This window comes from Paraburkholderia sp. BR14374 (genome assembly GCF_040948685.1).
Lineage (GTDB): Bacteria > Pseudomonadota > Gammaproteobacteria > Burkholderiales > Burkholderiaceae > Paraburkholderia > Paraburkholderia youngii.
Genome location: NZ_JBFPKF010000013.1, coordinates 1 through 56,435 on the forward strand (window position 1 = coordinate 1; position 56,435 = coordinate 56,435).

The window sequence follows — 56,435 nt, forward strand, 5'->3', positions numbered from 1 at the left end:
GCGGACCAGCCGCCTGCGCGATGCTGTTCTGGGTATTCGTGTGGACCACGCGCTCCGAGTACTGCACGCCGGCGCGCGCGGCGGCGACCGCACCGAGACCGATACCGGTCGCGACCGCCGCATTGCTGGTGACCTTGCCCGCGACCGCGGCACCCGCAATACCGGCGCCCGCGACCGCGCCTTCCGAGTACAACGAGCTACAGCCGCTCAATGCGGACGACACCGCCAGCGCCAGCGCGATCAGCGCTGTTACGTGGGGGCGTTTGGCTGCGACAACGGACTTCGCGTTGTCGGCCCACACCATGTTCTTTTGCATTTCTCCCGTCCCTGCCCGTACAGGTGCCTGCGTTCACGCGTCGCGCGTGTAAACGAAGGACACGTCGTTTATTACGCTGCCGCATTGTGCAGGATGCGTTTTGTAATTGGCAGCGAAAAAATGCAAGAAATTGCAAAACATCGTGCGCCGCGATGTTTTCTGCTGCATGGGCGGAATGGCTTGCCTGGCTCTGCCAGGTATTTGGGAGGCCGCCGCCAGCGGCGAACGGCCTACGTTGCAGCGTGCCTACGAGTCGGCTTCGTCTTCGCCGCCTTCGTCGCCGTATGCGCTCAGCCGGTTGTACAGCGTTTTGAGGCTCACGCCGAGCGCTTTGGCCGCGCGCCGCTTGTCGCCGCCGCAGTACTTGAGGGTGCCGAGAATGATCTGCTTCTGCGCGTCGGCGAGCGGCGTGCCGATCCACACGCTCATCGCGTCGCCTTGCGTGACCGCTTTCTTGACTCGCGACGCAAGATGCGGATGCGGCAATTCGACGGTCTTCTCCGCGAGAATGAACGCGCGATACACGGCGTTCTTCAACTCGCGCACGTTGCCCGGCCAGGACCACGAACGCAGCGTTTCGATCGAGCGTTTGCTGAAGCTCTTGTTGGTGGATTCCTGCTGATTCAACTGCGCGAGGAAGTATTGCGCAAGCAGCTCGCGATCGTTTTCGCGCTCGCGAAGCGGCGGCGCGCGCAGCGGAAACACCGCGAGCCGGTACATCAGATCCTCGCGCAAGCCGTTTTCCTTGACGGCCACCGCCGGGTCGCGATTGGTCGCGGCGATCACGCGCACGTTGCCGCTGATCAGCTCGTTGCCGCCGACGCGATAGAACGTGCCGGTTTCGAGCGCGCGCAGCAGCTTGACCTGGCGCACCGGCGCCATCTCGGTGATTTCGTCGAGAAACAGCGTGCCGCCGTTCGCATGTTCGAAGTAGCCGATGCGGCCCTGGACCGCGCCGGTGAAGCTGCCTTTTTCGTGGCCGAACAGCTCGGCTTCGATCAGCTCATCGGGAATCGCGCCGCAGTTCACGGCGACGAAAGCGCCGTCCTTGCGGCCGCTGCGCTCGTGGATGGTGCGGGCGATCAGCTCCTTGCCGGTGCCCGATTCGCCGATGATCAGCGCGGTCGCGTCGGTATCGGCGACGCGTTCGATCTGCTCGTACAGATCGAGCATCACCGGCGACGAGCCGTACAGCAGCCCGTACGATTTCAGTCCCGCGACGGCGTCCCCGACGCGCTGCTTCGCTTGTGGCGAAGCATTGCCGCCGGCGGACACGGTGGGCGAGTCCAGATCGATTGACGCCATAAAAGGGGGAGTCCTGTGCAAATGAAGTTCGTGATGCGGCGCGCAGGCCTTGAATGCGGGAGACCGTACAGCCACTATCTCATAAAAGACGATTTAACCACTTCGACACGGATTCCGGCAATCGAACCGGCAGCCGCTGCGGCAGTCGTGCGCGCAATCGGTCGAAAGTGCTCGAAATTGGCCTTTTTCAGCGCGCTGAAGCGGTAAATATACCGGGCACATGCATTGCATCATTGACCGTTTGACCGAGTCGTGCGAGCTTTTGACGGCTACGCCGCGGCGGCGCTGGTGAGCGTAGGGCGGCAACCCGGCAACCCGTATCGCGCGGCCACGAACGCCGAATCAGACGAGGAGTGAACGATGACCGACACCACGCAACAACTTGCACTCGGCGGACAGAAAATCGTCGAGGATCTTCGGGTGCTGCTGAGGGACTCGGAGGAAATGCTGCGGCTCGCCGCCAACGTGCCGGGCGAAAGCGTCGATGCGTTGCGCGACCGGCTCGGCACGCATGTGGAAACGCTGCAATCGGCGCTCGGCGATGCGCAACGCAACGTGCATCGCCGCTATCGCGAGGCGGCGGTCAGCACCGAGCACTATGTGCGCCGTAACCCGTGGCGCTCGCTCGCGCTCGCGGCGGGCGCCGGATTTCTGCTCGGCGTGCTGGTCGCACGATAGAGGCGGCGCGGCGAGCGACGCTCGCCTCGGCTCGCTGGAAGGCGCGGGGCTCGTCTGGCACGGCCGGCACTCATCCGCATCACGATCCAAGGAGTTCATGATGACACGACCCACGATTGGTTTTTTTGGCGCATTGATGGCACTCGGCGGCTTTCTGGCGGTTCGCTACGTGCAACACAAACGCACCGGCCAGATTTCCCCGGCCCGCGAGCTGAGCCGCTGGGAAAACGAGGGTGGTGCGGTCGCGGCGCCGGCAACCTCGTCGACCGAGCTCGCGCCCGCGTCCCAGAGCACCAACGGTTCAGGGCAGGCTGACGGCGAACACCGCGCATGGCCATTTCCGCGTGGCTGAAGCACGGCGCTCGAATCCCAGGGTCGGCGGGGGTGCAGCCAGATCGGCGGTCGGCGCCTGGAAGCGATTGTTAAATGGATTCTATAAACCCGTATAATAGGTAAATAGACAACAATGATGCGGTAATCGGCGGGCATTTTGCCGTCATTGTTGCAATTTTTCATCAAATGGTCGGCGGCGCGGGACACAACTCGAATCCGCGTCATGCAGCCGACTCGATCCAGCGGCATGCCCATGGGGATGATCCGCATATTTTCCGACCCACGCTTGCAGGCTTTCGAAACGCGATGCCACATGTACTGATTGTCGATGACGACGCAGGTACCCGCGAGGCGCTTTCCGCCATCATTGGGGAAGACGGGCTGACCACCGCCACCGCGGGCGATCTGCGCGAAGCGCGTATTCAACTGATCCGGCAGGTGCCGGACGTCGTATTCACCGACCTGAAGCTGCCCGACGGCAGCGGGGTCGATCTGTTCGAAGATCTCGATCCGCGCTCCGGCGTCGAAGTGATCGTGATCACGGGTCACGCAACGGTCGAGTCGGCGGTCAGCGCGCTGAAAATGGGCGCGACCGACTATCTCGTGAAACCGATCAACATGCAGCGCGTGAAGGCGATCCTGTCGCGCCTGCCGCGCCCCGGCGACCTGAAGGCCGAGATCGGCACGCTGCGCGGCGAGTTGCGCCGCATGGGCCGCTTCGGTTTGATGCTCGGCAATTCGCCGGCGATGCAGGAGGTCTACGACCAGATCAGCCGCGTCGCGCCGACGGCGGCCTCGGTGATGCTGGTCGGCGAATCGGGCACCGGCAAGGAAGTCGCCGCGCAGACGCTGCACGAGCTGAGCCTGCGCCGCAAACACGCGTTCCTCGCGGTCAATTGCGGCGCGATTTCGCCGAATCTGATCGAGTCGGAAATGTTCGGCCACGAGCGCGGTTCGTTCACCGGCGCGGATCGGCAGCACAAGGGCTATTTCGAGCGCGCGAACGGCGGCACGCTATTCCTCGACGAAATCACCGAGATGCCGATCGAGCTGCAGGTGAAGCTGCTGCGCGTGCTCGAGACCGGTATGTTCATGCGTGTCGGCACAACCAAGGAAATCGAAACCGATGTGCGTCTGATCGCGGCCACCAATCGCGATCCCGAGCAGGCGGTGCTCGAAGGCAAGCTGCGGCTGGACCTTTACCACCGGCTGAACGTGTTTCCGATCAGCCTGCCGCCGCTGCGGGATCGCGGCAAGGACGTGGAGCTGCTCGCGCAATCGTTCCTCGATGAGCTCAACGAGCGTCACGGCACGAAGAAGCATTTCCCGGTTGCGGTGAAGGAAATGCTGCTGTCGTATCCATGGCCAGGCAATGTGCGCGAACTGAAGAACTACGTGCAGCGCGCGCACATCATGTCGAGCGCGGATTCGGATGCCACGGCGACCGTGCCGTTGCAGATCACGCTTTCGAAGCCCGCGACCGGCACCGCGATCACGATCCCGTTCGGCACTTCGCTCGCGGAAGCCGACCGTCAGCTGATCCTGGCGACGCTCGAGCAATGCGGCGGCGTGAAGACGCGCGCCGCGGAAATTCTCGGCATCAGCCTGAAGACGCTGTACAACCGGCTCGTCGAGTACGGCAACGATGCGCGCGACGACGGCGACCCCACCGACGAATCACGCGCGCTCGGCGGCGCGGACGCCTGATCGGCGCTCGTTCGCGCGTCGTCTGCATCATCAGCGATCGCCCGCCCGGGCTTCCGGGTGGGCACCCGAACGGCACAGGCCTTGCTGCGCTCCAGTGGAACGCAAAACGAGGTCACCGACATGCCGCACCTGCCGCCGCACCTGCCGCATTACGCTGCCGCTTCCCCGCCGTCCGGGCCGTTGCACGCTCACCGGCCCGAACCGGTCGAGCCTCCCGCCACGCCGCCGGACCCGGCCGAACCCGACACGATCCCCGGCCCGACCCCCGATCCGATCGAACCTGTGGAACCGGTCGCGCCGCCGATCGGCGATCCGCCGCCGCAGCCCACGCAGACGCCTCAGGCCGCCGATCGTCAGTCGCGAGCGCTGCAATGCTGATGCGACCCTCGATGACGTTTATACAGCCGCGCACTCGATGCAAACGTCTCCGCACTGCAGCAGACTGTGGCCCCGGTCCGGTGCATTGCATTGCTGTACTTGTTACAAAGCCGGCGCATGTTTTACCGGCAATTTACGGTTTCGCCCCCTAGACTGTAGGGATGCCGCAACAAGCGGCGGGCTTCCCCGGAGGCACGATCATGAGACACCCCGCATTGCGACGTTCCGCGCGGCACTCCAAGCGCGGGCCACGGCCGGCCGATGTCAAGACTGAGCCGGCGGAGTCGCCCGACCCGGCCGCGCAGAACCGGATCGCCCCGCATACGCCGCCGGACGGCGAGCACAACCAGGGCGGGGTGCGTCAGGAAGGCCTCGAATATCAGCGCGATCTGGGCTCGGAACAAGACGCCTGACGCAGCGCAGTAAACCGGCGGGTGTTCCGGCGGCTGCGTTGCCGGTAAGAAAGACCTCCGCTTTGGTCTGATTTAATAGAAAAATTTTCTTCGCAATTAGCGATGATTGCGGGGATTAGCTCGTTTGTCACATTTCCATACAACTTTATTTCCGATATCTCAATATCGGCACGTTGCTTGCATGCACCGTTTTGGCGCAATTCCGCATACAACGAAACAATGGAGCACTAATGAGCAGATTGATCGTGGTATCGAATCGTGTCGCACCGATTCAGGAAGCGCGTCCGGCAGCGGGCGGGCTCGCGATCGGCGTGCTGGACGCACTGAAGGAAACTGGCGGCGTCTGGTTCGGCTGGAGCGGCGAAACGGTCAGTGAGCCATCCGCGCCCGTGATCGAGAAGCAGGGCAACGTCACCTACGCGACGGTGGGCCTCACCAAGCGCGATTACGACGAGTACTACCGCGGGTTTTCGAACACCACGTTGTGGCCGACCTTCCACTATCGCAACGACCTGTCCCGCTACGACCGCGAGGACTACGCGGGCTACCAGCGGGTCAACGCGACGCTCGCGAAGCAGTTGAAGGAACTGCTCAAGCCCAGCGACATCATCTGGGTGCACGACTACCATCTGCTGCCGTTCGCGCGTTGCCTGCGCGATCTCGGCGTGAAGAATCCGATCGGCTTCTTCCTGCACATTCCGTTTCCGGTGCCCGAGGTATTGCGCACGATTCCGCCGCACGAGGAGATCGTCAAGGCGATGTGCAGCTACGACGTGATCGGTTTTCAAACCGAAGCGGATCGCCAGTCGTTCGTCGACTATATCGAGCGCGGTCACCACGGCACATCGAGCGAAGACGGCATGGTGCACGCGTACAACCGCTTCCTGAAGGTCGGCGCGTACCCGATCGGCATCTATCCCGATGCGATCGCCAAAGCCGCCGAGCAGTTCACCGACCGCAAGGCGGTGCGCAGCCTGCGCGACGGCATGCGCGGGCGCAAGCTGATCATGAGCGTCGACCGGCTCGATTATTCGAAGGGGCTGGTCGAGCGCTTCCAGGCATTCGAGCGGCTGTTGCAGAACGCGCCCGGCTGGCACGGCCGCGTGTCGCTCGTGCAGATCGCGCCGCCGACCCGGGCCGACGTGCAGACCTATCAGCGCATCCGGCAGACGCTCGAAGGCGAAGCGGGCCGCATCAACGGCCGGTTCGCGCAGCTCGACTGGACGCCGATCCAGTATCTGAACCGCAAGTACGAGCGCAATCTGCTGATGGCGCTATTCCGCCAGTCGCAGGTCGGCTATGTGACGCCGCTGCGCGACGGGATGAACCTGGTGGCCAAGGAGTACGTCGCGTCGCAGGACCCGGCCGATCCGGGCGTGCTCGTGCTATCGCAATTCGCGGGCGCGGCCGAGCAGCTGCCGGGCGCGCTCGTCGTCAATCCGTTCGATCTGTCGCAGATGGCCGAAGCGCTCGAACGCGCGCTGTCGATGCCGCTCGCCGAGCGTCAGGCGCGTCATGCGGACATGATGGAGCCGATGCGCGAGAACAATCTGTCGGTTTGGCGCGATACCTTCCTCGACGATCTGCGCCACGTCGCGACCGCCTCTTCGGTGACGGCCAAAGCGGTAAAGCTCGCTGACGTGACGGCATCGTCCTGAGCGGACAGTCGCGGCCCGCGCGGGCGGGCGACGCGTGGGCCGGTCACGTCGTGAATGAAGTGACAACGAAGATCGAAGCAAAAAGGGCGTGCATCGCGTCGTGCGATGCGCGCCCTTTTTCGTGGATGCGTTGCACGACGAACTGCCCCAATCAGGCCACAACGCGGCCACAACCTTCAAGCCGGCTGCGTCGCCTTCTGCACGACCCGCATCGTGCTGACGACCGCCGCGACCGCCGAAAACCCCGCGGCCACGTACAGCGCGATGACCGTCCCGCTTTGCGGAGCGACGCCGAAGATCAGCGCGACCAGCGCCGCGCCGAGCGTTTGCCCGGTCAGGCGCGCGGTGCCGAGCATGCCGCTCGCGCCGCCGCTGCGTTCGCGCGGCGCGGACGACAGCATCGTGCGATTGTTCGGCGACTGGAAGATACCGAAGCCCGCGCCGCACAGCGCCATGCGCCACGAAATCTGCAGTGCGTCGGGGTGAGGCCCGAGCGTCGCGAGCAGCAGCAGGCCGACCGTCATCGCGGCGAGCCCGACGCCGCCGAGCCAGCCGGACGATATCCTGTCCGACAGGACCCCTGCGATCGGCGCCGCGATGATGATGATCGCGGGCCACGGCGTCATCAGAAGACCGGTTTCGACCTGCGACATACCGAGCGTTTCCTGCAGCAGGAACGGTAGCGACACGAACGCGAGCATCTGCGCGCAGAACGAGCAGACCGAGGTGCCGACCGACAGCGCGAACACCGGAATACGCAGCAGGTCGATCGGCAGCAGCGGGGCGGGCCGCGTCAGTTGCCGGCGCACGAAGAAGTAGCCGACCACCAGAGCGCCGAGTGCTTCGAGCGTCACGTAGCCGAAGCGCTGGCCGTGGCCGAGGCCATCGACAGCGAAAATCAGCAGGCCGAATACGATCGCGTTCATCACCGCGCTCAGATAGTCATACGGCGATTCGTGGCCGGGGTTCATCGGCAGCGCCTTGAAGCCGCCGACGATCGCCGCGATCCCGATCGGCACGTTGATCGCGAACAGCCACGGCCACGTCGCGATCGCGAGCACGCCCGACGCGACCGTCGGCCCGACCGCCGACGACACCGCCACCACCATCGCATTGATCGAGACGCCGCGCCCGAGCTGCGCCGGGGGATAGATCATGCGCACGATCGCGGTGTTCACGCTCATGATGCCGGCCGCGCCGAAGCCTTGGACCACGCGCGCGAGCGCGAGCGTCGCAAGCGAGTTCGACAGCGCGCAGCCGAGCGACGCGACCGTGAACAGGATCAGACCGGACAAATAAATGCGCCTATAGCCAATGCGGTCGCCGAGCGACGCCATTGGCAGCAGCGAGATCGTGATCGCGAGCTGATACGCGTTGACGACCCAGATCGACGCGGCGGCGCTCGCATTGAGGTTGCGCGCGATCGTCGGCAGCGCGACGTTGGCGATTGCGCTGTCGAGCACCGCGAGCGTCAGCGACAGCGCGATGACGAGCATCGCCCAATAGCGTTGCGGAACCGGCAGGCCCAGTTCCTTGCCTTCGAAGCGGGGAGTGGAGGGCGTCGGGCCATCCGTGCGCGGGGAGGGTGCGTGCATCGATTGTTTGATTTGTCGGAGATGTTGCCGCGCCTGTGCGCGGCTCACGCGCTGGCCGCTGCGGGCGCATCGGTCGGCGCGGCGCCACCGTTGCCAGAACGCCGGCGCCGCGCTCGCGTCATTTGAGTTCGTAGAGGCCCGTGTGGGTCGTCGAGTCGATTTCGTTCAGATGCGTCATGAAGCGCGCGACCGCGTTGGTGGTCTCCGCGCTGACCGGCAGATGCGGCACCTTCAGCGCATGCAGCCGGAAAATATAGCGATGCGTGCGATCGCCGCGCGGCGGCGCGGCGCCGCCGAAGCCGACCGTCCCGTAGTCGTTGCGCAGCTGGATCGCGCCCTGCGGCAGCAGCGTGCCGTCGGCCTTGCCGGCGTTGCGCGGCAGCGAGCGCGCGTCGGCCGGGATGTTGACGACGACCCAATGCCAGAAGCCGCTGCCGGTCGGCGCGTCGGGATCGTGAACGGTGAGCGCGAAGCTTTGCGTGTCCGCGGGCGGCGCTTCCCATTGCAGTGACGGCGAGATGTTTTCGCCGTCGCCGCCGAACGCCTTGTCGTTGTACTCGTGGTCTTTCGGCATGAAGCCGTTGTTGGGAAAGTCGTCGGACCAGAGACGGAAGTCAGCCATGATGTGCCTCCCTTGTTGATTGCTTCTGGGATCGTCGGAGTGCGCGATATCCCGGCGGCGAGGCGCATCTCGCGGCATGCCGGAGCGCGTGAGAAAGTGCCGTGAAAGCGCCGGGAAAGCACCCGGAAAACGCCGCCCAAGCGTGCCTCGAAGGCATCTCGAAAGCACGCCGGGTGAGCCTTTCGAGTGTAGCACCAGCGGCCGCGAGACTCGCGCGAGCAGGGCAACCCGCGCGTGGTTTCAGCCGCGTTCCTCGAACTCCGGCGCGTCGCTTCCGATCCACGCGACGAGCCGCTCGATCACGCCCGCGATGTCGCGATTCGCACCCCGCAAAGCGCATTCCCACACGACCGCGACGCGCCAGCCGCTCGCGAGCAGCGCGGCGCGCACCTTGTCGTCGTTGCTGCGATTGCGGCCGATCTTGTCGCGCCAGAAGTCGGGCCGCGTCTGCGGCCATTTGAACAGATGACAGTCGTGGCCATGCCAGAAGCAGCCATGCACGAGCACCACCGCGCGATAGCGCGGCAGCACAATGTCGGGGCGGCCGGGCAGATCGCGCGCGTCGAGCCTGAAGCGCAGGCCCCGCCGATGCAGCAGGCTGCGGATCAGAACCTCCGGCCTGGTGTTGCGGCCGCGAATGCCGGACATCATCCGGCTGCGCGTCGCGCTATCGACGATATCGACCATCGTCAGTGGGCCAACGGGTCGCGCGGCCGCTCACGCGTAGAGCGGCAGGGAGTGTTTCGACGCATCGCGGGTCGGGTGGGCGAGCAGGGTTTGCACATGCGGCAGCATGATACGCGCCACTTCGCGCATCACCGGCATCACGACGCTGTTGCCGAACTGCCGGTAGGCCTGCGTATCGCTGACCGGAATCCTGAAGGTGTCGGGAAAGCCCATCAGCCGCGCGCATTCGCGTGGCGTCAGACGACGCGGGCGCAGCGCCTCGCCTTGATAGACGAGTATTTCGGAGCCGTCCTTGTGATAGCGCGCGGACAGCGTGCGCGTCACGCTGTCCGGATAGGCCATGCCGAAACCGAAGCCGTTGCCCGCCGCGCGATGCTTGGCCGCGTAGTTCTGCAGATATGCCCACAGCTTCGGGGTGAGCGTGTACTTCGGCTGCACGCGGCGCGCGGCGTGATCGAAGAAACGGTCGTGGTCCCACGGCAGCACGGGTTCCGTACCGTCCGTGCGATGCAGGATCGCGCCGAGCCGCGGACCCTCGTCGGGCAGCCGCAGATCGTCCCACGTGAACGCGGTCTTGCCGCGAAAGCCGACGATGATGATGCGCTCGCGATGCTGCGGCGTGAAATGCTGGCCATCGATCACGCGGTAGTGCACCTCGTAGCCGAGCTCGTCGCGCAGCGTTTGCAGGATCACGTCGAAGGTGCGGCCCTTGTCGTGCGACAGCAGGTTTTTCACGTTTTCGAGCAGGAACGCGGCGGGGCGCTTCGCGGCGATGATCCGCGCGACGTCGAAAAACAGCGTGCCCTGGGTCGTACATTCGAAACCGTGCGGCCGCCCTAGCGCGTTTTTCTTGCTGACGCCGGCGATAGAAAACGGCTGGCACGGAAAGCCGCCGAGCAGCACGTCGTGGCTCGGCACGTCCTCGGCGGGAAACGTGACGATGTCGCCGATCAGCGCGTGCGCGCCGCCGGTCGCGGCGTTGTCGCCGTAGTTCTGACCGTAGTTCTCGCGATAAGTCCGGGTCGAGAATTCGTTCCACTCGCTGGTGAACACGCATTCGCCGCCGTGCGCCTCGAAGCCCATGCGAATGCCGCCGATGCCCGCGAACAGATCGATGAAGCTAAAACGCGCCGCGTCGCCCGCCTGTTGCGCCTCACGCGCGCCTTGCCGCAGCAGATCGCGCAACGCGGGTTCGAGCATCGCGGGACAAGGCGTTTCACCTTTTTCCCAGCGACGCACCGTCTTGATGTCCTTGCCGACATGGGCTGCGATTTCGCGTTGGGTGAAACGGGCGCGCGCCTGCTTGAGCAGGTCGAACGGGGCGACGAGGGTCACGTGGCGTCCTGGCTGGGAATTTTTGCGGACATTATGACCTAAGGTCGTCCCATTTCCCTATTTTTAGCGCCGATTGATCAGGATTTTTTCGCGATACGTCGCGCCGCTGCGTTTGTCTGCGGCGGGTGCGGAAGCGGTGAGGCGGCGTGCGGCTTCGCGAGATCAGGCCGACTTCGCTTTCTTCGCCCGTTCAGCCGGTTCGAATCGCGAGGTCGGCGCGGGCGCGAAGCGTTCCCATTCGGGCAGCGGCGTCGACGCGAGCCGATCGAGTTGCAGCAGCAGGCTGTCGACTTTGTCCAATTGGGCGGGAGAAAGCTGGCCGCTGTCGACCAGCGCGGTCAGCCGTTTGCGCCAATAGGTGGCCGGCAGGATCGGACCGCCGAAATCGCCGCGCAGCGATACGTGCATCACGCGCGCGATGTGCGCGATGTCGTGGTCGATCAACGTGGCTTGCGATGATCCCGAAACCGTAGTGTCCATATGGTCCATGACTCCTCCCTGAACGCATTTACGGCGGTGCGCGGCGAGACTTTAGGCCTTATTTGATAAAAAGTTTGCCGATCGCGCATCGGCGTTCGTCGATGGCGCCGCGCGCGGAACGGCCCCGGGAACAGCCGTTGCTAATTCCCACATACCGGCGGAATACCGCGCCGGCATCTCTGTCGACTACGCATATGGGAGCCGAACATGAACAAGGATCAAGTGAAGGGCGTTGGCGAGCAGGTCAAGGGCAAGGTCAACGAGGCCGTCGGCAAGGCCACGAACGACCCCGCGAAGGAACTCAAGGGCGATATGCAGCAGGGCGCCGGCAAGGTGCAGAAAACCTATGGCGATGCGAAGGAAGACGCCAAGGACGATGCAAAGCGCGGTCATCGCTGAACCCGTTCGCTGTAGGTTGCCGTAACGGCGAGGCGTCGCGACTGTCGCGGCGCCTTTGTTTTTTGTGCGGCGCAGAGCGGAGCGCGGCAGTCCGGTTTCAATGTCTGGGTCGCGGCTGACGCTCGCGCGCCGGCCGGCCTGGGAGTAACCCGTGATCGCGATGATCGGCATTCCCCACGCGCCGCCAGCCCTTTAGACTTGGCGCAAATCCCACGTGGAGGTCGCGCCAATGACACCCGAAAAGATACTTTCGATGTTCGAACGGCAGTACCTGGAAGGCAAGGCGCCGCCCGATCTCGAAGCGACCTGTGCGAGCTTCGCGACGTGGCTTGCGGGCGCGTGGGAACTGCTCGACGGCACCGAGAAGACGCTGCTGCTGACGGTCGGAGCGACGCTGTGGCGAGAGGGCTTCAACTTGCGCGCGGGCACGGCGACGAAGGACTTGTGGTGATCCGCCGATTGCGAACGGCCCTGTTGCCACGGCGTTTGTAAGGTCTTCGAGCGGCCTCGCACGCGTTGTGGCGAGTCGGTTTATATTGGGCGGTCCTTCTGTCCCTATGGCGACCCGAACCCATGACCGATTTATCCGCTTTCGCGATCACGAAAAAATGGCCGGCCGAGCATCCGGACCGGATTCAGCTCTATTCGCTGCCGACGCCCAATGGCGTAAAAATCTCGATCATGCTCGAGGAAACCGGCTTGCCGTACGAGCCGCATCTGGTGCGCTTCGATACCAACGATCAGATGACGCCGGCGTTTCTGTCGCTCAACCCGAACAACAAGATTCCCGCGATCCTCGATCCGCACGGCCCCGACGGCAAACCGCTGCCACTGTTCGAATCGGGCGCGATCCTGATCTATCTGGCCGACAAAAGCGGCCAGCTGATCCCAAAGGACGCCGCCGGGCGCTACGAGACGATCCAGTGGGTGATGTTCCAGATGGGCGGCATCGGTCCGATGTTCGGCCAGGTCGGCTTCTTCCACAAATTCGCCGGCAAGGAGTACGAGGACAAGCGTCCGCGCGACCGCTACATCGCCGAATCGAAGCGGCTGCTCGGCGTGCTGGAGCAGCGGCTCGAAGGACGCGCCTGGGTGATGGGCGATCAGTATTCGATCGCCGATATCGCGATCTTCCCGTGGGTGCGCAATCTGGTCGGCTTTTATGAGGCTGGAGAGCTGGTCGGCATTCAGGACTTCCCGAACGTGCGGCGCGTGCTGGCTGCGTTCGTCGAGCGTCCGGCGGTGGCGCGCGGCCTGAATATTCCGCAGCGGCCGGCCTGATCGCCTGAGTTGCCTCGACGGTTTTTCGTGTCCTTGAAAATATTGCCGCTGACCGCGTATAACCTTTTCAGGTGAGTAATGTTCTTACCGGCTTTTCGGGCGACTTTCGCGCGGCAGCGCCGTGATGCGACCGGACAAAAGGTGAAGCAATGAGCGCCGTTACATTGTTCGCATGGTCCGTTCCGGCGTATTTCCAGGGTTCCGTGGTCGATCACACCTGGGTCACGACTTACGACAGCCGCGTGAAGATATACCCGGCGCTGGCGGACGTCCTGCTCGCTGGCGAGCACTATTGGTACAGCTGGGGCGGCTTCCACGCCCGAGGCGGGACGCCGGTCAGTGCGAATGGTTTTCTGGCTTCCGGCGCGGCAAATCTGCTTTATGCTAGTTGCTTATGTAAGCCCGATGTGGACCCGAACATCGATCCGGCCGCTCGTGGAACGATCTTCAGCTATGGTCGCGATGGTGTATGCCATCAGCTGTCGAACCAGATTCTTTGGGCGACCGGCGGCGCTGGAGCGACTCCGGCTACGGTTCGCACGTCCAGGGGCTACTGGTTGAGCAACGCGGTCTTCGGAACGTACGGCAAGCAGCATGCTGCATGGGCGAGCAAAAAGATTCAGTGCTCGACACCAAGCGGGAGTAACGCCATGAAGCCAGCACATCAGGAATCCGATGTCGACGATTTTCAGGAGCATCTTCAGGCGACCTTGAAGGGTCCCGACGCGCAAGCGAAGATCAAGTCGTTGATGAATCATCGCCGCGCATTTATGGTGCGAGTCGAGCGTTTGCAATACGCCCCGCAGGGCAGCGATGCTCCGTCGGCCTCGGAGCTCAATCAGGTCTATTCCTCTTTTCTCCACGACGCTGCCGACATTCTGGGCGCCGAGGACTTCCAGCGAGTATTCGGTGAGCGTCCACAGGATCAGATGAACGTCGTCGATCCTTCGATATACGAGCAAAGTCTGCGTCGGCCGATGCAAAAATAACGGAGCCGTTGGACTGGCGTCGCCTCAGACGCGTTTCGCGATCACCGTCGTCGAACTCGCAATGTCGAGATTCTTTTTTGCGCTTAGCTGTTTCACGAACGATCGATCCAGCAGCGTCGGCGGTCCCCGCAGAATTTCTTCGACCGTGAGCGCCTTGAATTCTTTCAGGGCATCTTCGTCGAGACCTTCGGCCCACTCGCTCATGATCCAGTAGATCGACCAGATGGCCGTCGTCGATTCCGGCACGTATACGCGTTCGGCTTTGATCCCGGAGCCGAAGAGATTGAGAATCCCCTCGGCAGTCATGTTGTAGTAGTGATGCGGGTAGCCGTGAGTGGGTTGGGTGAGCGGAACCACTACGACCAGATCGCCTCCCGGCTTCAACACGCGAAGAATTTCTTTGGCGGCGGTGAATGGGTCCTTCACATGTTCGAGCACATTCAACGACAAAAGGCCATCGAACGATGCATCTTTGAATGGCAGAACTTCGCCGACACCTCGCACATCGGTGGAGGGATAGTTGGTGATGTCGAAATTGATCACGTTTTCGTAGATCGCGGGGCGGCTGCCGGCCCCACAATCCAGAATGATCCCCGACGGATGGCGCTCGATCATATTCAGTGCGTCCTGATCGTACAGATTGCTTCCAGCCAGTTCCGAGTCATAGATGTCGAACTGGGAGCGCAGCTCGGGCGACAAGAAATCGAAAAACTTCCCGTCGTCGCTATAGGGCATATCGGTGCGAAGGACCGACTCGATTCTTTTTCTGCGTGCCTGCCTGGATTGAGCTGCGACCTGCGCATCTTGCCTGCGATGACTTTCGGAGACTCCGAATACTTCGAAATGCGATCTTCCCGATCGTAATTCGCCGAGCCTCACAGCCTCGGCGACGTCCGGATTTGCGGCGAGATAGGCCTGCTCGCAAAAATTCAACGCGGTGACGCATTCGAGCGTTTGATCCATGTCGGTCCTCGGAAACGTTTCGAAGTCGGCTCGCAGATTATAGCGATCTCGGGTTTTCGGGCAGTGCTGGTTTGGCGATGATGTCGAAGGGGTGGATCGCGTGACGGGTCGGAATCGCTCGGATCCCGCGTTGAAGGCAGATGAACGGCAAAAGCCCCGCAGCGCAACGCATACGGGGCTCTTATGAGCGAATCTGGAAGCCGGTTAGGCTCTGTTTGGTCCCCCTGACAGGAATCGAACCTGTATCTAGCGCTTAGGAGGCACTTGTTCTATCCATTGAACTACAGGGAGAGGACCGGGCCGGCCAGATCGGCGAGGACTCGGTGAGTCCCGACTGACCGGCGAGCGCAGAGTATATCAAACCGGCGCGGGCAAAAGGAGAGCCAAGCCAGCAACCGCCCGCGCGCCCCAAAAACCCCCGAAAAACAAACGGCCACGCAGATATCGCCTGCGGGGCCGTGCAAACCACCTGACCGTCTGGCGAAGCGCACGCAACCGCGCGCATCGCCCGACGTCATTCCAACATTAAAACTCGACTACCGCGAACTCCGCCTTGCCCACGTCGCACAGCGGGCAGCGCCAATCTTCCGGGATATCGGCGAAGCGCGTGCCCGGCGCGATGCCTTCTTCGGGCAAGCCGTCTTCCTCGTTGTAGATCCAGCCGCAAATCAGGCAGACCCAGCTCTTGTATTCCGTCACTTCGATTACTTCGCTCACGACACACTCTCTCGTTCAATGCAATGGCCGGCTTGCTCTGCCCCTTAATGGGGCGGCGCGGCGACCCGCAATATTACCGGAATTAGTCAATCCAGCCGCAGACGACCAGTGCGGCACCGTCGCAACGCATCCACGACGTGCCTGGGCTCGTGGCCAGCAGCCTCGTCATACAAAGCGTGTACGCTTGGCTCTGCAAGCTGTCTGATTCGACAGACGTGGCGCCCGCGTGGCATGGATTGCGACTATCGGTCTCAGACCGGGCCGCTGGCGGTATCGCGTGGACGAGTTTCGCTTCCAAAGGAGAAAACGATGTTTGAAAACAGACGGTTGGTCGGCATCGTGGCGGCAGGACTGCTCGCCATGTCGGGCGTGGCGCAGGCGGAGGGCGTGACCTTCGTGCAACCGGCGGACGGCGCGACCGTCACCAATCCGGTCCACATCGTGTTCGGCCTCGACGGCATGAAGATCGCCCCCGCGGGCACGATGACGGAGGGCACCGGGCATCATCATCTGCTGGTCGACGGCAAGCCGCTGCCGAAGGGTGAGGTCATCGCCGCGACCGACAAGTCGCTGCACTTCGGCAAAGGCCAGACCGAAACAGATCTGACGCTGCCGCCGGGCGACCATACGCTGACGCTGCAATTCGGCGACGGCGCGCATCGCTCGTATGGGCCGCAGATGAGCAAGACGATCACGGTGCACGTCAAGTAAGCCGTTGTTCGAAGGCCGGACCGGCGCGCGCGTCTCGCCGGCCCGCACCGATTGCGTTGCACGCCGCCTTGCACGCCGCCTTGCACGCCGCCTTGCACGCATCTCCCGCCCGTCATCCCTGCGACCGGCCCCGCGCCCGGTACAATGAGCAGTTCCGACTCATCGCTGTCTTCTCCCATTCCCATGTCGCTTTACACCATTACCGGAGCCCAGCTCGCGTTCGGTCACGTCGCGCTGCTCGACCATGCGGATTTCTCGCTCGAAGCGGGCGAGCGCGTCGGGCTGATCGGGCGCAACGGCGCGGGCAAGTCGTCGCTGTTGAAGATCGTCGCCGATCTGGCCAAACCCGACGACGGCCTCGTCTCGCGTCAACAGCATCTGAGCACGGTCTACGTGCCGCAGGAGCCCGAGTTCGACGCCGACGACACCGTCTTCGACGCGGTCGCCGCCGGTCTCACCGAGGCGCGCGCGCTGCTCGACGAATACGACGCGGTCGCGCACCAGCTCGCCGACACGCCCGAAGGTGCCGAACACGACGCGCTGCTCGCGCGCATGAACACGCTGCAATCGTCGCTGGATGCCGCGGACGCCTGGAACTGGAGCACCCGCGTCGCGACCACGCTGCAGCAGATCGGCCTGAACGGCGAGGCGCGCGTCGGCTCGCTGTCGGGCGGCATGCAGAAGCGCGCGGCGCTCGCGCGCGCGCTCGTCGTGCAGCCCGACGTGCTGCTGCTCGACGAGCCGACCAACCATCTCGACTTCGACGGCATTCGCTGGCTCGAAGATCTGCTGGTGTCATTGCGCGCGGGGCTGCTATTCATCACGCACGATCGCGCGTTTCTCGACCGCGTCGCGACACGCATCGTCGAACTCGATCGCGGGCGGCTGCTGTCGTATCCGGGCAATTTCTCGGCGTACCAGACGCGCAAGGCGCAGCAGCTCGAAGTCGAGCGTATCGAAAACGAGAAGTTCGACAAGCTGCTCGCGCAGGAAGAAGTGTGGATTCGCAAGGGTGTCGAGGCACGCCGCACGCGCAGCGTCGGCCGCATCGCGCGTCTCGTGCAGATGCGCAACGAGCGCGCCGAACGCCGCAACGTGCAGGGCAACGTGAAGCTCGACGTCGGTCAGGGCGAGAAGTCCGGCAAGATAGTCGCGGAACTGACGGACGTGACGAAGCGCTACGGCGAGCGCACGGTGGTGGACCGCTTCACGGCTACGGTAATGCGCGGCGACAAGATCGGCTTCGTCGGTCCGAACGGCGCGGGCAAGACCACGCTGCTGAAGCTGATCCTCGGCGAACTCGCGCCGGATGAAGGCAATGTGCGCGTCGGCACCAATCTGCAGGTCGCCTATTTCGATCAGATGCGCGCGGCGCTCGATCTGGAAAAGAGTCTCGCGGACACGATCAGCCCCGGCAGCGAGTGGGTCGAAATCAACGGCCAGAAGAAGCACGTGATGAGCTACCTCGGCGACTTCCTGTTCGCGCCGGAGCGCGCGCGTTCGCCGGTCAAGTCGCTGTCGGGCGGCGAGCGCAACCGGCTGTTGCTTGCGCGTCTGTTCGCGCGTCCGGCCAACGTGCTGGTGCTCGACGAACCGACCAACGACCTCGACATTCCGACGCTCGAACTGCTCGAAGAACTGCTGATCGATTACGACGGCACGGTGCTGCTCGTCAGCCACGACCGCGCGTTTCTCGATAACGTGGTGACGTCGGTGATCGCATCGGAAGGCGGCGGCAAGTGGCGCGAATACGTCGGCGGCTTCACGGACTGGCAGACGCAGCGCGATCGCTCGGAGCAACTCGCGCTCGAAGCACAGAAAGAATCGGGCAAGGAAGCGCCGAAAGAAGCCGTGTCGAAGGAAAGCGCCACGGGCCGCAATGCGCAGCGCAGCGCGAAGTTGTCGTTCAAGGAACAGCGCGAACTGGAGGCGCTGCCGAAAATGATTGCCGACCTCGAAGCCGAACAGAAGGTGATCGGCGCGCAGCTCGAAGACGGCTCGGTGTTCGCGAAGGATGCACGCGAAGGCGCGCGTCTGACCGAGCGCTATGCCGAGATCGACGAAGAGCTGATGCTCGCGCTCGAGCGTTGGGACGAGCTGGAAAACCGCGTCAAGTGACGCAACCCGGTGCGCGCGCCGCATGGCGCGCCCCTTCATGCATGAGTTGATGCAACATGCGCGGGGCGGCACGAAAACAACGGAGAACGCCGCCGCGCATGCATTGAATGCTCAGCGGGCGCACGCCGGTGCAGTTCCGCCGCTACCCGCCGAAAGCAATTGCGCCGCCGTCCCGTGAGACGTCCATCCTCCGGCGCGTGTCCCCCAGCGCCCGCCGCGCCTTATCCAGTCGGCCAATTCAGCGCGACGTCAATTGCCGCCGTGATCGAAATCAGTACAATACCCCGCGAACAGGCTTCCCCCGCGGGCTGAGCGTCGTTGTCTGGCCTTCGAGCGCGCCAGCGGAAGCCGCGCAACAAAACAGCTTGCCCGCAGTGCGGGCACCCCGCCTAACCCTGTTGTTTCGTTTCGCTTTTTTTGAATACTCAACGCATTGTCCACGGCCCTGTCCACAGGACCTGTGGACAACGATGAACCGACGCACCGAGTCAATCATGTCTACGAAAAAGCCAAACGCCGCGTATAGCGAAGCGTCGATCAAGGTGTTGAAGGGTCTGGAGCCGGTCAAGCAACGACCCGGCATGTACACCCGCACCGAGAATCCGCTGCACATCATCCAGGAAGTCATCGACAACGCATCGGACGAAGCCCTCGGCGGCTACGGCCGGCAAATCACGGTCACGCTGCACGCGGACCATTCGGTCTCGGTCGACGACGATGGCCGCGGCATTCCGTTCGGCCTGCACCCCGACGAGGGCGTACCGGTGGTCGAAATCGTTTTCACGCGCCTGCATGCGGGCGGCAAATTCGACAAGGCCGCCGGCGGCGCTTATACGTTCTCGGGCGGTTTGCACGGCGTCGGCGTGTCGGTCACGAACGCGCTGTCCACGCGTCTCGACGTCACCGTGTGGCGCGACGGCAAGGTGGCCGAACTGAGCTTCGCGCACGGCGACGTCGCGAAGCCGCTCCAGGTTCGCGCCGCCACCAAGGCCGACAAGAAATCCGGCACGCGCGTGACCGCGTGGGCCGATCCGAAGTACTTCGATTCGCCGAACCTGCCGCTTGGCGAGTTGCAGCGTTTGTTGCGCTCGAAAGCGGTGCTGCTGCCGGGCGTCGAAGTCACGCTCGTCAACGAAAAGACCGGCGAGCAGCAAAGCTGGAAATACGAAGACGGCCTGCGCGGCTATCTGCTCGAAGGCATGAACGGCAGCGATCTGCTGATCCCGCTGTTCGAGGGCGAGCGCTACGCGGAAAGCTCGCGTTCGAGCGAAGAGACGTTCGCCGAGGGCGAGGGCGCGGCGTGGGTCGTCGCGTGGAGCGAGGAAGGGCCGCTCACGCGCGAGTCGTACGTGAACCTGATCCCGACACCCGCGGGCGGCACGCATGAGTCCGGTTTGCGCGACGGTCTCTATCAGGCGGTCAAGAGCTTCGTCGAGCTGCACAACCTGCAACCGAAGGGCGTGAAGCTGCTCGCCGAAGACGTGTTCGCGCGGGTGTCGTTCGTACTGTCGGCGAAGGTGCTCGATCCGCAGTTTCAAGGGCAGATCAAGGAACGCCTGAATAGCCGCGATGCAGTCAAGCTGGTGTCGTCGTTCGCGCGGCCGGCGCTCGAACTGTGGTTGAACCAGCACGTCGAGCACGGCAAGAAACTCGCGGACCTCGTGATCAAGCAGGCCCAGGCGCGCACGCGCGCGGGCCAGAAGGTCGAGAAGCGCAAGAGCTCGGGGGTCGCGGTGCTGCCCGGCAAGCTGACCGATTGCGAATCGACGGAAATTGGACGCAACGAGCTGTTCCTCGTCGAGGGTGACTCGGCGGGCGGCTCCGCGAAGATGGGCCGCGACAAGGAGTATCAGGCCATTCTGCCGCTGCGCGGCAAGGTGCTGAATACGTGGGAAACCGAGCGCGATCGCCTGTTCGCGAACAACGAGGTGCACGACATTTCGGTGGCGATCGGCGTCGATCCGCATAATCCGGACGACAAGGTCGATCTGTCGAATCTGCGCTACGGCAAGATCTGCATTCTGTCGGATGCGGACGTCGACGGATCGCACATCCAGGTGTTGCTGCTCACGCTGTTCTTCAAGCATTTCCCGCAGCTGATCGAGCGCGGCCATGTGTGCGTCGCGCGGCCGCCGCTGTTTCGCGTCGACGCACCCGCGCGCGGCAAGAAGCCCGCGCAGAAGCTCTATGCGCTCGACGAAGGCGAACTCGAGGCGATTCTCGACAAGCTGCGCAAGGACGGTGTGCGTGACAACCAGTGGTCGATCAGCCGCTTCAAGGGGCTCGGCGAAATGAGTGCCGAGCAGCTGTGGGACACGACGATGAATCCCGACACGCGCCGCCTGCAACCGGTTGCGCTCGGTGAACTCGACTACGACGCGACCGTCGCGCGCATGACGATGCTGATGGGCAAGGGCGAAGCGGCGTCGCGCCGCAGCTGGCTCGAAGAGAAGGGCAACGAAGTGGAAGCGGACATCTGAGCGCATCGCGCCTCGATGCGGCATACGACACTTCAAGCCAAACACGGACACGGAATCTAGATGGACGACGATAACACTCTCGACCTTTTCAACGAGCCGCCGTCGGACGGCGACGTGCTGACGCTCGGCAACTACGCGGAGCGCGCGTATCTCGAGTATGCGGTCAGCGTGGTCAAGGGCCGCGCGCTGCCGGACGTTTGCGACGGCCAGAAGCCGGTGCAGCGTCGCATCCTGTTCGCGATGAACGAGATGGGCCTCGGCGACAACGCGAAGCCGGTCAAATCGGCGCGCGTGGTCGGCGACGTGCTCGGTAAATATCACCCGCACGGCGACCAGTCCGCGTACGACGCACTCGTGCGTCTCGCGCAGGACTTCTCGATGCGCTATCCGCTGATCGACGGCCAGGGCAACTTCGGCTCGCGCGATGGCGACGGCGCGGCGGCGATGCGATACACGGAAGCGCGTCTGACGCCGATCGCGAAGCTGCTGCTCGGTGAGATCGACCAGGGCACGGTCGACTTCATGCCGAACTACGACGGCTCGTTCGACGAGCCGAAGGTGCTGCCGGCGCGTCTGCCGTTCGTGCTGCTCAACGGCGCATCGGGCATCGCGGTCGGTCTCGCGACGGAAATTCCGTCGCACAACCTGCGCGAAGTCGCAAGCGCCGCGGTCGCGCTGATCCGCCATCCGAAGCTTTCGCACGCGGAGCTGATGGAGCATGTGCCGGGTCCGGACTTCCCCGGCGGCGGCCAGATCATCTCGAGCGAGGCGGAAATCGCCGCCGCGTACGAAACCGGCCGCGGCAGCCTGAAGGTGCGCGCGCGCTGGAAGATCGAAGACCTCGCGCGCGGCCAGTGGCAGCTCGTGATCACCGAACTGCCGCCGAACACGGCCGCGCAGAAGGTGCTCGAGGAAATCGAAGAACAGACCAACCCGAAGATCAAGCTCGGCAAAAAGGCGCTGACGCCCGAGCAGTTGCAGACCAAACAGACGCTGCTCGCGCTCGTCGACGCGGTGCGCGACGAATCGGGCAAGGACGCGCCGGTGCGTCTCGTGTTCGAGCCGAAGTCGAGCCGCATCGATCAGACCGAGTTCGTCAACACGCTGCTCGCGCATACGAGCCTCGAATCGAACGCGCCGCTGAACATGGTGATGGTGGGTGGCGACGGCCGGCCGCGTCAGAAGGGCTTGAGCGAAATCCTGCACGAGTGGATCACGTTCCGTTTCGCGACGGTCACGCGCCGCACGCGGCATCGTCTGTCGAAGGTCGACGACCGCATCCATATTCTCGAAGGCCGGATGATCGTCTTCCTGAATATCGACGAAGTGATCCGCATCATTCGCGAATCGGATGAGCCGAAGGTCGCGCTGATGGCCGCGTTCGGCCTCACGGACCGCCAGGCCGAAGACATCCTCGAAATCCGGCTGCGTCAGTTGGCCCGTCTCGAGAAGATCAAGATCGAGAAGGAGCTGGCCGAGCTGCGCGACGAGAAGGCCAAGCTCGAGGAACTGCTCGGCAGCGAACCGGCGATGAAGCGCCAGCTGATCAAGGAAATCGAAGCCGACGCGAAGCAGTACGGCGACGAGCGCCGCACGCTGATCCAGCAGGAAAAGCGCGCGACGTTCGAAGCGCGCGTGGTCGACGAACCGGTCACGGTGGTGGTGTCGCAGAAGGGCTGGGTGCGCGCGTTGAAGGGCCACGGGCTCGACGTCGCGGGCTTCAGCTTCAAGGCTGGCGACGGCCTCTACGCGGCGTTCCAGTGCCGCACGCCCGACATGCTGATCGCGTGGGGCAGCAACGGGCGCGTTTATTCGGTCGCGGTGGCGCAACTGCCGGGCGGACGTGGTGACGGCGTGCCGGTCACGTCGCTGATCGAACTCGAATCGGGCAGCCATCTGATGCACTACTACGCGGCGTCGGCGGACCAGGCACTGCTGCTCGCGTCGAGCAACGGCTTCGGCTTTATCGCGAAGGTCGGCGACATGGTGAGCCGCGTGAAGGCCGGCAAGTCGTTCATGACGATCGACGCCGGTGCCGCGCCGCTCGCGCCGATGCCGATGCTGCCGGATGCGGTGCAGGTCGCGTGCCTGTCGTCGGGCGGGCGTCTGCTCGTGTTCGGCCTCGACGAGATGAAGACGCTGTCGGGCGGCGGCCGTGGCGTCACGCTGATGGCGCTCGACGACAACGAGACGCTCGTGCAGGCGCTCGCAATCGACAAGGCGGGTGTGATGCTGATCGGCACACGCCGCGGCGGCCGCGTCGACGAGGAGAAGCTGGCGGGCGCCGAGCTTGCGGCGCATGTCGGCAAACGCGCGCGCAAGGGTCGCGCGCCTGACAGCAAGCTGAAGCTCGACGGCATGCGTCCGGTGCTGCCGGCTTAGTAGAATCGATTTAGCCAGGTTTGACGCTGGACAGCCACGGGCGCCTGCTAGCATGCGGGGCGCTCGCGGTCGGTCACAACAAGTCGGTCGCGCAAAGGGTGTGGAAGCAAACGGGGTGGCGGCGTCGCGGCCAGATGAAGGTGCCGCAATTACAACGACAAAATACGATGCAATCGACGTCGATACCCGGAACTGCCTGTATCACGTATGGTCGAACGCGCTCAGTCGCCGCTGAGCGGGATTAAGTGTCCAAAACGGTGTGGCGTCGTCGGGAGAGGAAAACTACATGAACAAGGCTATCGAGGTCGCGCTTTTTCTGCATCTGCTCGGGGTGGCGGTGTGGGTCGGCGGTATGGTGTTCGCGCATTTCTGCCTGCGCCCGGCGCTCGGCGATCTGTCGCCGCAACTGCGCCTGCCGCTGTGGGAGTCGGTCTTCGGCCGTTTCTTCAACTGGGTCGGGGTGTCGGTGCTCGTGATCCTGATCAGCGGCGGCTTCCTGCTGATGCAGTTCGGTGGCGGTCATGCCACCTGGCCATTGCATGCGATGGCCGGCCTCGGCATCGTGATGATGCTGATCTTCGGGCATATCCGCTTCGCCGTGTATCCGCGCATTCGCCGTGCGGTGCAGGCGCAGAAGTGGCCCGATGGCGCGCGGGCGGTCGGTACGGTCCGCCGTCTCGTGCTGATCAATCTCGTGCTGGGCGTCGTGACGATCGGCGTCGCGGTGCTGTCGCGCGGATTCTGATCCGCCGATCGCCAACGGCGCGACGGGCTTCGTGCGGACCGCGATGCGTCACGTCGTGACGCCGTACGCGAGCCACAAACCACACACCACCGCCACCGTTCCGTACACGGCGTACACCGGCACCTTCAGCTTCGCGAAGCACATTGCGGAGAACGTCGCGGTCACCAGATAGATCGGTTCCAGCGGTACACGCGCGGCAATGCGCAGTACCGCGACCGCGAGAAACGCGGTCGTGACCGCGCGCAGAATCCTCATGCCGTGCTCGAAGCGCGGATTCACCTTCAACAGATGCAGATGCCGCTGCGCGAGCACGACGAGGCAGCCGGACGGCACGAATAGCGCGAGCGTCGCGATCAGCGCGCCTAGCCAGCCATCGACGAGATAGCCGAAGAACGGCACCACGTTCAGCAAGGGTCCAGGAGACAACGGCGACAGCGTAAACGCGAGCGTGAAGTCGTTATCGGATACGCCGACCGCCGGCGTGACGAACAGCGTCTTCAGCACCGGCAACGCCGAGAAGCCGCCGCCGAACAGCGTCATGCCGGCGCCGGCGAGACGCGGCCACAGCAGCGCGAGGTCATAGCGATGCGGCAGCGGCAGCGCAAACAGCACGAGCAGGACGCCGAGCGCGGCCAGCAGCCGATAGTCGCCGCGCCGAAGCGACACGGCCAGCCGCGAGTCGCGCTCCGGGCTCGCGAACCAGCCGATGCCGAAGGCTGCTCCCAGTATCACCACATACGCCGCGGCGCTATGCGCATAGAGCAGCGCGATGCTGCCGAAGAGCGCCGCCGTCCATTCGAGCTTGCCGCGCACCAGCGCGCGCGTCTGCTTGTACCAGGTGAGCGCGATCAGTGTCGCAAGCACGACGCTGAAGTGATGTAGCAGCGTCTGCGACGCGATCGTATGCACGACGGGCGTGCGATAGAAGATCGCGAACAGCGTCATCAGTGTGAAGAAGGGCAGCACGCTCGCCACACCGGCGACCCATGCGCCCGCGCGTCCGCGCAGCGCGTGCCCGAGCTGCACGGCGACGTTGCAGCCGACGGGTCCCGGCACCATCCACGCGAGCGCGATCAGATCCGAGAACGCCACGCGCGAGAGTCGCCCCTCGCGTTCCACGTAGTGATGCTCGAGCTGCGCCATCAACGCGAGGCCGCCCCACGACAGCGCCGACAAGCCGCACACGACCCGGAACAGCGTCCATAGCGGTTCCCGTCGCCCGCGGCGGGCAGCCTCCTCACTCGTGATGGTCGGCATCGGCGCTGCGGATGCCCGGCGTGCGGGCGCCCGTCCTTTAATTGCTGGTGCTGGATACGCTGCTTGCGCTGTCGGCTAGGTGCGCGACACGGCGGCCGCTGGTGTTGTTCATGCCGCATACCCCGAAGCGCTCGAGCAGCGCCGGAATCGCCTCTGCCGGCACCGGACGCGAGAACAGGAAGCCCTGCGCCTCGATATGGCCGAGCGCGGCCAGCCACGCAATCTGCTCTTCGGTCTCCGTGCCTTCGACCACCACCGTGAGCCCGAGCGAGCGCGCGAGGTTGACGATCGCGGTGACCATCACACAGACGCTGCGGTCGCCCGGAATCGCCTGGACGAACGAGCGGTCCACCTTCAGCGTATCGACGGCGAAGCGGTTCAGATAGGACAGCGATGAATAGCCGGTGCCGAAATCGTCGAGCGCGATGCGTACGCCGAGACGCTTCAGCGCGAAGATTTTTTCGGAGACGACTTCCGGAAATTCCATCATCGTCGTTTCAGTGATTTCGAGTTCGAGGCGGCGCGCGGAGATGCCGGTTTCCTCGATCGCGCGCGAAATCGTTTCGAACAGGTCGCCGCGCCAGAACTGCACCGCCGAAATGTTCACAGCGAGCGACAGCGTGTCGTAGCCCTGCTGCTGCCACTGCGCGAGCTGACGGCATGCGGTCTCGATCACGAAGTCGCCGATCGGCACGATCAGCCCAGTGGACTCGGCCACGGGAATGAACTCGTTGGCCGGGATCAGCCCGTGCTGCGGGTGGTTCCAGCGCACGAGCGCTTCGAAGCCGGTGATGCAGCGACGCGCCAGATCGATCTTCGGCTGATAGGCGAGGAACAGTTGCCCTTCGGCCAGCGCGACGCGCAGCTGCTGTTCCCACTTCATCAAATGATCCGCGCGATGCGACAGATGCGGCGAATAGAACTGGTAGCAGTTCTTGCCGGCGTCCTTCGCGCTGTACATCGCGAGGTCGGCTTTCTTCAGCAGGTCGATCTCGCTTTCGTTGGCGACCGAGTACAGCGCGATGCCGATGCTCGCATGCAGCACGAACGAACTGCCGCGCACCTCGAACGGCTTCGAGAACGCTTGCGCGGCGGCTTCGGCGAGCGCGACCGCACGCTTCTCGACATCGTCGCCCTTGATCACGACGACGAACTCGTCGCCGCCGATGCGGGAGAGCGTGCCTTCGTCGCCGACCGCGGTCGCCAGGCGCGAGGCCGTCATCTGCAGCACGATGTCGCCGGCGTTGTGACCGAGCGTGTCATTGACGGTCTTGAAGTTGTCGAGGTCGATGAAAAGAATCGCGAGGCGGCCGAGATTGAACGGCTGCGCGACGTCGTGGCGCAGCGCCTGCAGCGTCGCGTAGCGATTGCGCAGGCCCGTCAACAGGTCGTATTCGACGAGATGCGTCATCTCGCGCTCGCGGCCGAGCAGCTTGCCGATCAGGCCGGTCGCGACGCCGAAGAAGCTGAGCATCGCGAGCGAGATGAAGCCTGCCATCAACAGATAGACGTTGCGCGTGTGGTTGTAGTCGGCGAATTCTTCGCCCTGCGAAAGACCGACGAGCACGCCGAGCGGATAGCCGTCGATGTGCCGGTACGACACGATACGCGTGACGTTGTCGATCGAATCGACGTAGGTGCCCGACACGTGCTCCGAAGTCGGATACGTGCCGCTCGCGGTAAACGTGCTGCTGGCTTTGTTGGCGTTGCCGGTGCGGCGCGCGAGCACGGTGCCGTTGTCGGAGATCACCGCGATCACGCCTTCGCGGCCGATCGCCGCGTTGTTGTAGAAGTCCGACGTGAAGTAGCTCGGGTCTTCGGACACCACGACGACGCCCGCGAACGAGCCGTCAGGATGATTCAGGCGCCGCGTCATCTGCAGCGTCCAGTGACCCGAGATGCGGCCGAGCACCGGTTTGCTGATGTATAGCTGGTCGTCGTTCTCGTGCTCGTGGACCTTGAAGTGCTCGCGGTCGGACAGGTCGATGTGAGCGGGATTCAGTTCGGCCGTGTTGGCGATCAGTCTGCCGTGCTCGTCGATCAGCGACACCTGCACGAGCGTTTCGCTTTGCACGACACCTTTTTCGACCGTGCTCGCGAGATCGAAATGATTCGGCGTCTTTTCGAACTCGTACTTGACGAAGCGCGTGATCTGATCGACCTGGTGAATCGCCTTGATAGTGTGCTGCTCGAGCGCCGAGGAAAGAATGGCGGAAGACGCCATCGCTTCGCGGTACGTCGCGTCTTTCTCGACCGATAGCCGCGCGAAGATCACGGTCCACAGCAGGATCAATACGAGTACGCCGAGTGCTGGAATAACGAGCAACGCGCGCCGGCGCGTGATCATCGGATCGCGTCGCGGCCTGGCTTCGCGCGGGTCGGAGAAGCGGGACTGAGTCATCGCGCGGCCCTTGGCTGGGGGTGGGTCGCTTGCAAACGCACGGGCATCGACTGCGCGAAATAAATGGATGGCTGCATGGTGACCAAGGTGCCAAAGCTGCTGCGCAGGAGGAGAGGGCGTGGCGCCGCGCCTGACCGTCCACAGGTCATCGGATTCGACCGCTATATACCGTTCGATATTACTGAATGCGACTCGATTAAGGAAGGGTCCGCGCATGGGGTATACGCGGGCGCGGCGAGCACCTCGGTCCGGCCGCTCATGAGCCCTGCATGGCCGGTTTCTGGCAAGGGTTTTGCCATCCAGTCGCGATGAATTCGGACAACCAGGTATGGCGACGTCATAGTGATGCGGCTTTTTGTGGTGTGAAGCGGCGACATGCGGCGTGTCGCGGTGCCTCGCGCGCGAGGACGCGGTCCGCTTACGCGAGCCGGCACTTGCCTTCGATGATCGTTACCGCAGGCCCGCCGATCCAGATCTTGCCGCGTGCATCGTCATAGTGGACCGACACGTCGCCCGCGCGTCCGAGCACGGTGCCTTGGCGCGCCGTGTAGCGCGTGCCGGGACGACGTTGCTGCAGGCTCAGCAGACCCGCGAGCGCGGCGTTGGCGCTGCCCGTCACCGGGTCTTCGCCGGTGCCGAAGCCGCCGCCCGCCATCAGGCAACGGACTTCGAACGTTGCCGGGCCGTCGGCGTCGTGCGGACCGTATACGGCGACGCCGTGCGCGTCGACCGAATGCACGAGCTCGGCTAGCGCCGCCGCATCGGGTTCGAGCGCGAGGCAGTCGCGCGCCGAATCGACCCGCACGACGAGCCACGGCGCGCCGTTATCCACCGCGCATGGCGGCGCGGTAAAGTCGATCGCATGACTACGTAAAGCCGTAGACAGGGCCTCGTAACGATGCGCGGCGAGCGGCGTCACGCGCGCGGGTGGCGCGGCGAACGCCCATGCGCCGTGCGTCGTGGCGGCGCCATCGAGCGCTTCGAGTTCGACGAGACCCACGCCGCATTGCTGGATCAGCTTGCGAGCCTGCTTCGGCTGGTAGCCGCTTTCGCGCAAAGCATGCGCGGTGCCAAGCGTCGGATGACCAGCGAACGGCAACTCGCCGCCCGGCGTGAAGATGCGCACGCGATAGTCGGCGGCGGCATCGGTCGGCTTCAGCAGAAAGGTGGTTTCGGACAGATTGGTCCAGCAGGCGATGGCCTGCATCTGCGCGGTATCGAGCGCGTCGGCATCGAACACGACGGCAAGCGGATTGCCCTTGAACGGTGTCGACGTAAACACGTCGACCTGTTTGAAACGAACGATGTGAGCGGACATCGACAGGCCCCGGCGCAATGGACGTTGAGGGATCTCGCGGATTCTATCCGGCTGCGCGGCGGCGATCCACCGTCGCCATAAAACAAAAACGCGCCGCCGGTGCGTGACACCAGACAGCGCGGTCGCATCGCGATGCCGCGTGAATTATTTGCGAATCTCACGCGGCATCGCCTGCATCGTCATATCGCTTCGATGCTTATTCGACCTCGGCGATCAGTTCGATCTCGACGCACGCGCCGAGCGGAATCTGCGCGACGCCGAATGCCGAGCGCGCGTGCTTGCCGCGCTCGCCGAACACGTCGGCGATCAGCTCGGACGCGCCGTTGGTGACCACATGCTGCTCGGTGAACTCGAGCGTCGAGTTCACGAGGCTCATCAGCTTGACGATGCGCGTGACGCGGTTCAGGTCGCCGACGTGCGCATGCAAGGTGGCGAGCAGATCGATTGCGATCGAGCGCGCGGCGGCCTTGCCTTCGTCGGTGCCGAGCGTCGCGCCGAGCTTGCCGACCCAGACCTTGCCGTCCTTCTTCGCGATGTGACCCGACAGGTACACCGTGTTGCCGCTTTGCGCGCTCATCACATAGGCCGCTGCCGGCGCACCCGCTGCCGGCAGTTCGATGCCGAGTTCCTTGAGCTTGTCGTACACATTCGATTGAGTCATGTCGTGTCCTCGTTACGGTGAGATTGCATGAATGCAGGCGGGGCGAAGTCCGCACGCAACGCGCGTGCAAACTTCGCCCCGGTGGCAGTGCGGCTAACGCCGTTTCAAATTTTCGCGCGCACGAGTGCGCCGAGACGCACCACGCCTTCGTCGATTTTAGCGGGCGGCACGGTGACGAACGATAGACGCAGCGTATTGTGCTGCGCCTCGCTCGCGAAAAACGGAGCGCCCGGCACGAATGCGACGTTTTGCGCGACCGCTTCTTCGAGCAGCTTCATCGTGTCGATGCCCGCCGGCAGCTTGACCCAGATGAACATGCCGCCTTCCGGACGGTTCCAGCTGACACCTTCGGGCATATAGCGTTCCAGCGCGGTGAGCATCGCGTCGCACTGGTTGCGATACAGCTCGCGGATCGTCGGCACGTGCGTGTCGAGGAAGCCGTCCTTGACCACTTCGTGCACGATGCGCTGCGTGAAGCTCGGCGTGTGCAGGTCGGTGGCCTGCTTGGCCTGCACGAGTTTGAAGATCAGTTCCTCGGGCGCGATGATGAAGCCGACGCGCAGACCCGGCGCGAGCACCTTCGAGAACGAGCCCAGATAGACGATGTGATCGGGCGCCATCGACAGCATCGTCGGCAGCGGTTCGCCCGCGTAGTCGAGCGCGCCGTAGGGGTCGTCCTCGATCACCGGGAACGGCGAGCTTTTCGCGAAGTCGGCGAGCGCGCGGCGGCGTTCGACCGGCAGACGACGGCCGGTCGGATTCTGGAAATTCGGCTGTGTGTACAAGAGACGCGCGCCTTTGATCAGTTCCGGCGTCAGGCCTTCCGGGATCAGGCCCTGTTCGTCGGTCGGAACCTGCACGTAGTGCGGCTCGTACATCGAGAACGATTGCAGCGCGCCAAGGTAGGTCGGCGTTTCGACCAGCACCGGGCTATCCACGCAAACCAGCACCTTGCCGAGCAGGTCGAGTGCCTGTTGCGAGCCGGTCGTGATCAGCACCTGCGACGGGCGGATCTGCGCGCCGTTGATCGAGTAGCGTTGCGCGACCCATTCGCGCAGCGGCAGATAGCCTTCGGTCGCGCTGTACTGCAGCGCAGCGGCGGGCGAGTCGCGCAGGATGCGGTCGGATGCCTCGCGCATGCGCTCGGCCGGGAAGGTGGCCGGCGAGGGCAGGCCGCCGGCGAAGGAGATGACTTCGGGCCGTTCCGTGACCTTCAGGATTTCGCGAATCGCGGAGCTGGTGAGCTTGCGCGCGCGTTCGGACAATTGCCACGTCGGGGCTTTCAGGTCGCTTTGGTCCATGATCTCCTCTGCTGGTATTTCTGGAACCGGTCAAAACTTCGATTATCGCGCGACTCGACAAGCATTGCCGCCGGGGGCGCCCCGGGGGCGCCCGGGGTTGCCCCGCGGTTGCCCGGCGGTTGCCTAATCGCGCGCTGCTTATCCGAGGGTTCGTGGACCCTCGGGTGTTTCAAATTCGGCGACGAGCGCCGCGGCGCCGTCGGTCGGCTGGACGTCGAGCAGGTGCGCGGCGCCGAGCCAGCGCAGTTGCTCGCCGATCAGCTCCGGCCGCGGATGCACGGCTTTCAGCGCTTTCAGCGCGAGGTTCGTCGGTGCCAGCGACTGCGACGGATGCCGCGTCGAGTCCCACTGGATCAGCGACGGCAGCACGCCGTCGCCGGCGCCTTGCCAGGCGGGGAACGAGCCGTCGTCGGGTACCGTCAGGCCCCACGTGAAATCGCCGCGTGTCATCGGCACGACCGGCGCGATGCGCTGCGGATACTGCGCCTGCCACGTCGCGAGACGCTTCGGCCGCTCGACGCGCGCGACCCAATGCGACAGATACGGCCCGTTTTCGAGTCGCGCCTGCATCGCCGGATCGTCGAGCGCGAACAGGCGCGGGCGCGGCGCGGTGCCACCGGGTGTGTCGGCCGAGGCGCGCGGATCGATCGCGATCACTTCCAGGTAGACGCCGCCCCACAGGCCGAGCAGGCGATTGTGGGTCCGCATCAGCGGATGCGCGCCGCCGCCGGCCGGGGCGACGCCGAGGGTATCGGCGACGTACTGGACGCCTTCATCCAGCGTGCGCGCGGAGACGACGAGGTGATCGAGACTGATGAGCGATTGGGCTGTCAGGGCTGTCATGGCGGATCGACGGAAAACGCTGTTCTGCGCAAGGGCCATTTGCGCGCCACGCTTGTAGGCTGCGCTGCCGGGGCCGTAAGCATAACCGTTTGCCGGATCGGCGGCCCATGCGGATGGTTTCGTATGCGGTGACCACCATTCGCTGGATTCAAATGTAACGGCCGCGACCTGCACAGTAACGGTACAATCGACTCGATACTGTTCGGTACAGTTGGAGCCCGTCATGTCCGTCCCGCTTGCCCAGATTCCCGCCCCGCACGATACCGCGTCGTTGACTCTCGTCGAACAACTCGTCCAGTGGGCGCGGCGCCGCATCGAGGAGCGCGTGTTCCGCCCCGGCATGCGCATGCCGTCCATCCGCAAGCTCGCGCTCGACAAGGGCGTATCGCGCTTCACGGTGGTCGAAGCGTACGAGCGGCTCGTCGCGCAGGGTTTCCTGGAGTCGCGGCGCGGCTCCGGCTTTTATGTGCGCGAGCGCCAGAGCGGCGCGGCGAGTGTCACCGAACTGCACCCGCGCGCCGAGACGCTGCCCGCGCCGGCCAACATCGACGTCGTCTGGCTGCTGCGCAACATGCTGCATACGGGCGCTCGGCCCGAGCGCAGTCCGGGGCTCGGCTATCTGCCGGCCCGCTGGCTCGACGGCGACCTGATCACCAACGCGCTGCGCACGCTCGGCCGGCAAAGCGGCATGCAGATGCTCGGCATCGGCACCGCGCAAGGTTTCCTGCCGCTGCGCCAGCAGTTGCAGACGCGGCTCGAGGAGCTGGAGATCGGCGCGTCGCCCGAGCAGATCGTGATGGTGTCCGGCATCACGCAGGCGATCGACCTGATTTCGCGCATCTACGTGAAACCGGGCGACGCGGTGATCGTCGGCGATCCGGCGTGGTTTCAGATGTTCGGCTGCTTCGCGTCGCAGGGCGCCCGATTGGTCGGCATGCCGTACACCCCGGACGGTCCCGATCTCGACGCGCTCGAAGCGCTGGTTCAGGAATGGCGCCCTAAAATGCTGGTGATCAACTCGGTGCTGCAAAACCCGACCGGCACCTCGCTGACCGCCGCGCAGGCGTTCCGCATCCTGCGGCTTGCCGAGGCGTACGACTTCATCGTCGTCGAAGACGATATCTACGGCGACCTGTGCCCGCCCGGCTACCCGGGCACGCGCCTGGCGAGCCTCGATCAGTTGAAGCGCGTGATTTACCTCGGCAGCTTTTCGAAGACGCTCGCGCCGAATCTGCGCGTGGGGTTCATCGCGTGCGCGCCGGAAGTCGCAATGGTGGTCAGCAATCAGAAGATGCTGGTCGGCATGACGAGCCCCGAACTCAACGAGCGCGTGATCTACAAGATCCTGACCGAGGGCCACTACCGGCGGCACGTCGAGCGCATCCGCGCGCGGCTCGACGGCGTGCGCGAGAAGGCCGTGCGGATGATCGAGAAGGCCGGCATGAAGCTGTTCCTGACGCCGACGGCGGGCATGTTCCTGTGGGCCGACACCGGCGTCGACGCGGGCGCACTCGCCGCGGCCGGGCACGAAGCTGGCTTCCTGCTCACGCCGGGCGGCCTGTTTTCGCCGCTGCAGTCGCCGAGCACGTGGATGCGCTTCAATATCGCCAATTGCGGCGATCCCGAACTGCCGGCGTTTCTGAGCCGTTATCTCGACGGCGTCGCGCGCCGCACCTCTTGAAACCGCGCCGGATCGTCCCCAATTGCGCGGACGATCCGGCGGTCCGGCGATCCGGCCCGGCGGGCCCTGACAGATTTCGCCGCCGCCCATCCCCCATTCGCAACAGAGAGGAAGTCCGACCATGGCACAAGAAACCATGAGCTTTCAGGCAGAAGTGAAACAACTTCTGCAACTGATGATCCATTCGCTGTACAGCAACAAGGAAATCTTTCTGCGCGAGCTGATCTCGAACGCGTCCGACGCGGCCGACAAGCTGCGCTTCGAGGCGATCGAAAACAGCGCGCTGTACGAAAACGATCCGAACCTGCGGATTCGCGTGTCGTACGACAAGGCCGCGCGCACCGTCACGGTCGACGACAACGGCATCGGCATGAGCCGCGACGAAACGATTGCCCACCTCGGCACGATCGCGCGTTCGGGCACCAAGGAATTCTTCGGCAAGCTGTCGGGCGACCAGCAGAAGGACGCGGCGCTGATCGGCCAGTTCGGCGTGGGCTTCTACTCGGGCTTCATCGTCGCCGACAAGATCACCGTCGAGACGCGCCGCGCCGGCTTGCCCGCTTCGGAAGGCGTGCGCTGGGTCAGTGCGGGCGAAGGCGATTTCGCGGTCGAGACGATCGAGCGCGCCGCGCGCGGCACGACCATCACGCTGCATCTGCGTGCTGATGAGGACGAGTTGCTGTCGTCGTATCGGCTGAAGTCGATCATTCAGAAGTACTCGGACCACGTCGCGCTGCCGATCCTGATGCGGAAGGAAGAGTGGGACGCGGAAAAGAGCGAGATGGTCACGAAGGACGAGGACGAGACCGTCAACCAGGCGAGCGCGCTGTGGACCCGTTCGAAGAACGACATCACCGACGATCAATACAAGCAGTTCTACCAGCACATCTCGCACGACCATCAGGACCCGCTGACGTGGACGCATAACCGCGTCGAAGGCCGCAGCGAATACACGCAACTGCTGTACGTGCCGTCGCGCGCGCCGTTCGATCTGTGGAACCGCGAGCAGCGCGGCGGACTGAAGCTGTACGTGAAGCGCGTGTTCATCATGGACGACGCCGAGCAACTGCTGCCCACCTACCTGCGTTTCGTGAAGGGTGTGGTCGATTCGGCCGATCTGCCGCTCAACGTGTCGCGCGAAATCTTGCAGGAAAGCCGCGACGTGAAGGCGATCCGCGAAGGCGTGACGAAGCGCGCGCTGTCGATGCTCGAAGAACTGGCGAATTCGGATGAAACCGCCGACAAGGAAAAGTACGCGAGCTTCTGGAAGGAATTCGGCCAGGTGCTGAAGGAAGGCATCGGCGAGGACTTCGCCAATCGCGAGCGCATCGCCAAGCTCCTGCGCTTTGCGACGACGCATACGGGCACGGCCGAGCAGACCGTGTCGCTGGCCGACTACGTCGCTCGCATGAAGCCCGAGCAGACCAAGATCTACTACGTGACCGCCGACACCTGGCAAGCCGCGTCGAACAGCCCGCATCTCGAAGTGTTCCGCAAGAAGGGCGTCGAAGTGCTGCTGCTGACCGATCGCGTCGATGAATGGATGCTGTCGTTCCTCAACGAATTCGACGGCAAGCCGCTGCAAAGCGTCGCGCGCGGCGATCTCGATCTCGGCGCACTGAACGACGAGGAAAAGCAGGCGCAGGAGAAAATCGGCGAAGAGTTCAAGCCGCTCGTCGAGAAGATGAAGGAAGCGCTGAAGGACAAGGCGAAGGACGTGCGTCTGACGTTCCGCCTGACCGACTCGCCGTCGTGCCTCGTCGCCGACGACGGCGAAATGAGCGGCTACCTGCAGCGTATGCTGAAGGCCGCGGGCCAGAAGGCGCCGGAGTTCCATCCGATTCTCGAAGTGAATCCGGAGCACGCGCTCGTCAAGGGTCTGCATGCCGATAGCGCGAATTTCGACGACTGGTGCCATCTGCTGTTCGATCAGGCACTGCTCGCCGAAGGCGGCGCGCTGGAAGATCCGGCGAGCTTCGTGAAGCGGACCAATGCGTTGCTGCTGTCGCGCGCGGGTTGAGTTTCAGTGAAGGCGAACCGGGAGCGTCGATCACGTTGTTATTGGATTGACGCTCTGAGGTGGTTCGAAATGCGCTGCTTCGGCAGCGCATTTTTTTGCCCGTCGGTTTGCGCCGGCTTCGTGCCTGGAGCGGCGCGCGCGATCAGCGCAAGCGTCGCTGCGAAAAAATGCCGTCGGAGCGCGCCGCTATAATCCGACACCATGCCTATCCGTTTCGATCCCGCCGAGACCCACTGGCGCGTCGCGCCTTTGCCCACTTTCAGCGCTGCCCAAAAAGACTGGCTGACCCGCGGCGGTTCGCTGACTGCGCATCTGCGCGCGCTCGGCGCGGTCGCGGTGCGGGTGACGCGCGAAGCGGTCGCGCTGCCGTGGCCGGACGAAGCCGCCGCGCTCGGACTCACGCCGCGCGCGCCCGTGTGGGTGCGCGAAGTGGTGCTGTCTGTCGATGGCGTGCCGTTCGTCGCCGCGCATAGCGTGACGCCACGCGCCGCGAGCGTCGGCATCTGGCAGGCGACGCGGCGGCTGCGCACGCGGCCGCTCGCCGAGTTGCTGTACAGCGATAGCGGCGTCGCGCGTTCGTCGCTGGTGAGCCGCAGGGTGGGGAAGCGGCATCCGTTGTATCGGCTGGCCGCGCGTGAGATCGGCGGTGGCCTCGTGGATGAGCCGCATGCGCTGGTCGCACGGCGCTCGGTGTTCGAGCGCCACGGCGCGCCGTTGATGGTGTCCGAATGCATGCTGCCGGCATTGTGGGAGCATTTGGCCTGGTTGGAGCAGGCGGGGCGCCCGGGCGCCGCGACCGAGCGCGTTTTAGGCGCGCATGCCGCGCACGAGCGGATACGCGACCACGGCCGTCCGCTCGATCACACCGCGTCGCGCGCGCATGCCGCGCCGCGCACGTCGGACGACCGGAGCCGCTGATGTTGCGCGGCTTTCCGCCGGTCGTCGCGGCCGATACGCACACGCTGATACTCGGCAGTTTTCCCGGCGAAGCCTCGCTGGCCGCGGCGCAGTATTACGCACATCCGCGCAACCAGTTCTGGCGCCTGCTCGGCACGGTGCTCGGCGAACCCGCGCTGCACGGGTTGCCGTATGAAGAGCGCCTCGCACGCGTGCTCGCGCATCGGATCGGCATCTGGGATGTGCTCGATGCATGCCATCGTCAAGGCAGTCTCGACTCGGCGATCCGCCATGCGCAGCCGAACGACTTCGAGTCGTTGCGCGAGCATGCGCCGTTGCTTAACAAGGTTTGCTTCAACGGGAAGACCGCGGGGCGGTTCGCGCCGGTCATCGGTGCGGCAGGCTATCGAACGCTGGTGTTGCCGTCGTCGAGCCCGGCGAATGCGACGCTGTCGTTCGAACAGAAGCTGTCGTGTTGGCGGCAGATTCTTTCCTGACGAAATTCGGAGGAAGGGTACTTAGTTCGGCAGCAGCGAGCCGCTACGAATAGGCTCGGCTCCAGCGACACACGCGAGCTCCAGCCCCGCGGTGGCGAAGCGCGCGCGTTGCCGCGCATATAGCACGCCGGCGACGGAGTTCGTGATCGTGACGACGCGGCCGGTCAGCGGATCGACGATGTCGGCGATCGCCTCGCCGGGATCGACCCAGACACCGAGCGGCGCGCGGAACACGAGCACGCCGGAGATCGGTGCGACGAGCGGCTCGCTGCCGGAGAAAGGCGTGGCCTGGAACGCGAGCTCCGGCAACGGCGCGGGTGTGCCGTCGATGACGCCGCGCAGCGTCAGGTATTCGACGATCGCGTTCGCGTCGCGCTCGGCGAACGCGTAGCTCACGTCCGCCTGGCCGCGCAGCTCGATCGTTACCGAGATCGAGCCATTCGGAATCGGATAGCGCTCGCCGTAGCGGGCACGCAGCTCGGACCAGCTGAAGCTGTGAATCTCGTCGAACGGATTGCCGATCGAATTGAGCGCGAGCAGCGAAGTCTTCGCGTCGAGATAGCGCGCGAGTGGCTCGACGTCGGGCCACGTGTCGGGGTTCGTGAATAGATGCATCGCCGCTTCGAAGTCGCAGTGCAGGTCGAGCACGACGTCCGCATCGTATGACAGGCGCTGCAGCGCGAGGCGCTGCGATTCGAGCTCGGTGGTCGGCGTTTGCTCGGCGAGCGCCTCGCGCATTGCGGCGCGCACGGCGCGCAGGTTGTGTTGCGCGTCGCCGCTCAGGTGAGGCTCGATGCGCGGCATCACGAGCTCGGCCAGATTATGGAAGTTGCGATTGAAGTTCGCCGCGGTCCCGCTTTCGAAGCGGCCAACCATGTGCCCGAGCACCCGCTGGTTGAGGCCGATCGGATTGGGTACCGGCACGATGACGATTTCGCCGCGCAGTCTGCCCGCCGTCTCGAGGGCGGCGACGCGTTGGCGAAGTTCCCATGCGACCAGCATCCCCGGCAGCTCGTCGGCATGCAGCGACGACTGGATGTAGATCTTCGGTCCGCCCGTCGGGCCGTAGTGGAAGCTCGTCAGGTACCGCTCGGTGCCGAGCGACGGGGAAATCAACGGATGGGTTTGTGTTTGCATGATGGTGTGAATGTTGCCGGTCGCCGTACGAGCGCGGGATTCCCGCGCCATTGCCTGTCAGCTGACGTATACGTCGTCGAAGTTGAAGTGCCTGGCTTCGAGCTTCAGCTCAGTTGTATAGACAAGATAGAGAATTGAAGATGATGGCGGAACTAGGGTTTTCGCTGACGACGGGTGGGCGCCTTGACATAGCGGGATCTTCGCGTGAAACGAAAATTCGAAGGAGGAATCGAGGCGTGCACTGTAGCAATAGATGTATATGCAACTTGCGCGCTATGGAGAAGGTTCGAAGACGAGCGACGCCGCGCCGCGCCGTCAAAGCTCGAGTGCAAGAAACCTGGTGCCCTCGACCGGATTTGCGTAGTAAGGCGCGATTTCCACGAACCCTAATCGCTCGTAGATGCGCTGCGCGAAAGCGGTTTTCGGCACCGAGTCGAGGACCAGCTTCGAGAAGCCCAACGATTTTGCTTTCCCGATCACCGACGTCACCAGCGTTTCGCCGAGACGCATCCCTCTGAATGCGTCGCGAACGAACAGGCGCTTGATTTCGGCGGTCCCCGCACTATGGCGCAGCAGCCCCGCGCAACCGGCGAGTTCGCCGCCGGCATCGGCGACGAAGAACATGCCGGATGGCAACGTGTAAACCGCTTCGAACGCGTCCATTTCGGCATCGAATCCACGGTACGACAGATCCAGATCCAGCCACTGGACATACTCTCGGATCACCGCGACGAGCTTGGGCGTATCGGCGGGGAAAATGGCTTCGCGAACGATCGGCAGCGGCGTTTGCATGGCGGTTCTCAGATCCATACGTCGTTTTCGGCCGTTCTTTCGTTGGTCGTATCGCCGGTGTTGACGACGCCGCGCGGTTCGATCAGCAGCAGCTTCACTTCGGAGCCGGCATACGGCTTGTGCTCGACTCCCTTTGGAACCACCGCCATTTCTCCGGCGAGCAGTTCGATCGAGCGATCGCGGAAGTCGATGCGCAAGCGCCCTTCGAGAACGATGAAAGTCTCGTCGGTGTCGGCATGCCGGTGCCAGACGAAATCGCCCTCTATCTTTACGACCTTGAACTGATAGTCGTTCATTTCGGCAACCACGCGCGGCTGCCAGTGATCGTCGATCTGACGGATCTTGTCGAGCAGATTGATCGTCTTGTATTGGCCGCGTTGCTCGGGGGTCGGCTGGGAATCGCTGTGCATGGTGGCTCCATTCGGGTGATACCTGGAACAGAGCTTAGGCCGGCCGCCGGCGGCTGTCTTGAACGATCGTGCAAGCTTGCGCTAGCCGGCGCGCCGATCGCTCGTCATCGCGAGCCAACGCGCGGGCGGGATCCCGTATGCGTGGCGAAAATGCCGGGTCATGTGGCTCTGGTCGGCGAAGCCGGCCGCTGCCGCCGTGTCCACGAGGGAAACGCCGCGCAGCATCATCGCGCGCGCCGCTTCGAGCCGGCGCATGACCAGGTAGTGATACGGGCTGGTGCCGTAAAAGGTTCGGAAATCGCGCGACAGGCTCCAGCGATCCTGTCCGCTGACGGCGGCAAGTTCATCCAGCGTGACGACGCGGCTGCTCGATGCGTGCAGATATTCCCTTGTCCGCTGCGCTGCCGCGAAATCCGCGCACCTGCGCGCAGACCGGGCACCCGATACGCTGTCCAGCGCGAGCGCGAGGCCGGCGAGCGCGTCGTCGCGCTCGAGCGGCTCCGCGTTGCCGCGCAGTTGGCGCAACGCTGTCTTCGTCGCTTCGAATAGCCGTGGATCGGTCGTGACCCCGCCTTCGACGAACGGCAGCGGCCGGCCTCCGAGGACCTCCTGGATGGCGGCCGGGTGCACGTAAATCATCTGATAACGGAATCCCTCCTGCGTGCCGGCCTGACCGTCGTGCGCTTCGTCGGGATGCAGCACCATCGTCTGTCCGGGCAGGCTGGTGCGCAAGCCGCGCCGGTAGTGAAAGCACTGAACGCCGGCGAGCGTCAGGCCGATCGCGTAGGTGTCGTGCCGATGCAGGGAGTACGCATTGCCGTGGAAAAAGGCTTCGATGCGTTCGACTCCGCCGCTGGATTCCGAACGGGAAATCCAGTCGGATTGGGCTTTGCTGGTATCGCCGTCCATGACGCTCTCCGGCTTCGATTGGCAGATCTGCGGGAATCCCCGTACATCGGCTCATTGTATCGATGTGGCCGTGCGACGCACGGGATGCCAGCCTGGTAGGCAAGTCGCACGTTCCTGCGCGCCGGTTCGGCCGCTCTTGCGTCAGCCCAAAAATGAGGCAGAATCCACACGTGCGACCCGCTGCGCGACGCAGTCCGCCGTGTTCGCTTAATCGTTCCGCTTTGGCGTTCCAGGGCCCCGCGTCGCCATCGGCCGCGCACAGCGTTTGTGTCCTCGTGTTGTCGTTTTCCTGATCGACGTTTGCGCATCCTGCCGGTTTCCCGCGCGAGATGCCTCTCAACCGCCCGCCCAGAGCCTAGCAATGACGACCCAGCAACCGACCATCATCTACACCCTCACCGACGAGGCCCCGCTGCTCGCGACCGCGGCGTTCCTGCCGATCATCCGGACCTTCACGAGGCCGGCCGGCATCGAGGTCGAGACCAGCGACATCTCGGTCGCGGGCCGCATCCTCGGTGAGTTCCCCGAATTTCTGACCGAAGCGCAGCGGGTGCCCGACAACCTCGCTGAACTCGGTCGCCTGACCTCGTTGCCCGACACCAACATCATCAAGCTGCCCAACATCAGCGCATCGGTGCCACAACTGACGAGCGCCATCAAGGAGCTGCAGGCGAAGGGCTACAAGGTGCCCGACTATCCGGAAGATCCGAAGACCGACGCGGAGAAGGCGATCCGTCAGCGCTACTCGAAGTGTCTCGGCAGCGCGGTCAACCCGGTGCTGCGCGAGGGCAACTCGGACCGTCGCGCGCCGGCCGCGGTGAAGAACTACGCGCGCAAGCATCCGCACAGCATGACCGAATGGAGCATGGCGTCGCGCACGCACGTCGCCACCATGCGGCACGGCGACTTCTATCACGGCGAAAAATCGATGACGCTCGATCGCGCGCGCGACGTGAAGATGGAACTCGTCACGAAAAACGGCAAGACGATCGTGCTGAAACCGAAGGTCGCGCTAGAGGACGGCGAGATCATCGACAGTATGTTCATGAGCAAAAAGGCGCTGCTCGCGTTCTATGAAGACCAGATGGAAGACGCGCGCAAGACCGGCATGATGCTGTCGCTGCACGTGAAGGCGACGATGATGAAGATCTCGCATCCGATCGTCTTCGGCCACGCGGTGAAGGTGTTCTACAAGGACGCGTTCGCGAAGCACGGCAAGCTGTTCGACGAACTCGGCGTGAACGTCAACAACGGCCTCGTCAATCTGTACGAGAAGATCGAGGCGTTGCCGGAATCGCAGCGCGAGGAAGTGATCCGCGACCTGCACGCGTGCCACGAGCATCGTCCGGAACTGGCGATGGTCGATTCGGCGAAGGGCATCTCGAACCTGCACGCGCCGAACGACGTGATCGTCGATGCGTCGATGCCGGCGATGATTCGCGCCGGCGGCAAGATGTGGGGCGCCGACGGTCGTCCGAAAGACACCAAGGCGGTGATCCCGGAGAGCACGTTCGCGCGCATCTATCAGGAGATCATCAACTTCTGCAAGACCAACGGCGCGTTCGATCCGGTGACGATGGGCACCGTGCCGAACGTCGGCCTGATGGCGCAGAAGGCGGAAGAATACGGCTCGCACGACAAGACCTTCGAAGTGCCGGAAGACGGCGAGGCGCGCATCGTCGATCTCGCGAGCGGCGAGGTGCTGCTCACGCAGAACGTCGAGCAGGGCGACATCTGGCGCATGTGCGAGGTGAAAGATGCGGCGATCCGCGACTGGGTCAAGCTCGCGGTCACGCGCGTGCGCAATTCGCGCACGCCCGCGGTGTTCTGGCTCGACCCGTATCGCCCGCACGAGGCGGAACTGATCAAGAAGGTCGAGGCCTACCTGAAGGATTACGACACCACCGGCCTCGACATCCAGATCATGTCGCAGGTGCGCGCGATGCGTTACACGCTCGAGCGCGTCGTGCGCGGGCTCGATACGATCTCGGTCACCGGCAACATCCTGCGCGATTATCTGACCGACCTGTTCCCGATCATGGAGCTGGGCACGAGCGCGAAGATGCTGTCGATCGTGCCGTTGATGGCGGGCGGCGGCATGTACGAGACCGGCGCGGGCGGTTCGGCGCCGAAGCACGTGAAGCAGCTCGTCGAAGAGAACCATCTGCGCTGGGACTCGCTCGGCGAATTCCTCGCGCTCGCGGTGTCGCTCGAAGAGCTGGGCATCAAGACCGGCAACAACCGGGCGAAGATCCTCGCGAAGACGCTCGACACCGCAACCGGCAAGCTGCTCGACAACAACCGCAGCCCGAGCCCGAAGACGGGCGAGCTCGACAATCGCGGCAGCCAGTTCTATCTGGCGATGTACTGGGCGCAGGAGCTGGCCGCGCAAACGGACGATGCCGCGCTCGCCGCGCAGTTCGCGCCGCTCGCGACGCAACTGACCGCCAACGAGCAGGTGATCGTGGCGGAGCTCGCGTCGGTGCAGGGCGCACCGGCGGACATCGGCGGCTATTACAAGCCGGACTTCAACAAGCTCGAAGAGGTGATGCGGCCCAGCCGCACATTCAACGAGGCGCTCAAGGCGGTGCGCGTCGAGTGAGGTAACGGCAAGTGACGACGGGCGGCCCGTTGCGCGCGGGCGGCTCGTCGTAGGGAAGGGCGGCCAATGCTGCCTGCAAACGCTGCCCGCGAACGCGTTCAGTACTGCACGACGATCGTGACCCGGCGGTTCGCAGCTCTTGCCGCCGCGTCAGCGCCGGCAACCAGCGGGAAATTGTCCGCCCGCCCGATCGCGGCCAGTCGATGCGGCTCGATCCCGCGCTCGACCAGATACCTGACCACCGCCCCGGCACGAGCTGACGACAGCTCCCAGTTAGACGCATATTTCGCGGTCGCAATCGGCACGCTGTCGGTATGTCCTTCGACGAGCACGTTTCCCGTCGAATCCTTTTGCAGCACCTGCGCGATCTGAGTCAGCACCTCGAACGAATCGGGTAGCAGCCGCGCATCGCCGGCGTTGAACAGGATCTTCGCGTTGATGCCGATTTCGACGCCGTGCGGCACGTCCGTCACCGTGATCAGCCCTTTCTCGCGCAGTGCATCGAGCAAGGCGCTCAGTTGCTTGCGCGCATCCTGTTGCGTGCCGCCTGCTGGCGCGGGCGCGCTCTGCTGCGCCGTTTTAGTCTCGAGCGTCTGATACCTGAGTTCGAGTTGCTTCGATTTCGCCAACTGCAACGCGTACAACGCGAGGAACAGCACCATCATCGTCGTGATGAGGTCCGCGTACGAGATCAGCCAGCGGCCGCCCTCGCTGCCTTCGCCGCTGTGCTCGTCGCGATCGTCCGTGCTGCTGGCGAGGCTCTTGCCGCCAGACGTCGTTTGCATAGTGATTGATCCGTTTCGAATGTCGGCGCGTCTCGCTCAGCGGCGCGCTCCAAAAGGCTCAGGCCAGCGACTCCGCTGCGCGCCCGCGCACCTCGCCGCTCAGGCGCGTTTCGATCGTATGCGGCGACTCCTTGCGCGAAATCGCGAGCAGTCCGTCGAGATAAAGCCGGCGAAACCGCACCTCGCTGTCGAGCTGCGCCTGCAGCTTGCCGTACAGCGGCAGAAACACCAGATTCGCGAGTGCGAGACCGTACAGTGTCGCGACGAAAGCCGTCGCGATGCCCGAGCCGAGTTGTGCCGGGTCGAGAATGTGATTGGTGACCTGGATCAGCCCGAGCACCGAGCCGAGAATGCCGAACGTCGGCGCATAGCCGCCCGCCTGCTGCCATACGCGCGCCGCCGCCATGTGGTTGCGCGCATAGGCATCGAGCTCGCGCTGCAATGCGTCTTCGAGCACGGCGGTCGACACGCCGTTCGCGAGCAGTTCGAGCCCGCGTTTGGCGAACGGATGAATGCCGCTCGCGTCCATCGATTCGAACGCGAGCAGGCCGTTGAGCTTAGCCTGATCGCCCCATTCGAGCAGATCCGACAGGCTCTTCTGGTCGACCCGCCGCGCGCGCCTGAACGCGAGGCCGAGCAGCTTCACCGCATCGAAGAAGCGTGCCCACGTGTTCTGGATCATCACCGCGCCGAGCGTGCCGCCGAGTACGATGACGAATGCCTCGTACTGGAACAGCGTCAGAAAATGCCCGCCTTCGAGCGCGAAGCCCAAAACGATTGCCGCTCCACCGAACAGCACACCAAATAACGTCAACAGGTCCATGCCTTTCCCCGAACGGCGCCGCGCTCACGCGCGCTTGAGCGGCGGCGCGCCGTCAAACCGCTTAGCGCGCGGGCTCGTGTAGCGCCGCGCGCGGCGCGGACGGTGCCTTCAGCGTTTTCACCGCATCGAGCAGACGTTGCTCGATGTCGCCGACTTCGATCGCATCGATCTTGAGATCGCGCCGCATCACCCACGACACTTCGTTACGACGCACTTCGGTCATCACCGACAACAGGCGCTCGGCTACCGGCTGCCCGTCGATACTGGCGAGCAGCTTCGCGAGATCGTACGTGTCGAAGGCGCTGACGGCTTCGAACAGCGTGCGCTGGTCGACGAATGCGAGATCGTCGAGCGAATTCAGCGCGCCGCTCTGGCGCGTATTGCGTCGCGAGAAATACGCGACACCTTGCTGCTCGACGTAGGTCAGCACCTTCGACTTGCGGAATGCGAACACTTCGTCGGCGATTTCGCCGTGCGACAGCTTGTTCAGAATCAACGTCTTGTCGACGCCGATCAACGCCTCCAGATCGGTCAGCTCGATCAGCTCGAGCTCGCTGCTCACCGCGATATCGAGGTCGCCGTCCGCGACCTGCTGCGCGCGATCGACGATGCGCGCGGCGTCGAACGTGACGACCTGGCGCGCGGCCGCGCCGTCGTACGCCGAGTATTCGGTCGATACGTTATTCAGTTGTCCGGACTGCGCGGCCTCGATCGTCACGAGATTGAGCTTCTCCATCCGCTTGAGCATCGCCATCACGTGCGGACGCGAATGGCCGGCAATCGCGCGGCATTTTTTAATCACTTCGACGAGCGGTACCGAGGTTTCCTCGGCCTGCGAGTGCAGCGGCCGGCGTCCCCAGCTATCGCTCGCATCGCGCCGTTCGCCGTTGGACATCAGCGTCAGCACGTGCGCATACGACAGCACACCGGGCAGAAAGTCGGCGTGCGTGTAGGTCGCGAGCAGATCGTCCTTGCGCTTCACGCGACGAATCAGCGTGCGCGTGATATGACGCAGCAACGGCGACACGCGTTCGATCTCTTCGTCGAGCATGCTGGCCGGCACGACGGTCAGTTGACAGAAGGTCAGCGCTTTCGCGGTGTTGCTGCGCGGCTCGGCCGCAAGCAACGCGGCTTCGCCGAAAAATTCGCCTCGGCCCAGCGTCGCGACGACGACCTTTTTGTCGTCGCAGCGAGTGGAAAGTTCGACCTTGCCTTCCGTGATCAGAAAGACGACGGGCTCACCCGAGTAGCCCTCGGAATAGATGACCTCACCGGGCGCCGCTGTGCGCGTCCACGACTGTTGCCGATTCAAAGTAATTCCCCTGCAGCGCGATTTTATCCTTGCGGCTGCGCGACGCGATGCATTGCATTGCATTGCATGGGTCGGCAGCCCTGTATGCCGTTTACGACATTGGCAGGGCTCTCTTTAACCGGCAACGGAGGGGCGGACCGCGAGGAAATACGCTGTGAGCCGCGTTCAGACGAGAAGAACGGCGATAAAGCGGCATGTCAATCGTTTGCGCGTGCGTATTGGTGCATGTATGCGCTGACGTAGTGGCCGCCAAATTTTTTATCGACGCTGTTGCGTGCGAGAGTCCGTTGAAAGCGGATTGCAAAAGAGCGCATTCGAATGAGCGGGCCGCAGCGAATGCTATGCTCTCGGTCGACCAAAAATCATGCGCCCGCGGCGCGACATCCACACATGACGAAACTGATCAAGCGCGCTTCGGCCGAAGCACGCGCTTTCCGTAACCGGGACGCCGAAGCCATCGGCGGTAAGCGGAAAATCGCGCACGGACAGGCGCCAAAAACCGCACGCAACGCGAACCGCGCCTTCGACCACGAGCTTCACGACGCGCCGCAAATCGAAGCGCCGCGCAAGCCGCGCTTCGCACCGGTGACGTTCTCCGAAGAGGGCGGCGTGCGCTACCTGCATTTCGGCACGGAATGGGTGCAAGGCGCGATGCGTCTGCGCAAGCCCGATCACATCGAACTCGAATACGCACAGCAGATGATGGCCTGGCTGCTGTTTCTCGAAACGCCGAAGCGCATCGTGCAGCTTGGGCTCGGCGCGGCGGCGCTGACCAAGTTCGCGCACCGCTTCCTGAAGAGCGCGCAGGTCGAGGCCGTCGAACTGAATCCGGCGGTCGTGGTGGCCGCGCGCACGATGTTCGAACTGCCGCCCGACGATGCGCGCCTGACCGTGCACGAAACCGACGCGTGGGAGTTCGTCAACGAGAGCGCGAATCACGGCACCATCGGCGCGCTGCAGATCGACGTCTATGACGCGACCGCGCGCGGCCCGGTGCTCGACAGCGTCGGTTTTTACCGCGCGGCGCGCGCATGTCTGACCGACGCGGGCATCGTCACGGTGAATCTGTTCGGCGATCATCCGAGCTTCGTGCGCAACATGAAGCGCCTGAATGAAGCCTTCGACGGCCGCGTCGTCGCGCTGCCCGAAGTGCACGACGGCAACCGCATCGCGATCGCGTTCTCGGGCCCCGCACTCGACGTGCCGTTCACCGCGCTCGACGCGCGCGCGAAGCTGATCGAAGCCGAGCTCGGCTTGCCGGCGCGCAAGTGGATCAAGGGCCTGCGCGAATCGACGGGGCAGACGGGCGCATCGTTTGCGATCTGAGCGCTGATTTCCGATCAGCGAGCGGACAACCAGGCGGCCGTGCCGGCGTATCAGTCGGCGCGGCCGTCTTGCTTCCGGTATTTTTTTTCACGTCGATGCTGCAGCGTCACCGAGTCTGCGTCGTTGGACGCCAATATGCCTCGGGGTCGCCCCGGCTTGACCGGGCGTTCGCCACTCCTATACTCTTGCGAGGCTTCCGGGGAGCCCGTGGCGGACCGCGGGACGACCACCCGCTGAGTTCCTCGTCCCGTCGACCACGGGCAGACAAATTCAAAATAGGAAAAAACAGGAGACGTCATGGCTCACGACGCCGACGCGAAGAAAGCCAGCAAGCACTGGCTCTGGCTATTGCTGCTACCGTGGATCGCGATGATCTGGGTGCCGTCCTACAACCGGATCGAGCCGCAGCTGTTCGATTTCCCGTTCTTCTACTGGTATCAGCTGCTGTGGGTGCTGATCAGCGCGGTCATCACCGCGTTCGTCTATGTGAAGACCAAGTCCCGCTATTCGGGTCGCCCGAACGGGGGCGCACAACGATGAACCCCATTGCAACTTTCGTCTTCGTTCTGTTTTTCATCGGCGTCACGATTCTCGGCTTCGTCGCGGCCCACTGGCGGCGCGGCGATCTCGCGCATCTCGAAGAGTGGGGGCTCGGCGGCCGGCGCTTCGGCACGATCGTCACGTGGTTCCTGCTCGGCGGCGATCTGTACACCGCCTACACCTTCATCGCGGTGCCGGCGCTCGTGTTCGGCGCGGGCGCAACCGGTTTCTTCGCGCTGCCGTACACGATCCTGATCTATCCTTTCGCCTTCGTCGTGTTCCCGAAGCTGTGGAGCATCGCGAAGCGCCACGGCTACGTGACCTCGGCGGACTTCGTGTCGGCCCGCTACGGCAGCCGCATGCTCGCGCTCGCGGTCGCGGTGACCGGCATCGTCGCGACGATGCCGTACATCGCGCTGCAGCTGGTCGGTATCGAAGTGGTGATCGGCGCGCTCGGTTTCGACACCACCGGCTTCGTCGGCGATCTGCCGCTGATCATCGCGTTCGCGATCCTCGCGGCCTACACGTACACGTCGGGCCTGCGCGCGCCGGCGATGATCGCGGTGGTCAAGGACATCCTGATCTACGTGACGATCTTCGCCGCGATCATCGTGATTCCGCCGCAGCTGGGCGGCTTCGGCCATATCTTCGGCGCGGTCCCGCCGGCCAAGCTGCTGCTGAAGTCGCCGGACGTGTCGAGCCTGAACGGCTATAGCGCGTACGCGACGCTCGCCGTGGGTTCGGCGCTCGCGCTGTTCCTGTATCCGCACTCGATCACCGCGGTGCTGTCTTCGAAGTCGGGCAACACGATCCGCCGCAACATGGCCTTGCTGCCGGCGTATTCGCTGGTGCTCGGCCTGCTCGCGCTGCTCGGCTTCATGGCGCTCGCGGCCGGCGTGAAGGACATGCCCGAGTTCGCGCCGTACTTCAAGGCCTTCGGCCCGAACTTCGCGGTGCCGGCGCTGTTCCTGCACTTCTTCCCGTCGTGGTTCGTCGGCGTCGCGTTCGCGGCGATCGGTATCGGCGCGCTGGTGCCGGCGGCGATCATGTCGATCGCGGCGGCGAACCTGTACACGCGCAACGTGCACAAGGAGTTCATCAACCGCAACATGACGCACGACCAGGAGACCAACGTCGCGAAGCTGGTGTCGCTGATCGTCAAGGTCGGCGCGGTCGCGTTCATTCTCGGTTTGCCGCTCACGTACGCGATCCAGCTGCAGCTGCTCGGCGGGATCTGGATCATCCAGACGCTGCCGGCCATCGTGCTCGGTCTCTACACGCGTGTGCTCGACTATCGGGGTCTGCTGCTCGGCTGGGCGGCAGGTATCGCGACCGGCACGTGGATGGCGATTTCGTTGAACCTCGCGAGCTCGATCTTCACGATTCATCTGTTCGGCATCGCGATTCCGGGCTATGCGGCGGTGTGGTCGCTGATCGTGAACCTCGTGGTGTCGGTGGTCGTGAGCCTGATCGTGCGCGCGGTGGGCATGCAGCGCGCCGAGGACCGCACCCGTCCGGAAGACTACCTGGACATCGTCGAAGGCTGATTCCGACTGCGACTTCACGCTCCGAAACCCGCAACGCCCGCCGACGCCAGTTGGCGGGCGTTTGTGTTTGCGGGGCACTCCAGGGCAGGATAGCGGAACCGTCCTTTCACGCGTTCGCCGCGCGCCGCCATGCCTGCTGCCGATACTCCCACCGTGATCCCCCGCCGCGCGGCGCTGAGCCGGATGGTGCGCGCGGTCACGTCGCCGTATTACCGCTACCGCCACGCGAAGGTGCTGCATAGCCTGCGCGTCGGCCTCGCGATGCTGGTGTCGATTCTGGCGACGACCGGCATCGATATCCCGCACGGCATCTGGTCGTCGGTGACGCTGCTGGTGGTGATTGGCGGCTTGCAGCATCACGGCAATATCCGCAAGAAAGCGGCCGAACGGGCGGCCGGCACGCTGCTCGGCGCGTCGATCGGCCTGTTGCTGATCGTGCAGCAGAACTTCATCGGCTCGCTGCCGCTCACCTATGTGCTGGAGGCGATCATCGCGTCGATCTGCGCGTGGTTCGCGATCGGCTCGTCCGGCTATATCGGGCTGCTGACCGCGATCACGATGTGCATCGTCGCGGGCCATGGCGACAACCTGATCGACGTCGGCCTGTGGCGCACGCTGAACGTGCTGATCGGCATCGTGATCGCGCTGGCGTTTTCGTTCGCGTTCCCACTGCACGCGACGTATTCGTGGCGCTACGGGCTCGCCGCCAATCTGCGCGAATGCGCGGGCATCTACGCGCGGCTGCTCGACGGCGAGACGATCACCGAGGAGGAGCAGGTCAAGCGCTTCCTGCAGATCAACAAACGGCTCGTGCAACTGCGCTCGCTGATGCCGTCGGTCGCGAAGGAGATCGACGTGCCTCAGACGAAGCTCGAGGAGATCCAGCGGCTGCATCGCTCGGTGCTCAGTTCGCTCGAACTGCTGGCGACGGGCCCGCTGATGCACGCCGATGCCGCCGCGCGTAGCGCTTATGCGGCGCATTGCGGCGCCGAGGTGCGCGCCGTGCGCGCGATCCTGTTGTCCACCGCGCGCGGGCTGCGTTTCGGCCGTCCGTCGCGCTTCGGCATTCCCGCCGCGGCGCCGCTCGCGAAGGGGCATGGCGACGTGGCCACCGCGTTGCCGCCCGACTGGCAAGGGCCGTACTGGCTCGGTCAGCGGCTCGCGGAGCAGGTGGACCGGCTGCGCGCGCTATTGCTGGAGACCGAGCCGAACTGGAACATCGAGCGGCACGAGCGGGCGACGCGTGGCAGGTAGGTGGTCGAATGGCCGAACCCAAGGGCTCGGCCGCTAAGCCTCAAACCTGCGGCGGCAGCGTGACCATCCACGTCATGCCGAAGCGGTCCACCACCATTCCGAAGCCCTTGCTCCAGAACGTTGGCTGGAACGGCATCACGACCTGGCCGCCATCGGCGAGCGCGTTGTAGCATTTTTCCGCCGACGCGCTGTCTTCGACGGTCAGCGACAGGCTGAAGCCATTGAACGGGCCGCCCGCCGGATCGCAGTTGCCGTCGGAAGCCATCCACGTGCTCGAGCCCAGCTGCACGTTCGCGTGCATGATCTTGTCGGCGAGTTCGGGGCGTGGCGGGTTTTGCGCGTCGGGTGGCGCGTCCTTGAACAGCATCTTGAAGGTTACCTGGGCGCCGAGTTTGTCGGTGTAGTAGTCGAGCGCTTCCTGGCAACGGCCGTTGAAGAACACGTAGGGCTGAACATACATGATCGTCTCCCTGGTCAGGCGTTGGGCGGGCGCCCTCGTTCCTCGCCAGCTCAGGCGGGGAGGGGCGTACAGTCGATTGTAGTCGCAGCGTAAACGAGGAGCGGCGCCGAACCGTCAGATTCGGCACCGCTTGTCATGGATGGCTTTCGAGCGGAGCGGGCGCGGCGAGCGTGAACGTGAGCGTCACGCAGCCAGCCACGTCCGCCGCCCGCGGCACCTCAGCGCAGCGTGTCGATCAGTTTTTCCAGCTTGATTGCGTCCGCGGCGAACGTACGGATGCCTTCGGCGAGCTTCTCGGTCGCCATCGCGTCGTCGTTGACGAGGAAGCGGAACGACTTTTCGTCGACCGGCACGCGCTCGATGTCCGCGTCCTGCGACGCCTCCGGCGACAGCTTGCGCTCGATCTTGTCGGTGCTCTCGTGCAGCTTTTGCAGCAGGTCGGGGCTGATCGTCAGCAGATCGCAACCGGCCAGTTCCAGGATCTGCGAGGTCGTGCGGAAGCTCGCGCCCATCACCTCGGTCTTGTAGCCGAACTTCTTGTAGTACGCATAGATGCGGCGCACCGACTTGACGCCCGGGTCGTTGGCGCCGCCGTCTTTCGCTTCGTCCCACGCGCTGCCGGCGCTCTTCTTGTACCAGTCGTAGATGCGGCCGACGAACGGCGAGATCAGCTGCGCGCCAGCTTCTGCACAGGCCGCCGCCTGCGGAAGCGAGAACAGCAGCGTCATGTTGCAGCGGATGCCTTCCTTCTGCAGCACCTCGGCCGCGCGCACGCCTTCCCACGTCGACGCGAGCTTGATCAGCACGCGGTCGCGTTCGACGCCGTGCTCCTTGTACAGCGCGATCAGCTCATGGGCTTTCTTGATCGAGCCTTCGATGTCGAACGACAGGCGTGCGTCGACTTCAGTCGACACCCGCCCGGGAATGATCTTGAGGATTTCGGTGCCGAACGCGATCAGCAACTGGTCGATGATCGCACCGACCGGCTTCGACGCATGCGTCTTCACGGTCTTTTCGAGCAGCGGCCGGTAGTCGTCTTTCTGCACGGCCTTCAGAATCAGCGACGGATTGGTGGTCGCATCGCGCGGCTTGTACTGCGCGAGCTGCTGGAAGTCGCCAGTGTCGGCCACCACCGTGGTGTATTGCTTGAGTTGGTCGAGTGCGGTTGTCATGTTCGGGCCTTCAGGGCGCGTGTGCGCCGTGGTTCAGGAGAAATGAGGACGCCGCCGCGCCGGCTGGACGAAACACAGCGATCAGCCGGCACCGGCGGCCGCGGGTCAAGCCGCAGCGCGTCCCGCGATGGCGCCGGGAAACGCTGCCGGATACGTCTATTCTATGGCGGATCGGCGACGACGGCATGAACACCGGGTACGGACAGCCGGGCGTGGCAATTCGTTCACACGCGGCGCGCGTTCAGCACGACTTGCGTGATCACGCCGGCGACGAGCCCCCAGAATGCCGAGCCGATCGACAGCAGCGTGAGCCCCGAGGCGGTCACCATGAACGTGACGAGCGCCGCCTCGCGCTGCCGCGTATCCTGCATCGCATTGGCGAGGCCGCTCATGATCGAGCCGAACAGCGCGAGCGCCGCGACGGAGACGACCAGTTCCTTCGGAAACGCCGCGAACAGCGCGGCGATCGTCGCGCCGAACACCCCCGCGAGCAGATAGAAAATGCCGCCCCATACGGCCGCCGTGTAGCGCCTCGCGGGGTTTTCGTGCGCTTCGGGGCCGGTGCAGATCGCCGCCGTGATCGCCGCAAGATTGATGCCGTGCGAGCCGAACGGCGCGAGCAGCAGCGACGCGACGCCGGTCGTCGCGATCAGCGGCGCGGACGGGGTCGTGTAGCCGTCGGCGCGCAGCACCGCGATGCCCGGCACGTTCTGCGAGGCCATCGCGACCACGAACAGCGGAATGCCGATGCTCACGCACGCCGCCACCGAAAACGACGGCATCGTCAGCACCGGATGCGCGAGCGCGACGTGAAAGTGGCTGAAGTCGAGCAGCCCGAGGCCGCCGGCCGCGGCCGTGCCGACCACCAGCGTGGTTGGAATCGCGTAACGCGGCACGAACCGTTTGACGATCAGGTAGGTGAAGAACATCGTCAGCACGAGCGCGGTCTGGTACTGCGCGGCGCGGAAAATCTCGATGCCGATCTCGAACAGGATGCCCGCGAGGAGCGCGGCCGCGAGGCCGGACGGAATCCGCTTCATCAGCGCGTCGAACCAGCCGGTGACGCCGACCAGCGTCAGCAGCGCCGCGCAGAAGATAAACGCGCCGATGGCCTGCGCATACTCGACATGCGGCAGCGACGCCACCAGCAGCGCCGCGCCCGGCGTCGACCACGCGATCACGATAGGCGCGCGAAAGCGCAGCGACAGGCCGATCGTGCAGAGGCCCATGCCGATCGACAGCGCCCAGATCCACGACGAAATCTGCGCGTCGCTCAGATGCGCGGCCTGGCCCGCCTGGAACATCAGCACGAGCGAGCTCGTGTAGCCGGTCATCGCCGCGACAAAGCCCGCGACGATCGACGACAGCGACGTATCGGCGAGCGGATTGAAGCGCCTCTGCGGCGCGGCGGCGGGGGACAACTGGGGCGACGGGGACGAACTCATGCGAAGGCTTTGTTGTTGTGGAAGTTGAAGCGTCGGGACGCGGGTTCCGGAACGACGGGCGTTACTTGCTCAGCACCCGCATGGCCGTCTCCAGGCCCGCGAGCGTCAGCGGATACATGCGGTGGCCCAGCACTTCGCGGATCGCGCTGACCGACTGCCGATATGGCCACAGCGCTTCCGGTTCCGGGTTCAGCCACGCGAAGTGCGGGAAGTGATCGGCGAGCCGGCGCAGCCACACCGCGCCGGCCTCGGCGTTGTTGTACTCGACCGAGCCGCCCGGCTGCAACACTTCGTACGGGCTCATCGTCGCGTCGCCGACGAAGATCAGCTTGTAGTCCGGCGTGAACTTGTGCAGCACGTCCCACGTCGGCGTGCGCTCGGCGTGGCGGCGGCGGTTGTTCTTCCACAGGAAGTCGTACACGCAGTTGTGGAAGTAATAGAACTCGAGGTGCTTGAACTCGGCCTTCGCGGCCGAGAACAGCTCCTCGGTGCGCTTCACGTGATCGTCCATCGAGCCGCCGACATCGAGCAGCATCAGCACCTTCACGTTGTTGTGCCGCTCGGGCACCATCTTCAGATCGAGCCAGCCGGCGTTCGCGGCGGTGCTGCGGATGGTGTCGGGCAGGTCGAGTTCTTCCGCGGCGCCCTCGCGGGCGAAGCGGCGCAAGCGCCGCAGCGCGACCTTGATGTTGCGCGTGCCGATCTCGACCTGGTCGTCGTAGTCGCGGTACGCGCGCGCTTCCCAGACCTTGACGGCGGTGCGATTGCCGGCCGCGTCGCCGCCGATGCGCACACCCTCGGGGTTATAGCCGCCGTTGCCGAACGGCGACGTGCCGCCCGTGCCGATCCATTTGTTGCCGCCCTCGTGGCGCTCCTTCTGCTCGTCGAACAGTTCCTTCAGGCGCTCCATCAGCTTGTCGATGCCGCCCATCGCCTCGATCTGCGCCTTTTCCTCGGGCGACAGATCGCGTTGCAGCTTCTTCTTCAGCCAGTCGAGCGGAATCTCGAACGCGAGCTCCGAGCTTGCCGCGACCCCGTTGAAAAAGGCGCCGAACGCCTGGTCGAACTTGTCGAAGTACTGCTCGTCCTTCACGAGCGTGATGCGCGACAGGTAGTAGAACTCGTCGAGCGACGGCGCGATCACGTTGGCCTTCAGCGCTTCGAGCAGCGTCAGGTATTCCTTCACCGAGACCGGCAGTTTGGCGGCGCGCAGCGAGTAGAAGAAGTCGATCAGCATGCTGGAGGTCCTGCGGCGCGGTGCGCGCTCAACGGTTGTTGCGGTTCATGAACAGCAGCCGCTCGAACAGGCCCACGTCCTGTTCGTTCTTCAGCAGCGCGCCGTGCAGCGGCGGCACGATCTGCTTGTGGTCGGCCGAGCGCAGCGCTTCGGGCGGAATGTCTTCGGCGAGCAGCAGCTTGAGCCAGTCGAGCAGTTCGGAGGTGGACGGCTTCTTCTTCAGCCCGGCGACGTTGCGCAGCTCGAAGAAGCTCTGCAGCGCGGCGGCGAGCAGGTCCTTCTTGATGCCGGGGTAGTGCACGTCGACGATCTGCTGCATCGTCGTCGCGTCCGGAAACTTGATGTAGTGGAAGAAGCAGCGGCGCAGGAACGCGTCGGGCAATTCCTTCTCGTTGTTCGACGTGATGATCACGAGCGGGCGATGCTTCGCGCGCACCAGCTCGCGCGTCTCGTACACGTAGAACTCCATGCGGTCGAGTTCGCGCGACAGGTAGTTGGGGAATTCGATGTCGGCCTTGTCGATCTCGTCGATCAGCAGCACGCTCTGCTCGTCCGATTCGAACGCCTGCCACAGCACGCCCTTGACGATGTAGTTGCGGATGTCCTTCACGCGTTCGTCGCCGAGCTGCGAATCGCGCAGTCGCGACACCGCGTCGTATTCGTACAAGCCCTGCTGGGCCTTGGTGGTCGACTTGATGTGCCATTGCAAGAGCGGCATGCCGAGCGCGGCGGCGACTTCCTCGGCGAGCATGGTCTTGCCGGTGCCGGGTTCGCCCTTGATCAGGAGCGGACGCTTGAGCGTCATCGCGGCGTTGACCGCGAGCTTGAGGTCGTCGGTGGCGACGTATTGCGATGAGCCTTCGAAACGCATGGCGAGATGCTCTTGTGCGGGAAAAAAACCCAGTATAAGTCAGAAGGCCTGTTGGCCCGAAACCGGCTCACGTATGTTGTCAGCCGTGCCGGGGTAGACGCGCCGGCGCCGCTGCGGCGTCATCGCGAAGCCGCCGCGAGCATGGCGCGCGGCCCGTCCAGACGGGCGTTGCGCGGCTCCCGCGTGTTGTGGACGTTCGGCGCGGCGTCGCGGTACAATGGGCCCGATTTTTTTGGCCTGCGTGGCCACCTCATAAGAAGAACGGCCGGACCGCTGCCTTTGTGGGCACCCGTTTCCCCTCAAGCCAGGTTACATCTATGAATAAATTCGTCGGCAAACACGTCGTGATCGCAGCGCTGTCGGTGCTCGCGGGGTACGCGGTCAGTGCGCAGGCAGCGGATGTCGTAGGCAACGCCAAGGCGGGCCAGGACAAGGTCGCGATGTGTATCGGCTGCCACGGCATCCCTGAATACCGCACGGCTTATCCAGAGGTTTTCCGCGTGCCGAAGCTCGGCGGGCAAAATCAGGCCTACCTCGAGATCGCGCTGCGCGCCTATAAGAAGGGCGACCGCCATTTCGACACGATGCATGCAATCGCAACGTCGCTGTCGGATCAGGACATTGCCGACATCGCCGCCTACTACG

Annotated in this window: 51 protein-coding genes, 1 tRNA gene and 1 pseudogene (1 of these 53 running past the window's edge); 25 read left to right on the forward strand and 28 right to left on the reverse strand. The window is 64.3% G+C overall.

Annotated elements, in window-relative coordinates; translation table 11 throughout:
- Positions 1–316 (reverse strand): annotated as a pseudogene (locus tag AB3X86_RS25595) (hypothetical protein); the annotation flags it as partial.
- Positions 317–562: 246 nt separating this feature from the next.
- Positions 563–1,621, reverse strand: a complete 1,059-nt coding sequence (locus AB3X86_RS25600; protein WP_176380734.1) for a sigma-54-dependent Fis family transcriptional regulator — start codon at positions 1,619–1,621, stop codon at positions 563–565.
- Positions 1,622–1,981: 360 nt separating this feature from the next.
- Here AB3X86_RS25600 and AB3X86_RS25605 point away from each other — a divergent pair, with 360 nt between their 5' ends.
- The 6 genes from AB3X86_RS25605 (at position 1,982) to otsA (ending at position 6,788) form a co-directional block, all read left to right on the forward strand.
- Positions 1,982–2,299, forward strand: coding sequence for a YqjD family protein (locus AB3X86_RS25605; RefSeq protein ID WP_176121215.1), 318 nt, complete (start codon positions 1,982–1,984; stop codon positions 2,297–2,299).
- A gap of 100 nt (positions 2,300–2,399) precedes the next feature.
- Positions 2,400–2,651, forward strand: coding sequence for a hypothetical protein (locus AB3X86_RS25610; protein ID WP_176121216.1), 252 nt, complete (start codon positions 2,400–2,402; stop codon positions 2,649–2,651).
- 287 nt (positions 2,652–2,938) lie between these two features.
- Positions 2,939–4,339, forward strand: a complete 1,401-nt coding sequence (locus tag AB3X86_RS25615) for a sigma-54-dependent transcriptional regulator (RefSeq protein WP_368598188.1) — start codon at positions 2,939–2,941, stop codon at positions 4,337–4,339.
- A 120-nt stretch (positions 4,340–4,459) separates the two neighbouring features.
- The gene (locus AB3X86_RS25620) at positions 4,460–4,717 is read left to right on the forward strand and encodes a hypothetical protein (RefSeq protein ID WP_368598189.1); all 258 of its coding nucleotides are present in this window, start codon (positions 4,460–4,462) and stop codon (positions 4,715–4,717) included.
- 200 nt (positions 4,718–4,917) lie between these two features.
- Complete coding sequence (locus AB3X86_RS25625; protein ID WP_013088803.1) at positions 4,918–5,130, forward strand: hypothetical protein; 213 nt, start codon at positions 4,918–4,920, stop codon at positions 5,128–5,130.
- Positions 5,131–5,360: 230 nt separating this feature from the next.
- Entirely contained in the window at positions 5,361–6,788 is a 1,428-nt protein-coding gene (otsA, locus tag AB3X86_RS25630) for an alpha,alpha-trehalose-phosphate synthase (UDP-forming) (RefSeq protein ID WP_176109236.1), read from the forward strand.
- Positions 6,789–6,964: 176 nt separating this feature from the next.
- On the opposite strand, the gene AB3X86_RS25635 is transcribed toward otsA, so the two are convergent.
- From AB3X86_RS25635 to AB3X86_RS25655, 5 genes are all read right to left on the reverse strand, one after another.
- Complete coding sequence (locus tag AB3X86_RS25635) at positions 6,965–8,383, reverse strand: MFS transporter (RefSeq protein WP_217710686.1); 1,419 nt, start codon at positions 8,381–8,383, stop codon at positions 6,965–6,967.
- Between the two features lie 118 nt (positions 8,384–8,501).
- On the reverse strand, positions 8,502–9,005 hold the full coding sequence (locus AB3X86_RS25640) for a YbhB/YbcL family Raf kinase inhibitor-like protein (protein WP_176121218.1): 504 nt from the start codon (positions 9,003–9,005) through the stop codon (positions 8,502–8,504).
- A 240-nt stretch (positions 9,006–9,245) separates the two neighbouring features.
- The gene (locus tag AB3X86_RS25645) at positions 9,246–9,692 is read right to left on the reverse strand and encodes a very short patch repair endonuclease (protein ID WP_368598190.1); all 447 of its coding nucleotides are present in this window, start codon (positions 9,690–9,692) and stop codon (positions 9,246–9,248) included.
- Positions 9,693–9,722: 30 nt separating this feature from the next.
- On the reverse strand, positions 9,723–11,027 hold the full coding sequence (dcm, locus tag AB3X86_RS25650) for a DNA (cytosine-5-)-methyltransferase (RefSeq protein WP_368598191.1): 1,305 nt from the start codon (positions 11,025–11,027) through the stop codon (positions 9,723–9,725).
- A gap of 162 nt (positions 11,028–11,189) precedes the next feature.
- On the reverse strand, positions 11,190–11,516 hold the full coding sequence (locus tag AB3X86_RS25655) for a hypothetical protein (RefSeq protein ID WP_176380740.1): 327 nt from the start codon (positions 11,514–11,516) through the stop codon (positions 11,190–11,192).
- Positions 11,517–11,714: 198 nt separating this feature from the next.
- Here AB3X86_RS25655 and AB3X86_RS25660 point away from each other — a divergent pair, with 198 nt between their 5' ends.
- From AB3X86_RS25660 to AB3X86_RS25675, 4 genes are all read left to right on the forward strand, one after another.
- The gene (locus tag AB3X86_RS25660; RefSeq protein WP_368598192.1) at positions 11,715–11,906 is read left to right on the forward strand and encodes a CsbD family protein; all 192 of its coding nucleotides are present in this window, start codon (positions 11,715–11,717) and stop codon (positions 11,904–11,906) included.
- Positions 11,907–12,135: 229 nt separating this feature from the next.
- Positions 12,136–12,357 (forward strand): hypothetical protein, encoded by a 222-nt coding sequence (locus AB3X86_RS25665; protein WP_176109230.1) that lies wholly within the window; start codon positions 12,136–12,138, stop codon positions 12,355–12,357.
- A gap of 122 nt (positions 12,358–12,479) precedes the next feature.
- The gene (locus AB3X86_RS25670) at positions 12,480–13,187 is read left to right on the forward strand and encodes a glutathione S-transferase C-terminal domain-containing protein (RefSeq protein ID WP_176366962.1); all 708 of its coding nucleotides are present in this window, start codon (positions 12,480–12,482) and stop codon (positions 13,185–13,187) included.
- A gap of 149 nt (positions 13,188–13,336) precedes the next feature.
- The gene (locus AB3X86_RS25675) at positions 13,337–14,176 is read left to right on the forward strand and encodes a hypothetical protein (protein WP_368598193.1); all 840 of its coding nucleotides are present in this window, start codon (positions 13,337–13,339) and stop codon (positions 14,174–14,176) included.
- A gap of 24 nt (positions 14,177–14,200) precedes the next feature.
- Here AB3X86_RS25675 and AB3X86_RS25680 read toward each other — a convergent pair whose 3' ends face one another.
- From AB3X86_RS25680 to AB3X86_RS25690, 3 genes are all read right to left on the reverse strand, one after another.
- Complete coding sequence (locus tag AB3X86_RS25680; RefSeq protein WP_368598194.1) at positions 14,201–15,139, reverse strand: methyltransferase domain-containing protein; 939 nt, start codon at positions 15,137–15,139, stop codon at positions 14,201–14,203.
- Between the two features lie 216 nt (positions 15,140–15,355).
- Positions 15,356–15,430, reverse strand: a tRNA-Arg gene (locus tag AB3X86_RS25685).
- 234 nt (positions 15,431–15,664) lie between these two features.
- The gene (locus AB3X86_RS25690) at positions 15,665–15,856 is read right to left on the reverse strand and encodes a rubredoxin (protein ID WP_013088815.1); all 192 of its coding nucleotides are present in this window, start codon (positions 15,854–15,856) and stop codon (positions 15,665–15,667) included.
- Between the two features lie 309 nt (positions 15,857–16,165).
- Between AB3X86_RS25690 and AB3X86_RS25695 the strand changes: the two genes are divergently transcribed.
- The 5 genes from AB3X86_RS25695 (at position 16,166) to AB3X86_RS25715 (ending at position 24,292) form a co-directional block, all read left to right on the forward strand.
- Positions 16,166–16,567 (forward strand): DUF4399 domain-containing protein, encoded by a 402-nt coding sequence (locus AB3X86_RS25695; RefSeq protein ID WP_368598195.1) that lies wholly within the window; start codon positions 16,166–16,168, stop codon positions 16,565–16,567.
- Between the two features lie 183 nt (positions 16,568–16,750).
- Complete coding sequence (locus AB3X86_RS25700; RefSeq protein WP_368598196.1) at positions 16,751–18,685, forward strand: ATP-binding cassette domain-containing protein; 1,935 nt, start codon at positions 16,751–16,753, stop codon at positions 18,683–18,685.
- A gap of 494 nt (positions 18,686–19,179) precedes the next feature.
- A complete protein-coding gene (locus AB3X86_RS25705; protein ID WP_018431606.1) occupies positions 19,180–21,165 on the forward strand; it encodes a DNA topoisomerase IV subunit B in 1,986 nt (661 codons plus the stop codon).
- Positions 21,166–21,225: 60 nt separating this feature from the next.
- Complete coding sequence (gene parC, locus AB3X86_RS25710) at positions 21,226–23,547, forward strand: DNA topoisomerase IV subunit A (protein WP_368598197.1); 2,322 nt, start codon at positions 21,226–21,228, stop codon at positions 23,545–23,547.
- Positions 23,548–23,833: 286 nt separating this feature from the next.
- Complete coding sequence (locus tag AB3X86_RS25715) at positions 23,834–24,292, forward strand: CopD family protein (RefSeq protein ID WP_013088820.1); 459 nt, start codon at positions 23,834–23,836, stop codon at positions 24,290–24,292.
- A gap of 48 nt (positions 24,293–24,340) precedes the next feature.
- Here the strand turns inward: AB3X86_RS25715 and AB3X86_RS25720 are convergent, their stop codons facing one another.
- The 6 genes from AB3X86_RS25720 to AB3X86_RS25745 form a co-directional block, all read right to left on the reverse strand.
- Positions 24,341–25,549: a chromate transporter gene (locus tag AB3X86_RS25720; RefSeq protein ID WP_368598198.1), complete on the reverse strand. Its 1,209-nt coding sequence runs from the start codon at positions 25,547–25,549 to the stop codon at positions 24,341–24,343.
- Positions 25,550–25,586: 37 nt separating this feature from the next.
- Positions 25,587–27,950, reverse strand: coding sequence for an EAL domain-containing protein (locus tag AB3X86_RS25725; protein WP_368598199.1), 2,364 nt, complete (start codon positions 27,948–27,950; stop codon positions 25,587–25,589).
- A 418-nt stretch (positions 27,951–28,368) separates the two neighbouring features.
- Positions 28,369–29,268 (reverse strand): PhzF family phenazine biosynthesis protein, encoded by a 900-nt coding sequence (locus AB3X86_RS25730; RefSeq protein ID WP_368598200.1) that lies wholly within the window; start codon positions 29,266–29,268, stop codon positions 28,369–28,371.
- A gap of 196 nt (positions 29,269–29,464) precedes the next feature.
- Positions 29,465–29,929, reverse strand: coding sequence for a RidA family protein (locus AB3X86_RS25735; protein WP_368598201.1), 465 nt, complete (start codon positions 29,927–29,929; stop codon positions 29,465–29,467).
- Positions 29,930–30,033: 104 nt separating this feature from the next.
- Positions 30,034–31,230 carry a PLP-dependent aminotransferase family protein gene (locus tag AB3X86_RS25740; protein ID WP_368598202.1) on the reverse strand — a complete coding sequence of 399 codons (1,197 nt, stop codon included), beginning with the start codon at positions 31,228–31,230 and terminating at the stop codon, positions 30,034–30,036.
- A gap of 138 nt (positions 31,231–31,368) precedes the next feature.
- On the reverse strand, positions 31,369–32,064 hold the full coding sequence (locus tag AB3X86_RS25745) for a VOC family protein (RefSeq protein ID WP_368598291.1): 696 nt from the start codon (positions 32,062–32,064) through the stop codon (positions 31,369–31,371).
- A 232-nt stretch (positions 32,065–32,296) separates the two neighbouring features.
- Here AB3X86_RS25745 and AB3X86_RS25750 point away from each other — a divergent pair, with 232 nt between their 5' ends.
- The 4 genes from AB3X86_RS25750 to AB3X86_RS25765 all read left to right on the forward strand — a co-directional run bounded on the left by AB3X86_RS25750 (position 32,297) and on the right by AB3X86_RS25765 (position 37,168).
- Entirely contained in the window at positions 32,297–33,754 is a 1,458-nt protein-coding gene (locus AB3X86_RS25750) for a PLP-dependent aminotransferase family protein (RefSeq protein WP_368598203.1), read from the forward strand.
- A 121-nt stretch (positions 33,755–33,875) separates the two neighbouring features.
- The gene (gene htpG / locus AB3X86_RS25755; RefSeq protein WP_368598204.1) at positions 33,876–35,774 is read left to right on the forward strand and encodes a molecular chaperone HtpG; all 1,899 of its coding nucleotides are present in this window, start codon (positions 33,876–33,878) and stop codon (positions 35,772–35,774) included.
- A gap of 201 nt (positions 35,775–35,975) precedes the next feature.
- A complete protein-coding gene (locus AB3X86_RS25760) occupies positions 35,976–36,692 on the forward strand; it encodes a chorismate lyase (RefSeq protein WP_368598205.1) in 717 nt (238 codons plus the stop codon).
- The gene (locus AB3X86_RS25765) at positions 36,692–37,168 is read left to right on the forward strand and encodes a DNA-deoxyinosine glycosylase (protein WP_176121234.1); all 477 of its coding nucleotides are present in this window, start codon (positions 36,692–36,694) and stop codon (positions 37,166–37,168) included. Before AB3X86_RS25760 ends, AB3X86_RS25765 begins: the two co-directional genes overlap by 1 nt.
- Before the next feature lie 21 nt (positions 37,169–37,189).
- Here AB3X86_RS25765 and AB3X86_RS25770 read toward each other — a convergent pair whose 3' ends face one another.
- The 4 genes from AB3X86_RS25770 to AB3X86_RS25785 form a co-directional block, all read right to left on the reverse strand.
- Complete coding sequence (locus tag AB3X86_RS25770) at positions 37,190–38,305, reverse strand: succinylglutamate desuccinylase/aspartoacylase family protein (RefSeq protein WP_368598206.1); 1,116 nt, start codon at positions 38,303–38,305, stop codon at positions 37,190–37,192.
- Positions 38,306–38,620: 315 nt separating this feature from the next.
- A complete protein-coding gene (locus AB3X86_RS25775; RefSeq protein ID WP_368598292.1) occupies positions 38,621–39,097 on the reverse strand; it encodes a GNAT family N-acetyltransferase in 477 nt (158 codons plus the stop codon).
- An 8-nt stretch (positions 39,098–39,105) separates the two neighbouring features.
- Complete coding sequence (locus AB3X86_RS25780; RefSeq protein ID WP_018431592.1) at positions 39,106–39,507, reverse strand: cupin domain-containing protein; 402 nt, start codon at positions 39,505–39,507, stop codon at positions 39,106–39,108.
- Positions 39,508–39,588: 81 nt separating this feature from the next.
- Positions 39,589–40,416: an AraC family transcriptional regulator gene (locus AB3X86_RS25785; protein WP_368598207.1), complete on the reverse strand. Its 828-nt coding sequence runs from the start codon at positions 40,414–40,416 to the stop codon at positions 39,589–39,591.
- 361 nt (positions 40,417–40,777) lie between these two features.
- On the opposite strand from AB3X86_RS25785, the gene AB3X86_RS25790 reads away from it, so the two are divergent.
- A complete protein-coding gene (locus AB3X86_RS25790; protein ID WP_368598208.1) occupies positions 40,778–43,018 on the forward strand; it encodes an NADP-dependent isocitrate dehydrogenase in 2,241 nt (746 codons plus the stop codon).
- Between the two features lie 98 nt (positions 43,019–43,116).
- Here AB3X86_RS25790 and AB3X86_RS25795 read toward each other — a convergent pair whose 3' ends face one another.
- From AB3X86_RS25795 to AB3X86_RS25805, 3 genes are all read right to left on the reverse strand, one after another.
- Entirely contained in the window at positions 43,117–43,803 is a 687-nt protein-coding gene (locus AB3X86_RS25795; protein WP_368598209.1) for a flagellar motor protein MotB, read from the reverse strand.
- A 58-nt stretch (positions 43,804–43,861) separates the two neighbouring features.
- On the reverse strand, positions 43,862–44,626 hold the full coding sequence (locus AB3X86_RS25800; protein WP_368598210.1) for a flagellar motor protein: 765 nt from the start codon (positions 44,624–44,626) through the stop codon (positions 43,862–43,864).
- Between the two features lie 61 nt (positions 44,627–44,687).
- Positions 44,688–45,938 (reverse strand): cyclic nucleotide-binding domain-containing protein, encoded by a 1,251-nt coding sequence (locus tag AB3X86_RS25805; RefSeq protein ID WP_368598211.1) that lies wholly within the window; start codon positions 45,936–45,938, stop codon positions 44,688–44,690.
- A 390-nt stretch (positions 45,939–46,328) separates the two neighbouring features.
- Here AB3X86_RS25805 and AB3X86_RS25810 point away from each other — a divergent pair, with 390 nt between their 5' ends.
- The 4 genes from AB3X86_RS25810 (at position 46,329) to AB3X86_RS25825 (ending at position 50,605) form a co-directional block, all read left to right on the forward strand.
- On the forward strand, positions 46,329–47,264 hold the full coding sequence (locus AB3X86_RS25810) for a spermidine synthase (protein ID WP_368598212.1): 936 nt from the start codon (positions 46,329–46,331) through the stop codon (positions 47,262–47,264).
- 297 nt (positions 47,265–47,561) lie between these two features.
- Entirely contained in the window at positions 47,562–47,804 is a 243-nt protein-coding gene (locus AB3X86_RS25815; RefSeq protein WP_368598213.1) for a DUF3311 domain-containing protein, read from the forward strand.
- Positions 47,801–49,351, forward strand: a complete 1,551-nt coding sequence (mctP, locus tag AB3X86_RS25820) for a monocarboxylate uptake permease MctP (protein ID WP_176121243.1) — start codon at positions 47,801–47,803, stop codon at positions 49,349–49,351. The genes AB3X86_RS25815 and mctP overlap by 4 nt, the downstream gene beginning before the upstream one ends.
- Before the next feature lie 129 nt (positions 49,352–49,480).
- Positions 49,481–50,605, forward strand: a complete 1,125-nt coding sequence (locus tag AB3X86_RS25825) for an FUSC family protein (protein WP_368598214.1) — start codon at positions 49,481–49,483, stop codon at positions 50,603–50,605.
- A 40-nt stretch (positions 50,606–50,645) separates the two neighbouring features.
- Here the strand turns inward: AB3X86_RS25825 and AB3X86_RS25830 are convergent, their stop codons facing one another.
- The 5 genes from AB3X86_RS25830 to AB3X86_RS25850 all read right to left on the reverse strand — a co-directional run bounded on the left by AB3X86_RS25830 (position 50,646) and on the right by AB3X86_RS25850 (position 55,790).
- Positions 50,646–51,065 (reverse strand): VOC family protein, encoded by a 420-nt coding sequence (locus AB3X86_RS25830; protein WP_368598215.1) that lies wholly within the window; start codon positions 51,063–51,065, stop codon positions 50,646–50,648.
- 218 nt (positions 51,066–51,283) lie between these two features.
- Complete coding sequence (tal, locus tag AB3X86_RS25835; protein ID WP_368598216.1) at positions 51,284–52,237, reverse strand: transaldolase; 954 nt, start codon at positions 52,235–52,237, stop codon at positions 51,284–51,286.
- A gap of 224 nt (positions 52,238–52,461) precedes the next feature.
- Positions 52,462–53,682 carry a benzoate/H(+) symporter BenE family transporter gene (locus AB3X86_RS25840; protein ID WP_368598217.1) on the reverse strand — a complete coding sequence of 407 codons (1,221 nt, stop codon included), beginning with the start codon at positions 53,680–53,682 and terminating at the stop codon, positions 52,462–52,464.
- Between the two features lie 61 nt (positions 53,683–53,743).
- On the reverse strand, positions 53,744–54,919 hold the full coding sequence (locus AB3X86_RS25845) for a VWA domain-containing protein (RefSeq protein ID WP_176121247.1): 1,176 nt from the start codon (positions 54,917–54,919) through the stop codon (positions 53,744–53,746).
- A gap of 28 nt (positions 54,920–54,947) precedes the next feature.
- Positions 54,948–55,790 (reverse strand): AAA family ATPase, encoded by an 843-nt coding sequence (locus AB3X86_RS25850; protein WP_368598218.1) that lies wholly within the window; start codon positions 55,788–55,790, stop codon positions 54,948–54,950.
- Positions 55,791–56,107: 317 nt separating this feature from the next.
- On the opposite strand from AB3X86_RS25850, the gene AB3X86_RS25855 reads away from it, so the two are divergent.
- Positions 56,108–56,435 carry the 5' portion of a c-type cytochrome gene (locus AB3X86_RS25855; protein WP_013088844.1) on the forward strand. 41 nt of this gene lie beyond the right edge of the window, so the window shows 328 of its 369 coding nt (coding positions 1–328); its start codon is at positions 56,108–56,110; its stop codon lies beyond the right edge, outside the window.

Coding starts and splice junctions, on each gene's coding strand:
- AB3X86_RS25600 (WP_176380734.1), bottom strand. CDS start 1,621: ATGGCGTCAATCGATCTGGACTCGCCCACCGTGTCCGCCGGCGGCAAT.
- AB3X86_RS25605 (WP_176121215.1), top strand. CDS start 1,982: ATGACCGACACCACGCAACAACTTGCACTCGGCGGACAGAAAATCGTC.
- AB3X86_RS25610 (WP_176121216.1), top strand. CDS start 2,400: ATGACACGACCCACGATTGGTTTTTTTGGCGCATTGATGGCACTCGGC.
- AB3X86_RS25615 (WP_368598188.1), top strand. CDS start 2,939: ATGCCACATGTACTGATTGTCGATGACGACGCAGGTACCCGCGAGGCG.
- AB3X86_RS25620 (WP_368598189.1), top strand. CDS start 4,460: ATGCCGCACCTGCCGCCGCACCTGCCGCATTACGCTGCCGCTTCCCCG.
- AB3X86_RS25625 (WP_013088803.1), top strand. CDS start 4,918: ATGAGACACCCCGCATTGCGACGTTCCGCGCGGCACTCCAAGCGCGGG.
- otsA (WP_176109236.1), top strand. CDS start 5,361: ATGAGCAGATTGATCGTGGTATCGAATCGTGTCGCACCGATTCAGGAA.
- AB3X86_RS25635 (WP_217710686.1), bottom strand. CDS start 8,383: ATGCACGCACCCTCCCCGCGCACGGATGGCCCGACGCCCTCCACTCCC.
- AB3X86_RS25640 (WP_176121218.1), bottom strand. CDS start 9,005: ATGGCTGACTTCCGTCTCTGGTCCGACGACTTTCCCAACAACGGCTTC.
- AB3X86_RS25645 (WP_368598190.1), bottom strand. CDS start 9,692: ATGGTCGATATCGTCGATAGCGCGACGCGCAGCCGGATGATGTCCGGC.
- AB3X86_RS25655 (WP_176380740.1), bottom strand. CDS start 11,516: ATGGACCATATGGACACTACGGTTTCGGGATCATCGCAAGCCACGTTG.
- AB3X86_RS25660 (WP_368598192.1), top strand. CDS start 11,715: ATGAACAAGGATCAAGTGAAGGGCGTTGGCGAGCAGGTCAAGGGCAAG.
- AB3X86_RS25665 (WP_176109230.1), top strand. CDS start 12,136: ATGACACCCGAAAAGATACTTTCGATGTTCGAACGGCAGTACCTGGAA.
- AB3X86_RS25670 (WP_176366962.1), top strand. CDS start 12,480: ATGACCGATTTATCCGCTTTCGCGATCACGAAAAAATGGCCGGCCGAG.
- AB3X86_RS25675 (WP_368598193.1), top strand. CDS start 13,337: ATGAGCGCCGTTACATTGTTCGCATGGTCCGTTCCGGCGTATTTCCAG.
- AB3X86_RS25680 (WP_368598194.1), bottom strand. CDS start 15,139: ATGGATCAAACGCTCGAATGCGTCACCGCGTTGAATTTTTGCGAGCAG.
- AB3X86_RS25695 (WP_368598195.1), top strand. CDS start 16,166: ATGTTTGAAAACAGACGGTTGGTCGGCATCGTGGCGGCAGGACTGCTC.
- AB3X86_RS25700 (WP_368598196.1), top strand. CDS start 16,751: ATGTCGCTTTACACCATTACCGGAGCCCAGCTCGCGTTCGGTCACGTC.
- AB3X86_RS25705 (WP_018431606.1), top strand. CDS start 19,180: ATGTCTACGAAAAAGCCAAACGCCGCGTATAGCGAAGCGTCGATCAAG.
- parC (WP_368598197.1), top strand. CDS start 21,226: ATGGACGACGATAACACTCTCGACCTTTTCAACGAGCCGCCGTCGGAC.
- AB3X86_RS25715 (WP_013088820.1), top strand. CDS start 23,834: ATGAACAAGGCTATCGAGGTCGCGCTTTTTCTGCATCTGCTCGGGGTG.
- AB3X86_RS25720 (WP_368598198.1), bottom strand. CDS start 25,549: ATGCCGACCATCACGAGTGAGGAGGCTGCCCGCCGCGGGCGACGGGAA.
- AB3X86_RS25725 (WP_368598199.1), bottom strand. CDS start 27,950: ATGACTCAGTCCCGCTTCTCCGACCCGCGCGAAGCCAGGCCGCGACGC.
- AB3X86_RS25730 (WP_368598200.1), bottom strand. CDS start 29,268: ATGTCCGCTCACATCGTTCGTTTCAAACAGGTCGACGTGTTTACGTCG.
- AB3X86_RS25735 (WP_368598201.1), bottom strand. CDS start 29,929: ATGACTCAATCGAATGTGTACGACAAGCTCAAGGAACTCGGCATCGAA.
- AB3X86_RS25740 (WP_368598202.1), bottom strand. CDS start 31,230: ATGGACCAAAGCGACCTGAAAGCCCCGACGTGGCAATTGTCCGAACGC.
- AB3X86_RS25750 (WP_368598203.1), top strand. CDS start 32,297: ATGTCCGTCCCGCTTGCCCAGATTCCCGCCCCGCACGATACCGCGTCG.
- htpG (WP_368598204.1), top strand. CDS start 33,876: ATGGCACAAGAAACCATGAGCTTTCAGGCAGAAGTGAAACAACTTCTG.
- AB3X86_RS25760 (WP_368598205.1), top strand. CDS start 35,976: ATGCCTATCCGTTTCGATCCCGCCGAGACCCACTGGCGCGTCGCGCCT.
- AB3X86_RS25765 (WP_176121234.1), top strand. CDS start 36,692: ATGTTGCGCGGCTTTCCGCCGGTCGTCGCGGCCGATACGCACACGCTG.
- AB3X86_RS25770 (WP_368598206.1), bottom strand. CDS start 38,305: ATGCAAACACAAACCCATCCGTTGATTTCCCCGTCGCTCGGCACCGAG.
- AB3X86_RS25775 (WP_368598292.1), bottom strand. CDS start 39,097: ATGCAAACGCCGCTGCCGATCGTTCGCGAAGCCATTTTCCCCGCCGAT.
- AB3X86_RS25780 (WP_018431592.1), bottom strand. CDS start 39,507: ATGCACAGCGATTCCCAGCCGACCCCCGAGCAACGCGGCCAATACAAG.
- AB3X86_RS25785 (WP_368598207.1), bottom strand. CDS start 40,416: ATGGACGGCGATACCAGCAAAGCCCAATCCGACTGGATTTCCCGTTCG.
- AB3X86_RS25790 (WP_368598208.1), top strand. CDS start 40,778: ATGACGACCCAGCAACCGACCATCATCTACACCCTCACCGACGAGGCC.
- AB3X86_RS25795 (WP_368598209.1), bottom strand. CDS start 43,803: ATGCAAACGACGTCTGGCGGCAAGAGCCTCGCCAGCAGCACGGACGAT.
- AB3X86_RS25800 (WP_368598210.1), bottom strand. CDS start 44,626: ATGGACCTGTTGACGTTATTTGGTGTGCTGTTCGGTGGAGCGGCAATC.
- AB3X86_RS25810 (WP_368598212.1), top strand. CDS start 46,329: ATGACGAAACTGATCAAGCGCGCTTCGGCCGAAGCACGCGCTTTCCGT.
- AB3X86_RS25815 (WP_368598213.1), top strand. CDS start 47,562: ATGGCTCACGACGCCGACGCGAAGAAAGCCAGCAAGCACTGGCTCTGG.
- mctP (WP_176121243.1), top strand. CDS start 47,801: ATGAACCCCATTGCAACTTTCGTCTTCGTTCTGTTTTTCATCGGCGTC.
- AB3X86_RS25825 (WP_368598214.1), top strand. CDS start 49,481: ATGCCTGCTGCCGATACTCCCACCGTGATCCCCCGCCGCGCGGCGCTG.
- AB3X86_RS25830 (WP_368598215.1), bottom strand. CDS start 51,065: ATGTATGTTCAGCCCTACGTGTTCTTCAACGGCCGTTGCCAGGAAGCG.
- tal (WP_368598216.1), bottom strand. CDS start 52,237: ATGACAACCGCACTCGACCAACTCAAGCAATACACCACGGTGGTGGCC.
- AB3X86_RS25840 (WP_368598217.1), bottom strand. CDS start 53,682: ATGAGTTCGTCCCCGTCGCCCCAGTTGTCCCCCGCCGCCGCGCCGCAG.
- AB3X86_RS25845 (WP_176121247.1), bottom strand. CDS start 54,919: ATGCTGATCGACTTCTTCTACTCGCTGCGCGCCGCCAAACTGCCGGTC.
- AB3X86_RS25850 (WP_368598218.1), bottom strand. CDS start 55,790: ATGCGTTTCGAAGGCTCATCGCAATACGTCGCCACCGACGACCTCAAG.